We start from the raw sequence: 56914 nt of genomic DNA, 5'->3' as shown, positions 1-56914 counted from the left end.
TCACCTTCCGGCTGATCTCCTCAGCCATATTGCACTGGTCAAATTCTGAACTGAAGAGGTTGAGGGAAATAGCAACTTCCAGGTAGCCTTTTCCCTGCATCTTTTTCAGATCAGCAATCACCTTGTCAGCCATGTACAAGTCCAGCTGATACAATACCCCTGCTTTATCCAGAATCGGAATAAACTGCTCATTCAGCAGCAGCCCGCCATTCGGTTTGCGCCAGCGGGCCAGGGCCTCCCAGTTTCCGCTCTGCCCGTTTAAAATACGGACGATTGGCTGGTAGAAAGGTTCAATCCAGCCTTCCTTCAAGGCTTGGTCAAAGTTGGAAAGGATGTAGTTCTCCAGTTCCAGTTTTTTTCGGTTCTGGCTGGTGAAATAAGCAACATGGGCATTAACGTCCTTACGGTTGTTGTTGCAGGCCACCGCGGCGTATTCACAGACCTTTTTAATATCTTCATAAACCAGGCTGCCAGCGTCATATACCCCGATGCGGACTGACAGGCTGCGGCCGCCATTGATTTGCCGGCTTTCTTTAAGGAAGGCAGCCAGCCGGTCTTCAAGATTCTCATGCTCCGTAAAAGCATAGAAATTGTCTTCAGTAAAATGACCACAACATTCTTCTCCAAAATTTCGCCTAAGCAAATCAGCAAAGGCCGCCAGAAGGCGGTTGCCTTCAACATAGGAATAGCGGTGGTTGAAATGGCTGAAGCCAATCAGGTTGAAGGCCAGCATGACCGGCTGCTTGCCCTTTTTAAAAAGTTCCCGGCAACCCAGTTCCGCCAGCTCGTAAAAGTAAGCTGCTTGTGGCAAGCCGGTCAAGTCATCACGCAGGGGCTTAGCCTGATTTCTCCCTGCTTTCGGCATTGCCCGGTCGCTAGCCAGCAGCTGCTGAAAGCGGGCTGGTGACATTTCCGTATACCAGACCATGAAGGCAGACTCTTGATCAAGCTCGACCACCTTTCCTTGGGCTTGCAGGAGAGAATATTCCTTCTGCCCTGGCAGCTTGATCCGGTAAAAATTTTCATAGCTGCCGGTCTCCTGCTTGACAAAGGAAGAAAAATCCGCCTGCACCAAGGCTAGGTCATCGGGATGAAGACCCGTAAACAGGTCCTGGCCCAGCATTTTTTGGAGGTAAGCTGCAGGCAGGCCATAGAGCTCGCCCAGGCCCTTGGACACGGCCACGACTTTAATATGGTTATCCTTTAATTGATAAAGTGCTATTGGAGCTTCGCTTTCAGCGATTCTAGCCAGCTCAGCCTGCTCATCATTTTTTCTCATAAACACGCTCCTAAAAACCGATGCTTCCGCCAAAATCAGCCTTTAATTTTTAAACATAAATTAAGCTATAATTAAAGCAACATCGATTATCCAGTATTAACCTATTCTTTATATTATATAAAAGTTGTTATACCAGAGCAAGTAGAGTCACCCTTTCAAAGTAAAACATCATTTTTCCTGCAAAAACAAAAAGCCAAGACTGTCCGTCTTGGCTTAAAAAACTATTTTAATCATTTTTGGCTTCTTGATCAGCACTTGGCTCTTTTTTTGCCCGGTAGCGGCAAATGTCCGCGTAAAGCAGATAGCCAGCCAGGACCAGGGCCAAAAGAAAGCCAACCCAGCTGCCCCAGGAGTAGGTAAAGTACATCTTGGAATAGACTTCCTGCTGGACCATTTCCGTCAGGGTATGCGTGATAAAGACCTGGAAGCCAAAGGCACTGACTGACCCCAGTAAAAATGGCAGCCAGGATAGATAGCGGTTAAAAAACAGCAGGGCCACGCCCAGCAAATACAGGACGCAGATGATCCATAAGGAAAGCTGGTAGATCTGGGTAATCTGCTGCAGCTCTCCTTCATGCACCTTGAGTTCGCTGTTGACCAGGTAAAGGATCAAATCATCCATAAAAAGCTGAACCTTGTTTTTAGCTGGCAGATTCAAGTCGCTGGACTTCAGCTGCTTGTTTTCCCGGTAGCGGGAAACCAGCCGGTAAAGGCTGAGATAGGACTCACTGATCTCTACCTTGTCTGGCAATTGGGCGACCAAATCTTCCTTCAAGCCCGATTCAACCGCTGCTTTAGCCGCGATCGACATGGCACTGCCATCGCTTTGATTGGCAAAAGTGTCAATCAAGCTGGAAGCATAGTCCTTGGTCTCATCCATTTTAAAAGTAACGGGGCTGCTCAACAGAGCCACCAGGGAGACTATGGCAGCCAGGGTGCACAGGCTTTTGCGCAGTATTAGTTGACTTTTTTTCATAGCAGGCTTCCAAGATAATATCCGCAAGTCAAAAGGACAGCCCCGCCCAGGTAACTAGCCAACAGGTAGCGCTTAAGGACGCGCTTTTGCCCATTTTCAGCCAAAGAGACCATTTCCGTGTTCAAGGTAGAAAAAGTCGTAAAGCCGCCCAAAACGCCGGTGCCCAGAAAAGCATAGACAACCACTGGCAGCTGCAGGGCAAAGGCCAGGCCCAGCAAAAAGGCACCCGTCAAGTTGATCACAAGCGTCGGCCAAGGGAAGGTCGTTCCTTTCATCCAGTGCTTCTTGCCGTAACAGGTCAAGCCGTAGCGGGCTACCGCCCCCAGGCTGGCCCCAAATCCAACCGCGAAAATCATCTTGTTACCTCCTTTCCAAAAGTTTGTCTGCGGCAAAGTTGGCCGCCTCTTTGCCTAACCAAGCAAAAAGGAAACCGACCGCGATCGTGCCGATGAAGTAGACCAAAGCCCCAAAATTCTGTCCGCCGATCAAGAGCTTAAAGGCATCCAGGTTAAAGCTGGAAAAAGTTGTAAAGGCTCCGACAAAGCCCGTTCCCAGGCCCGTTGTCAGCCAAGCCCGCGCGCTTGATTTTTTCAAGAAAAAGTAGGTCAGAAAGGCCAGCAGAAAGCAGCCTGAAAGGTTGGCAATCACCGTCCCGTAAAAAGAAAATGCTGCTGTTAAGCCATAGCGGGCCAGGCCACCGAAAAAGGCAAAAAAAGCCACGCTAAGATAATTTTTTACTGCATCCATTGTCCACCTCATCTTGCACGTAATAACGCACTAATTACTAGATTACATCAGAAAGCGCTTCAAAGGCAAACAAAAAAATGGAAGCGCCTGGCTGGCGTTTCCACTTTTAAGGCTATAAAAGCTTTTTGCTATTTTGCAGATTATCTATTGCCATTCCCGGCAATCTTGCTCCAGTTCAGCATAAGAGATGAAAGCAGGACTGATACTGAACTGAAGGCCATGGCCAAAGCAGCCATTTCCGGACTGAGACTGACCCCAATAAAGGAGAAGAGGCCGGCAGCAACTGGAATCCCAATCAAATTGTAGATCAAGGCCCAGAAGAGGTTTAGCTTGATCCGGGTAAAGGTCTTTTTAGACAAGTCAAGTGCCCGCAAGACCCCAGTCAAGCTGCTGGTCATTAGGACGATTCCGCCGGCTTCTTTAGCCACGTCAGTCCCGCTGCCCATGGCAATGCCGACATCAGCTAGTGACAGAGCCGGAGCGTCGTTAATCCCGTCGCCGACAAAGGCTACTGGCCCTTCTTCTTTCAATTTGGCCAAGCGGTCGGCCTTTTCTCCTGGCAAAAGACCGGCTTCGACCTGGCCGACTCCCAGCTGCCGGCCGATTTTTTCCGCCAGCTGCTGGTTGTCACCTGTCAGCATCACCGTCTTAATGCCGCGGTCTTTAAGCTCACCCAAGACAGCTTTGGCTTCTGGGCGGGGAGCATCTTGCAAGGCCAAGAGGCCAATGACGTCAGCATCTTTTTGGACAAAAACCACCGTCTTGCCAGCTTCAGCCAAGCCGTCTGCCTGCTTCACCCAAGCTTCTGAGGCGCTGACATAGTCAGCCCGGCCGACCTTAACTAAGTGTCCAGCGACTTTGCCTTCCACGCCCCTGCCTTCTTCAGCTGAAAAATCACTGACCGGCAAGAGGGACTGGCCGGCTTCTTTTGCGCTATTTACGATAGCCTGGGCCAAGGGGTGTTCAGAATTTGCTTCCAGACTGGCCGCCAGGCTGAGGCTTTCCTTATCCCCCACCTGGTCAACCACCTTTGGTTGGCCAACCGTCAAAGTCCCGGTTTTGTCAAAAACAATGGTCTTGATTTTAGCCGCTGCTTCCAAAATTTCCCCGTCTTTAATCAAGACGCCCATCCGGGCGCTGCGGCCGCTGGCCACCATCAAGGCCGTCGGCGTGGCCAGGCCCAAAGCACAGGGACAGGCAATCACGATGACGGAAACAGCGTAGAGCATGGCCTGGACTGGCCCTACCGGACTGAAGACTTGCCAAATGGCAAAAGCCAGGATGCTGGTGATCAAAACCGCCGGCACAAAGTAGTTGGCTACCTTGTCAGTCAGTTTCTGAATCGGTGCCCGGGAATTTTGGGCCTGCTTGACCACCTGGACGATCTGGGCCAGCATGGTCTCTTCCCCGACCTGCTCAGCTTCCATCAAGAAGCTGCCGCTGCCGTTGATAGTTGCCCCAATCACCTTGTCGCCCGGCTTTTTCTCAACCGGCATGCTTTCCCCGGTCACCATGGCTTCGTTGACGCTGCTTTGCCCGGAAAGCAGGCGGCCGTCAACCGGCACCTTGCCGCCCGGCCGCACCTTGATTATGTCGCCGGCCTTGACCTGGTCCAGAGGAAGCTTGACAAAGTCTTCTCCCCGCTTGACCTCGGCTTCGCTGGCCTGCAGTTCCAGCAGCTTATTGAGTGAAGCTGCTGCCCGGTCATGCATTTTTTCTTCCAGGGCATCCCCCAGCAAAACGAAAATCAAGATAAAGGCCGCGCTTTCAAAGTAGACCGGCCGGCCAGTGAAGTAGGCAAAAAGGCTGTAGACATAAGTCACGCTGGTGCCAATGGCGATCAAGCTGTTCATGTTGGCCTGGTGGCGCTTAAAAGCTGCCCAGGCGCTTTGGATGTAGGGCCCAGCCGCGACCAGCATGATCAAGCTGGTCGCGATCAGCGAATAAGTCTTGACCCCTGGCAGCATGATCCCCCAGACCATCAAAATCATCTGAGCCAGCATCGGGAGCGACAATATCAGAGACAGCCAGAAGCGCCGCCAATTAGTCAATTCCATTATTTAACCACGATCTTTCCATGAAACATGTCCATGCCGCAGGCATAGCCAATTTCCCCGGCCTTGTCAGTCGGGATCTGGACCTTGGTCAGCTTTTCCTTGCTCAAGTCCTTGTCCACGCCTAAAGAAGAAAAGACCACGTGACTGAGGCAGGCTGTCTTGTCTTCCATCTTAAAAGTTACTTCAGCCGGCACGCCCTTTTTTAAATAGAGAACTTCCGGCTCATAGCCGCCCTTGACGACTACCTGGCCTTCTTGGCGGCCATTTGCAAGATCTGCCTGCTGGCTGCTCTGTTGGAAATTGCCGAAAAACCACCAGGCAATCAAGCCGATCAAAGCTGCCGCACCCAAGACTACTAACACATTAACTAACATTCCTGTCCACCTTCCATATGCTCACAAGTACTTAAACAATTGCATTCAACTTTTTCCGGAGCTGTCTTCGCCTTTTCGGCCGCCTTTTTGGCAATTGCCTCAAGGTCGCTTTTGCTTAAAGGCAGGTCGTCCAGCAAGCGCAGAAGCATTTCTCCCTTATGCATGTCGCACATAGCGGCAAATTCCGCCGTCAAGCTCTCATGCATGGCTTCGCCTTCTGCTTTAGCCGCCCGGTATACGAAGCGGCGTTCCTGCCGGTCAACCTGCAAAAAGCCCTTCTTTTCCAAGCGCCGCAGCAAAGTTTTGACCGTTGACGGGCTCCAGGCACATTTTGCCTCCAGCTGATCGATAATCTGGCTGCTATTGGCCTGGCCCAGGGTCCAGACCACCCGCATGACTTGCCATTCAGCAGCTGAAATCCGGCATTCCTCTTCCATCTTCTTCCTCCTTGTTTACATCTGTAACCTTTACAAAAACTATTCTACACTAATGTTTACATTTGTCAACGATTTACTCTTAATTTCCTTCCCGGTAGCCGCAGGCGAAAAAAGTCTTGGCGGCCTGCCGGCGGGCCAGCAGCCAGGCCTCATTGCCCCGCTTAGGGTAAACGGAGCTGGCCAAAATAACCAGAGCCCGCCCATTTTCAAAATCAAAGCCTAATCCAGGTCCAGTAAAGCCGGTATGCCAGAGGAAGCGGCGGCCTTTTTGCCAGCGGATCCAGGCCAGAGTCCGCTCAAAGCAATCATAGTCAAACAAACTGGCAACAAGCGGACTATCCGTCGTCAAATATGCCTGGCTGAAGCAGGCCAAGTCATCCAGCGTTGAAAACAGGCCCGCATGGCCTGCTACCCCGCCCAGCTGCCAGGCGGTTTCGTCATGGACGGTCCCCCAGACCTGTCCTCTTTCTTTAGTTATCTCAGTTTTGGCAAAGCGGTCTCTTTTTCCTTTGAGCAAAAAGCCGGTCTCCCGCATGCCCAAAGGGGCAAAAATTTCCTCCCGCAAAAAGCTGCTCAAGTTTTGCCCACTGACCTGCTCCAGGATTTTGCCCAAGATAATGAAGTTGAGGTCGGAATAAACTGACTCCCGGCCGGGCAAATAAAGGGGCTTAGTGGCTAATACCGCCTGCCAGACCTCCTCCGGGCTTTGGTACTGCCAGACATTGTCCAAGTCTGCCGGCAAGCCGCTGGTGTGCAAAAGCAGGTCTGTTACTGTAACAAACGGAAAAGCCGCTGGAAAAAAGTCTCCTACCCGGTCCTTCAAGCTGATTTTCCCCTCATCTATCTCTTTAAAGATCCCGCTGGCCGTCCCCACTACCTTGGTCAAAGAAGCCAGGTCGTAAAGCTGGCCTGGCTCAGCCTGGCCCAGGTAGTGCCGGCTGATCCTTTCCAGGTCAATTATGGCATAGGAGACCCCATTTACGATTTTTTGCTCAACCGCCTCTTTAAAAATGCCGGTGATTTTCTCTTCAATTTCTGCCGTAGTCATTTTTCCTCCTGAAAAAGAAAAAAGGCAGATCCGCAGATCTGCCCTTTTCTCTTATAGAACTAATTTCCGCAGGGCCTTGGCGATCCCGTCGCGTTCGTTGGTGTCGGTAACGTAGTCAGCCAGGTCCTTGATCTCGTCGATGGCATTGCCCATGGCCACCCGCTTGAAGTCTGGAATTTCAAACATGGACCGGTCGTTGCCCTGGTCACCGAAAATCATGACTTCACTGCCCGAAAGGCCCAGTCTTGAGGCCAGTTCGCTGACGGCGTAGCCTTTTGAAGCGGCCAGTGACCCGACTTCAACGACTTCCGGCCAGCTGCGGACAACCGCGTAAGTCTGGAAGAACCAGTCTGGCAGCCGGTTCCACAGGCGATCAACTTGGTCTGGGTCATCGCACTGATAGACCGCCTTGGCAAAGGTAAAGTCCTTCTTGAAGTCGCTTCTGTCTTGAATCCAAAGCTGGTTCTTGGTTTCCGCCCCGTCGACCTGCATGCGGATGGAAATCTTCTTGTCCAAGGTATAAAAACGCTCTGGAGTTTCAAAATCCAGGTTGACGTCGCTGAGCCGCTGCATATGAAGCAGGGTATTGAAGTCGCCAAAGTCCAGCTCGTGGCTGATCAAGACCCGGCCGTCCAGGTTTTGCACCACGGCCCCGTTGAAGAGGATCGCGTACTCTTCACTGCCACTTAAACCCAATTCTTCCGCGTAGCCCTTAATGCCTGACAGGGGCCGGCCGGAAGTCAGCACAATCTTGATCCCGGCTGCTTTTGCTTCCTGCAGAGCCTTGTAAGTCCCTGGCAAAATCGTCTTGCTGTCTGTCAGCAGGGTGCCATCCAAGTCGATGGCCAGCATTTTAATCGCCATATTTTCCTCCTATGTAGTCCAAAGCCTATTCTTACTTAATTATTGCAGAATTTTTCCCGTAAAAAAAGAAAAAATCCATCCAAAAGAAAAGGAAAGCTCGATTTGAACTTTCCTTGCTCTCAGCTTTACAGCTTCTTAACTTGCTTCTTTTTATTCGCCCATTTCAGCCGTAACTACCTTGACGATCCGGTCAACGTATTCCTGGGTGATTTCCTGGGTTGGGCCTTCAGCCATGACCCGGAGCAGTTCCTGGGTACCTGAAGGGCGAACCAGAACCCGGCCGTCGCCAGCCATGTCCTTTTCGACTGATTCAATAGCATCGACAACTGCCTGGTGGTCCTTCCAGCTGTTCTTGTCCTTAACTGGAACATTGACCAAAACTTGCGGGTATTCCTTGAAGTCGGCCAAAAGTTCAGTCAGGGACTTGCCAGTCTTCTTCATCACCAGCATCAAGTGGATCCCAGTCAGCATCCCGTCACCAGTGTTGTGGTAGTCGCTGATGATCACGTGGCCGGATTGTTCCCCGCCCAGGCTGTAGCCGTTGGCCCGCATTTCTTCAGAAACGTAGCGGTCGCCGACTTGGGTGCGGACATTCTTGATCCCCCGGCGCTCTAAGGCCTTGGTGAAGCCCAGGTTGCTCATGACGGTCGTGACGATCGTATCCTTCTTCAAGCGGCCGTGGTCAGCCAAGTAGGAGCCAATCACGTACATGATGTGGTCGCCGTCGACTTCGTTGCCGTTTTCGTCAACCGCGATGCAGCGGTCAGCATCCCCGTCAAAGGCCAGGCCCAGTTGAGCACCCTGCTTGACTACTTCTTCTTGCAGGCGGTCAGTGTGTGTTGCCCCGCAGTGGTCGTTGATGTTCAACCCGTTCGGGTGGGTTGAAATAGTGGTAAAGTCAACATCCAGGTCAGCAAACAAACGGGAGATGAAGGCACTGGCTGCCCCGTTGGCCCCGTCGATCACGACCTTGATCCCGCTCAAGTCTTCAGGAATGGTGTTTTCCAAGAACTGGATGTACTTATTGCTGCCATCGCGGAAGTCGGTTACCGTGCCCAGGCCTTCTGCTGATGGCCGCGGGAGCATGTCCTGCTTGGCATCGATCAGTTCTTCGATTTCTTCTTCCTTGGCATCAGACAATTTCAAACCATCGCTGCCAAAGAACTTGATCCCGTTGTCTTCAACTGGGTTGTGAGAAGCGGAAATCTGCACGCCGGCATCAGCCCCTTGAGCCCGGACCAGATAGGACAGGCCTGGAGTGGTCATGACTCCGCATTCCAGAACTTCGATGCCGACTGACAGAAGACCGGAAATCAAAGCGTATTCCAGCATTTCACCGGAAATCCGGGTATCTCTTGAAACCAGAACCCGGGCCTGACCGCCGTCTTCCTTTTCCTTGGTCAGCACGTAGCCACCCATCCGGCCCAATTTAAAGGCCATTTCCGGGGTCAAAACCTTGTTGGCTTCACCGCGAACACCGTCAGTACCAAAATATTTAAGCATGTTGCAAAGAACCTTTCTTTAATTTCTAGTTGTTCGAATCGCTGACTTCGATCTGGACGTCCACGCTGCCTGGCGAAACCCAGGCAACCCCGCTTGGAACTGGCAGGCGGAAGGACTTGGTGACCGAAGACTTGATATTAGTCAGATCAACGTCCAAAGTCAGGGAACTGATCTTCTTTAGGGCTTCCTTTTGCCCATAGAGGGTAACTTTTTCCTCTTTGGCAGTCAAGGAGTAAACTTTCTTGCTTGAGCCATGACTGGCATTCAGCTTCAGCTTAACCGTCTTCTTAGAAACCGACAAAGGCAGGGTTACCCGGGCCGTTGCCGGACTGATCACCACGTTGAGCTGGTGGCCCTTGGCGTCATATGCCGCCAAGAGAACATTCCGCCGGACCGTTTCGGTGCTGCCGTTCGGCACGACCAGCTGGGCCTGCACGTGGTCGATCGCTTTCACTTCGCTCTGGGCCCCGGTGACTTCAACCGTCTCCGGGCTGACTGTCGGCGTACCGATGTCATAGCCTTGAGCAACAGCATTCTTATTATAACCTATTTGGACCGGCAAAGTGCGGGACTTTCTCTTTTGAATGTTGACCTTCACGCTTTTCTGCGACAATTTGTAGGAAACCTGGCTGGGCAGGCCGCTAACCTTGACCGGGACCTGGTGGCTGCCGACGCCCAGCTTGCTTAGGTCAATGTAGACCCGGAAATTCTGGGTGTTGACAGCAGAAGTAACCAGGGCATTGGGCCCTTCCAAGGTCACCTTGATCTTAGAAGGATAACCGGTGACATAGTATTTGTCAGCGTCCACTGACACCTGCAGGGCCATCTTCAGACTCTGCTCAGTGCTGGCCGTTTCCTGGACCTTGGTCTGGTTGCTGGTGTTGACCTGGGTATTGTCAACGAAGGCAACCAAGACGATGGCCAAAAGCAGGGAAAAAAGCTTGTAAAACCATTTTTGCTCAATCAGTTTGTGCATTATTTATCCCCCCAGTTCCAGATGCCCCGGGCCAGGCGGATTGGCCATGGCTGCTTCTTCTTTTCTTCAGTGACCAGTTCGGCCCGCAGGTACTTGAGGTATTCCTGCTGGCTGAGGTCGACCATGAACTGGCCGTTTCTGGTGATGGTCACCCCACCCGTTTCTTCAGAAACGACCACAGTGATGGCATCGGTTACTTCAGAAATCCCGACAGCTGCCCGGTGTCTGGTCCCCAGACTCTTGGGAATCATGGCATTGTCAGACAGGGGCAGGTAGGCTGAAGCTACTTGAACCCGGTTATTTTTGATGATGACCGCCCCGTCGTGCAAAGGCGTGTTGGGGATGAAGATGTTGATCAGCAATTCCCCGGTAACCAGGGCATCAAGCTTGATCCCTGTTTCCACATATTCTTCCAGGCCGGTCTTTTGCTCCAGGGTAATCAAAGCCCCGATCCGGCGCTTGGACATGTACTGGATCGCCTTGTCCAGCTCCTTGACCAGCTTCTCCTGCTGCTCGCGCTCGCTGTTTTCCGAATCAGAGAACAGGGAGACCCGGCCCAGGCGCTCCAGACCCCGGCGGATTTCCGGCTGGAAGATGACGATGATCCCGATGACTGACCAGGAAACGATCTGGTCCAAAATAAAAGTAACGGTCGTCAGCTGGGCCCAACCGGCCAAGACCCTGGCTACCATGATCAAAATGATCCCGTTGGCCAGCTGGACTGCCTTGGTCCCCTTGATCAAAAGGGTCAAGTGGTAAATAAAATACCAGGTGATCAAGACGTCCAGAACCACCGACAAGGTATGCCAGGTCCACAGACTTGCAAAATCAAACTGCATAAAATTCTCCCTTTCTACATTCTTCTGTCAACTAATTGCGGGCATACATCTTGAACTCCAGGAAGAGGTCATTGTATTCCTGCACCTTGCTGCTTGGCAGATCCCGATAAACTTCCAAATTCTTGATTGTCGACATTGGCGGGTAGAACTGTGCATCTTCCCGGACGGATTTTGGCAATAGCTTCTGAGCCGCGGTATTCGGGGTCGAGTAGCCGATGTATTCAGCATTTTGCGCCGCGTTTTTCGGATCCAGCATGAAGTTGATGAACTTGTAAGCTGCTTCCTTATTCTTGCAAGTCTTAGGGATGACGATGTTGTCAAACCACAAGTTGGAGCCCTGGGCCGGCACAACATAGTGAATATGTGAATCTTGGTCCATCATCGTGGCGGCTTCCCCGGAGTAAGTGACCCCGATCCAGGCTTCATTTTGCACCATGTACATCTTCAGTTCATCAGCCACGATTGCCTTGACGTTCTTGCCAATTTTGTCCAGCTTGGCCTTAGCTGCCTTAAGGTGGGCAGAATTAGTGTCGTTCATGGAATAACCCATGGAAACCAGGGCCATGCCCATGATATCGCGGGCTGAGTCAACCAGCAGGATCTGATCCCGGTACTTTTTCTTCCAGAGGTCATTCCAAGTCTTGATCTCGCCTTCTTTGACATAGCGGTCATTATAGACGATGCCCAAGGTGCCCCAGAAGTAAGGGACTGAGTACTCATTCTTTTCGTCAAAGGACTTGTGCAAAAATTCCTTGCCGATGTACTTAAAATTACTCAAGCGGCTGGTATCAATCTTGTCTAAAAGATTGTCCCGGCGCAACTTGGTGATCATGTAGTCAGACGGCACGGCCAAATCATAAGCCGTCCCGCCTTGCTTGATCTTGGTGTACATGGCTTCATTGGAATCGAAGGTCTCATAGATGACATGGTAGCCGGTCTGCTTTTCAAACTTGGTGATTAGGTCCGGGTCAATATAGTCACCCCAGTTGTAAATGATCAAGTCTTTCTTGCTTGACGCGGAGCCGCCGCTGGAACTGTCCAATTTCTGCGCCCCCAGGAAAAGGCCGAAGCTGACCAAGAGGATGGCCAGGGCCGCGGAAAGTATTTTTTTCATCGCAGCAGCCCTCCCAGCTTATTAGCCTTCTTGCCTTGCCGCTTGGCCAGGAAATAGTAGACCCCGACTAAAAGCAGGACAAACAAGAAAATGATCGTGCTCAAGGCATTTACTTCCAGGTCAATCCCCTGCCGGGCCCGGGAATATATTTCAACAGACAAAGTGGTAAAGCCGTTCCCGGTCACGAAGAAAGTAACCGCAAAGTCATCCAAGGAGTAGGTCAAGGCCATGAAGAAGCCCGACAAAATCCCCGGCGTAAGGGCTGGCAGGAGGACCTGGCTGAAGACTTGATAGTTGTTTGCCCCCAGGTCCCGGGCCGCGTCAACCAGGGAATTGTCCATTTCCTTTAACTTGGGCAGAACCATCAAAACCACGATCGGTACGGAAAAAGCGATGTGGCTGAGCAAGACGGAGGCAAAGCCCAAGCTGAAGCCCAAGGCGGTAAAGAGGATCAAGAAGCTGGCCCCGATAATAACGTCGGGTGAGACGATCAAGATATTGTTCAAAGACAGGAGGACCTTGCGGGAAGCCTCCTTGCTGCGCTGGATAGCAATGGCCCCAAAAGTCCCCAAAATAGTTGCCGCCAGGCTGGACAAAAGAGCCAGCATGATCGTCTCCAGCAAGATGGCCAAAAGCCGTTTGTCAGCAAACAAGGTCTGGTAGTGCTCCCAGGTAAAATGGCGGAAATGGTCCATGCTGGAACCGCTGGAGAAAGAAAAGTAGATCAGGTAGAAAATCGGCAGGTAGAGGATCAGCAGCACCAGGCCAAAGTACACCCTGCCCCAAATGGTCTTTTTCATAATTCAATTTCCTTCTTGTGCTGCTTGCGCGAAGTCAGCAGCATCACAATTGACATCAAGGCAATCAAGATTACCCCGATAGTCGCCCCCATATTCCAGTTCATCGTCGTCAGGAAATACTCCTCAACTGCCGTACCCAGGGTGATCACCCGGTTGCCCCCGATCAAGCGAGTCAGCATGAAGAGGGACAGAGACGGGATGAAGATGGCCTGGATGCCAGATTCAACGCCCGGCCAGGATAAGGGCCAGATCACATAGCGGAAGGTCTGCCAGAAATTGGCCCCCAGGTCTGAGCTAGCGCTTAAAAGAGCCGGGTCAATTTCCTTCAGCGAGTTGTAGATAGGCATGACCATGAAGGGAATTTCGATATAGGTCGCCACGAAAATAAAGGCGAAGTCGGTAAACATGATTCCTACCGGGCCAATGCCAAAGAGTCCGAGAAACTGGTTGACCATCCCGCTTCGGGAAAAAATCCCGATAAAGGCATAAGCCTTGAGCAAAAGGTTGATCCAGGTCGGCAAAATGATCAGCATCAGCCAGAACTGCTGGTTTTTCAGCCTGGTCAAAACCAGGGCTGTCGGATAAGAGACCAGCAGACAGATAAAGGTGATCAAGAGGGCATACCAAAAGGAATTAGCCATCATCCGCAAAAAAGTGCCATTAGAGAAAAAGGCACTGAAATTCTGCAGGGTCAAATGGCTATGAGCATCAGTCAGTGAATAGCCCAAGATGAGGACCAGCGGGGCAATCACAAAGAGGCCGATCCAAAGCAGGTAAGGCAAAAGAAACAAAAGCCGGTTCTTTTTCATCGCTAGTCCTCACCTTCATAAGTTTCCAGGCGGGCATCGAATTCTTCTTCGGTTTCGCCCAGCCGCATGACGTGGATGTCTTCCGGATCAAAGAAGATGCCGACTTCCTGGCCGATCTGGACACCGTTGGTGGAATGGATCAGCCATTCAAAGCCGTCCTGGCCAATAGCCTTGATTTCAAAGTGGTCGCCCAAGAAAAGCTGGCTCTGCACTGTCACCAGCAGTTTGCCAGCGGCTGGCTCCGTAATGTCCAGATCTTCTGGCCGCAGGACGACTTCAACTTTTTCCCCAGGGGTGATCCCGGCGTCGGCACATTCAAAATTCTTGCCGGCAAATTCCACGGCAAAGTCCCGGATCATCCGGCCAGACAAAATGTTGGAGTCCCCGATGAAGCGGGCAACGAAGTCATTGACTGGTTCGTCGTAAATGTCCACCGGCGTCCCGCTCTGCTGGATCTCCCCGTCGTTTAAGACGAAAATTTCATCACTCATAGCCAGTGCTTCTTCCTGGTCGTGAGTGACAAAAATAAAGGTGATCCCCAGTTTCTTCTGGATAGCCCGGAGTTCAAACTGCATTTCTTTTCTAAGACGCTTGTCCAAGGCTGACAGGCATTCGTCCAAAAGCAGCACCTTAGGTTCATTGATGATCGCCCGGGCGATCGCCACCCGCTGCTGCTGGCCACCGGAAAGTTCGGAAATTTCCCGGTTGGCATAACCATCCAGGCGGACAGTATGCAAGGCATCTTTGACCTTTTCCCGGATTTCGCTTTCCGGCCGCCGGCGCAGTTTCAAGGCAAAAGCAACGTTTTCATAGACATTCAAATGCGGAAAAAGAGCATAATTCTGAAAAACCGTATTGATATGCCGCTTTGAAGCGTCAAGATTGGTAATATCCTGGCCGTCAAAATAGACCTTGCCGGCTGATGCTTCCGTAAAGCCGGCAATAATCCGCAAAATCGTCGTTTTGCCTGAACCTGATGGCCCCAGCAAAGAGTAGAACTTGCCGGACTCAAGCTCAAGGTTGATGTCCTTCAAGGCTACAAAGCCATCATCATACTGCTTGGTGATGTGATCTAACTTAATAATTTCCATTTGCTGTTCCTGTTTTTCTTTTTCTTTTATCTTCTATTCTAATCCATTATTCCTCGCCAATGATGCGGACTTCGGTTTGCAAAGCAATTCCGTCTTTTTCCTTAATCGTCTTTTGAATATAGTGAATCAAATTGAGATAGTCGGTGGCCGTGGCTCCGCCCTTGTTGACGATAAAGCCGGCATGCTTGGTTGACACCTGGGCCCCGCCGATCTGCTTGCCCTGCAGGCCAGCCTTGATGATCATCGGCCCAACAAAGTGACCAGTTGGCCGCTTGAAGACTGAACCGCAGGACGGGTATTCCAGAGGCTGCTTGTAGCTTCTGAGAGCGTTCAAGTAGTTCATCTGGTCCAAGATTGCAAGCTTGTCACCTGCCTTTAAGGCAAAAGTTGCCTCAATGACGATTTCATCATTTTCCTGCAAAAGGGAGTGCCGGTAAGAAAAATGCAACTCGGAGTTCGTGTAGGTCTTGACCTCACCGTCTCTGGTCACAACCGTGGCGCTTTCCAGGCAGTCCTTGGTTTCACCGCCATAAGCCCCAGCGTTCATGAAGACGGCTCCGCCGACTGAACCGGGAATCCCCGCGGCAAATTCCAGGCCAGACAGGCCGGCTTCCCCAGCCGCGAAAGAGGTATCGATGATTCTGGCCCCGGCTTGGGCGTGGACCTTATTAGCTTCGACCTTGATCTCTTTCATTTCCGTCAAGATCAAAACCAGGCCCCTGATCCCCTTGTCGCGGATGATCAAGTTAGACGCGTTGCCAATTACCGTAACCGGCAACTGGTCTTCCTTGGCCGCGGCCAGGGCCCCTTGCAGCTCTGCCAAATTCTTTGGGAAAGCCAGGTATTCAGCCGGTCCCCCAGTTTGGGTAAAAGTATAGCGGCTCAAAGGAATGTTTTCTTGCAAATCAAGTCCTTGCGCTTTTAAGTCATACAGCTTCAATTAAAATTGCCTCCTCTAAATCTTCCTTTTGATATTTTACCGCATTCACGCTGTGTTATACTAGCTTGGACCAAGTTTGCTTGGCTTAATTTGACTTATGTTCAAACGGAGGCTTTTACAAATGATGAATTTTGTCGCCATGGACTTTGAAACTGCCAACCAACACCCGGCCAGCGCCTGCTCTTTAGCCCTGGTTCTAGTGCGGGGCAGCAAGATTATCGACCGCTTCTACACGGTCATCAATCCCCAGATGGCCTTTGACGCCCAGCAGGTCAAGGTGCACGATATTACCGCGGAAGACGTGGCGGGGGCGCCGACCATGGCCGAGGTCTGGCCCAAGATCCAGCCTCTTTTCCAGCCGGGGATGCTGGTGGCGGCCCACAATGCCCGCTTTGACTGCAATGTGATGAAGCAGTCCCTGGCCCGCTACGGGATTGCCGAGCCCCACTACCTGGTGTTAGACAGCCTCAAGGTCAGCCGGGAGCTGGAGCCAGGCCTGGAAAACTACCAGCTCAACACTGTCTCTGACCTTTTAGGCGTTGAGCTTTGGCACCACCATAATGCCTTAAGCGACAGCGAAGCCTGCGCCGGCATCCTCTTAAAAGAAGAGGAAAAGCGGGGCAGCGAGCTTTTGAAGAAATTTGTCTACCAAGTCTAGGCAAAAAAATGGATCAGCAGCAAGCTGGTCCATTTTTGCTTTTGTATTTACTTTTTGTTTTTTCTTTACTGCTTTTCCTGGTAAAGACGGCAGGCGTTTTCTGCCCAGGCAGCCGCTCTTTGCCCGTGCGGGACGAGCTCAACCAAGCGCTTGGTTGAATCCCAGGAGTCGTCAACCCGGGTCAAAACCAGCTCCAAAAAGTCGCTGGGCAGGTCAGCCTGGATCACCTGGGGCCATTCGATGATGACCACGCCTTCTTCAGCCAGGTAGTCATTTAAGTCGATTGAAGCCAGGTCATCGCCTTCCAGCCGGTAAAAGTCCATGTGAAAAAGGGGCAGCTTCCCTTCCCGGTATTCCCGAACCAGGGTAAAGGTCGGACTTTTGACTGGCCGCTTAATCCCCAGAGCCCGGCCAAAGCCTTGGGTCATCGTGGTCTTGCCGGCCCCCAGGTCCCCTTTTAAGAGCAAAAGGTCGTGGGGCTGGGCACTTTGGGCCAGGGCAGCGCCAAAAGCCTGCATGTCAGCAGCGGAATTGATTGCTAATTCTGTCATCTGCTTTTTAACCTTCCATTACGGCTTGAGCCGCCGTCAAAATCCCGATCTTGTAAACATCATCGGCGCTGCAGCCCCGAGAGAGGTCGTTGACCGGCTTGGCAATCCCCTGCAAAACCGGGCCGATTGCCGTAAAGTTGCCAAGGCGCTGGGTAATCTTGTAGGCGATGTTGCCTGACTGCAGTTCCGGGAAAATGAAGACATTGGCCTGACCGCCTACGGCTGAGCCAGGTGCCTTAAGTTCGGCAACTGCCGGCACGAAGGCCGCGTCAAACTGCAAGTCGCCGTCAGCCGGGATGTCCGGGTACTTTTCCTTGAACATTTTGGCAGCTTCCGCCACCTTGTCCACCTGCGGGCCCTTGGCTGAACCGTGGGTTGAAAAGCTGAGGAAGGCCACCTTCGGGTCGATCCCGATCATCTTGGCCGTAGCAGCTGACTGAGCCGCGAATTCAACCAGCTGGTCGCTGGTCGGGTCGATGGAAATCGCGCAGTCAGCAAAGACATACTTTTCTTCTCCTCTTTCCATGATGAAGGAGCCGGAAATCCGGTGCATCCCCGGCTTGGTCTTCAAAATGAAGAGGGCTGGCCGGACCGTATCCGCCGTTGAGTGGGCCGCCCCGGACACCATCCCGTCGGCCTGGCCGGTGTAAACCAGCATGGTCCCGTAGAAGTTGGCGTCACGCAAGGCAGCTTCAGCTTCTTCCATAGTCTGGAAGTGCTTGCCCCCGGCCATCCGGTCGTGGAACTTTTCCACCATCTGGTCAAAGTCCGGGCTGTTTTGGTAGTCCACGATTTCGATCCCGGTCATGTCCAGGCCTTCTTTTTCCGCCAGGGCCAGGACCTGGTCCTTTTGCCCCAAGACGATCGGTTCAACCAAGTCATCTTGCTTCAAGCGGCTGACCGCCGTCAGGATCCGCGGGTCCTCCCCTTCCGGGAAAACGATCCGCTGCTTGTCTTTTTGCTTAATCAATTGCTTTAATTGTTCAAAAACTTCCATCAATAATCTCCTCAAAAAATCATGCTTCCGGGTTTGGCGGCAATTGCCAGTCAACCGGAGCCAGGCCGAACTCCTCTAAGGCCGCGTTGCATCTTGAAAAGGGCCGGGAGCCGAAGAAGCCGCGGTTAGCCGAAAAAGGACTCGGGTGGGCTGACTTGATAATGACGTTCTTTTCCTGGTCGATCAAGGGAATCTTGTTTTGGGCAAAACGGCCCCACAGGATAAAGACGACCTGCCCCCGCTCACTCAAGGCCTTAATAGCAGCATCTGTCACCGCCTCCCAGCCCTTGCCCTGGTGGCCGTTAGCCTGGCCATATGGCACGGTCAAAACGGCATTGAGCAAGAGGACGCCCTGGTCAGCCCAGCGCTTGAGATAGCCGTGGTTCACCGGCTGAGCCCCAACGTCGTCATAGAGTTCTTTATAAATGTTGCGCAAGGACGGCGGCAGGGGCGTGCCCGGCATGACGGAAAAGCTCATGCCATTGGCCTGGCCGGGATTGTGGTAGGGGTCCTGGCCTAAAATGACAACCTTGGTATCTTTAAAAGGGGTCAGTTTGAAGGCCGTAAAGATATGGTACATGTCCGGATAGATCTGCTTGGTCTGGTATTCTTCTTTCAAAAAATCATGCAGCGTGTGATATTCATCACTTTCAAAAACCGGGGCAAGGACCTGGTCCCAATCATTTCCAATAAAATGTTTCATCTGTAATTCACCTTAGTCAATCTTACCATGATTGCCCCTTGATTTAAAGGAACTAGTGAAATTATTCACGACAACTTTTTTCAAATAAAGAAATGTATTCCTATAATCAAACTTCCTCCTTTATGTTATTATGAAATCGATAACAACAAGGAGGTAATAACATGATTAAACTGATCGCCTGTGACTTGGACGGGACCCTGCTGAACTCTTCAATGGAAATTTCTGACGCCAATGTGCAAGCCATCAAACGGGCTCAAGAAAACGGAATTGAATTCATGGTCGCCAGCGGCCGGGCACCCCATGAATCCCAGCCCATGCTTAAAGAATACGGAATTAACTGCGGCTTTATCAACTTAAACGGGGGCTTGGTCTTCGACACGGCTGGCAACCTGATCGTCAAGAATCCCCTGAAGCTGGAAACCGCCAAGAAGATCTGCCGCCTGCTTAAAAAAGAAGGCTTCTACTTCGAACTGGTCACCAGCAACCACGTCTACTCAGAAGACTTGAGCCAGCGGATCACCAACGTGGCCCACTTGATGGTGGAACTGAACCCTATGCTGACCTTCAAGCAGGCCGTTTTGGTTTCAGCCAGCAAGCCAGCCATCGTCAGCATCCAGCAGGTGCCAAGCTATGAAGACTTGATGGATGAACCAGGCACTGAAGTCATGAAGATCCTGGTCTTCGATTCCCGGGGCCAGTACGCTTTCACTGACGTCATCAAGGAAATTGAACAAATCGACAAGCTCTCAATTACTTCCAGCGCGGCCGACAACATCGAAATCAACGCTGCTAATGCACAAAAGGGCCAGTCCCTGCTGGACTACGCGGCGGCCAAGGGCATCCAGCGCGAGGAAATCGCGGCCATCGGCGACAACATGAACGATGAAAGCATGATCCAGGCTGCCGGTACCGGGGTGGCCATGGGCAATGCCGTTCCGCAGATCAAGACGATTGCCAGCTTCGTCACCAAGAGCAACAATGAAGACGGGGTAGCTTGGGCTATCGACAAGATCATTGCTGACAACCAAAAAGAGCAGGACCAATGATTTACACTCTCTACCTGACCCAAGAAGGCCGCACGGGCCAGATTCCAATCACTGACGAGGAAGGCAAGCCTTTTGGATCAATCCGCGGCCGCCTGGACAATCCAAACCACACCCTTTACCTGCTGGACACCAGCGGTGAAGAAATCGGCCGCCTTTTTAGCGATGGCACAGGCCTAATTGCCTCTTACACCCTGGACGTGATTCATCACTCCCTGGTCCACGTCAAGAAGGTCAACAGCCGCCAGACCAACCTGTTCTACATTACCCGGCTCAACTACTGGGTCAATGGCAGCGTCAAGCAAGGCAGCTACTCCTTCCGCGGCGGCTTCAAGAAGGTTGCTTCCGTTGACACGGTCGTTGCCGACAAGGGGATTACCTTGACTTGCCAGATCAGCCGGGAGGAAGATACTCCCTTCATCCTTTTGATTGCAGTTCTCTTTACCCAGTGGCACGTTACCCCGCTCGATTTGCCGGACTTGTTCCCGAATATCAACCGGCGGGCGACCAGCACGGCCAGCTTCTTCAGACTGTTTTTACCATGTGGTCGTAAACGCGGTCGCCAATAGTCATTGAATTAGTCGTTGCGAAACCCTTGCGCAAGTATAACTGCTGTGCGCGAGGGTTTTCTAGATCCACATTCAAGCTGATCTTCTTGTAGCCATGCTTCTTGGCCAGTTTCGGAGCCAGTTCCAGCAAGCGGCTGGCAATCCCCTTCCCCCAGTCCTTAGGCGAAACCGCCAAGGCATCGATGTACCATTCGCCCTTTTGGGCTTCCTTGTCGGTGAAGATATCAGTGGTCATCGGCAGGCCGACCTTGGCCATTTCTTTTCTAAGAACCACATCGATAATGCCCTGGGCCTTGTCCGGGTACATGCAGATCATCCCTCTGACCCGGTCATTTTCGTCAGTCTCGACCCAGATCCGGTTGTAGGAATAGCGGTAGTTTTCTGAGATAAAGCCCAGCCGCATCAAGTCGTAGAACTGGCTCTCCGGCAGGCGGTTGATGGTGTCCATGTCCATCTCGTCAAAGATCTGGTTCAAAATCGGGTAAATTGCTTCAAAGTCGCTTTTCCTTGCCTTGCGGATCATATTTTTCTCCTTTTCTTCTGAATTCTTGTTTTCTTTGTATTTTCTATATAACTTTTGATCTTACAATTCATGTTACTATAGTCAGAAGAAAAATGATAATCTACCGCTTTTTTGGGCAAACAAAAAGTTCCTAACAGTTAATCTACTCACGTACTTAACCGTTAGGAACTTCTTCTATCTTCAATTGTCGACTGCATTTTATGGTGGTCTCAGTCCTTTCCCGAGCCTAATTTAGTTATGCTCTGCGAATTTAAGCTAAACTTTCTGGTGGAGTATCCTCCTTGAATATTAACTCTTTCCTTTTGTTTACACTTATATAATACCACCTTTGTAAGCGGTGTCAACAAATAGGCTGAGATTTTTTAGAAAAAAACTTTAAAAAGCAAAAGGAACAAAAGAGAAAGAAGATAGAGAAGTAAAAAAGGCAAAAAGAAAAACGCTCCCGAGGGAGCGTTTTTGATATGACAGTCAAAAATTAGTCTTGGTAGTTTACCAAAGCCAGGTATGAGTCTGGCTTAAGTGAAGCACCACCAACCAAGCCACCGTCGATGTCTGGCTTAGCCATCAATTCCTTAACGTTGGCTGGCTTTACTGAACCGCCGTATTGGATGCGGACGTTTTCAGCAGTTTCTTCATTGTACAAGTCCTTAACAGTTTCACGGATAGTCTTGCACATTTCTTCTGCTTGGTCGCTTGAAGCAGTCTTGCCAGTGCCGATCGCCCAGATTGGTTCGTAAGCGATCACCAGCTTGGAAACTTGTTCACTAGTCAAGCCTTCCAAGCCAGCCTTGATTTGGCTGACAACCCATTCGTTTTCCTTGCCGGCTTCACGGGTTTCCAGTGATTCACCGCAGCAAAGAATTGGAGTCATGCCGTTGGCAAAGATAGCCTTAGCCTTCTTGTTGATGTCTTCGTCAGTTTCGTGGAAGTAGCCACGGCGTTCTGAGTGGCCGATGATGACGTATTGCACGCCCATTTCCTTCAAAACTGCTGGAGAGTTTTCACCAGTGAAGGCACCGGAGTTTTCCCAGTAGCAGTTTTCTGCACCGACGTGCAGGTTTGAGCCTTCGGCAGCCTTCAGCAAAGCGTCAAGGTCAACAGCTGGTGCACAGATCAATGATTCAACCTTTGATGGGTCTGGCAATTGGTCCTTAACAGCGTTTACGAACTCAACAGTTTCCTTTGGGTTCATGTTCAGCTTCCAGTTACCAGCAATAATTGGGGTACGTGACATTTGAAAAATCCTCCTAAACTACTTGTCTGAAACGCAAGCGATACCTGGCAATTCCTTACCTTCAAGGTATTCAAGAGATGCGCCACCACCAGTTGAGATGTGAGTCAACTTAGGAGCGATCCCCAATTGCTTGGCAGCAGCAGTTGAGTCACCACCGCCGACAATAGTAGTAGCGTCTGGCAAGTCAGCCAAAGCACGGCCAACTTCCAAAGTACCCTTGGCGAAGTTTGGCATTTCGAAGACGCCCATTGGCCCGTTCCAAACAACAGTCTTGGCACCTTCAAGAGTCTTCTTGAAGAGTTCAACAGTCTTAGGACCGATGTCCAAGCCCATTTCGTTGTCTGGGATGTCTTGGCCAACAACTTCTGAAGCTGCATCGTTGTTGAATTCAGTTGCAGCTACGTTGTCGATTGGCAGAACCAGCTTGTCGCCAGCCTTTTCCAACAATTCCTTGGCAAATTCAACCTTGTCGTCTTCAACCAGGGACTTGCCGATCTTGTGGCCTTGAGCCTTCAAGAAGGTGTAAGCCATACCACCACCGATGATGATGTGGTCAGCCTTTGGAATCAAGTTGGTGATAACGCCGATCTTGTCAGAAACCTTAGCACCACCAAGGATAGTTACGAATGGGTGAACTGGGTTAGCAACAGCGTTGCCCAGGAACTTGATTTCCTTTTCAAGCAGGAAACCAGCAGCTGCAGGCTTGCCGGCAGCCTTCATGGCAGTAGCGATACCAACGTTTGAAGCGTGGCTTCTGTGAGCAGTACCGAAGGCGTCGTTTACAAATACGTCACCCAATGATGCCCAGTATTCGCCCAGCTTAGGGTCGTTCTTTGATTCGCGCTTGCCGAAGTCGTTGTCGATGTCTTGGAAACGAGTGTTTTCCAAAACAACTACGTCGCCGTCCTTCATGTTGTTGATAGCGTCTTCAACTTCCTTGCCTTCGTTTGAAGGTACGAAAGTTACAGGCTTTTCAAGCAATTCGCTCAAACGCTTGGCAACTGGAGCCAGGCTCAAGCTCTTCTTGTCTTCATCGCTCTTGATCCGGCCAAGGTGGGAAAGCAAGATAGCCTTGCCGCCGTTTTCGATGATGTACTTGATGGTTGGCAAAGCAGCTACGATACGGTTGTCGTCGCCAATAACGCCGTCCTTGATCGGCACGTTGAAGTCAACGCGAACCAAAACCTTCTTGTCCTTAACGTCTACGTCAGAAACAATCAATTTAGCCATTGAAAAAAATCTCCTATATTCATCGAAAAAAGACGGAAGGAAGATATTTCCCTCCGCCTTCTTTCACACTACTAATTCAATTTAGAGAACTTTAAATTAAAGAGTAGCAAAGTGCAACAAAGTACGAACCATTTGGCAAGTGAATGAGTATTCGTTGTCGTACCAAGCAACAGTCTTAACAAGTTGCTTGTCGCCTGCAGTGATAACTTGGGTTTGAGTTGGGTCGAAGATTGAACCAGCAGTCATGCCCAATACGTCAGTAGAAACGATTTGGTCTGCGTTGTAAGCAAATGATGGGCTTTCGTACTTCTTCATAGCTGCGTTAACTTCTTCAGCAGTTACCTTCTTGTCCAAGATAGTAACAAGTTCAGTTTCTGAACCGTCCTTAACTGGAACACGTTGTGCGTGGCCGTCAAGCTTGCCGTTCAATTCTGGCAATACCAGACCGATGGCCTTAGCTGCACCAGTTGAGTGAGGAATGATGTTTTCAGCAGCGGCACGAGCGTTGCGGAAGTTGTTGCCTCTGTCAGGACCATCCAAAACCTTTTGAGTTGCAGTGTAAGCGTGGATAGTAGTCATAGTACCAACTTCGATACCGAATTCCTTGTTCAAAGCGTTAGCCATTGGAGCAAGTGAGTTGGTAGTGCATGAACCAGCTGAAACGATAGTGTCGTCAGCAGTCAAAGTGTCTTGGTTTACTGAGTAAACGATAGTCTTCAAGTCGTTGCCGGCTGGAGCTGAGATCAAGACACGCTTTGCACCAGCGTCAAGGTGGGCTTGTGACTTAGCCTTGCTAGTGTAGAAACCAGTACATTCAAGAACGAAGTCAACGCCGTCGTTCTTAACCCAAGGAATGTTTTGAGCTTGTGGTTCAGCGTATACGCGGTACTTCTTGCCGTCTACAACCAGTGAGTCTTCAGTAGCTGAAACTTCGTGGTCGAAAGTGCCGTGAGTTGAGTCGTACTTCAACAGGTGAGCCAACATAGCTGGAGTAGTCAAGTCGTTGATAGCAACAACTTCGATGTCCTTGGTTTCTTCACCCAAGTCCATGATACGACGGAATGCCAAACGACCAATACGGCCAAAACCGTTAATACCAATCTTAACTGTCATATTCGAAAAGTCCTCCTTAAGAACTATAAACAACATTTTATTTTAAGCGGGAAGACCCGTTTAAAATCTGATTTGCGGCTGCCTCATCAGTGATAAGCCAGGTTTGATGAGGAGCGTTGCGCATATAGGCCTTGATAGCCTTGGCCTTTCTCGTGCCAAGGGCAATTGCCAGAATATGCGGGACGTTCGTTAGGTTCTCGAACTGCAATCCAACCTGTCTGATGCGTTCGACAACGTGGCCTTCTTCATCGAAGAAACATCCAAAACATTCGGTGACGGCCTTGTTCTCCCGCAGACGGGCCAGGGCAACAGAATCGTAGCCCCGCCTCCTGGCCATTTCACTGGCCAGGCCAATGCCATGAATCACGACATCGCTTTGGGAGATATCCTGCAGCACCCCGCTGATTTCCGGATCCCGGACCAAAGAACGGTAAGCGTCCTTGGAAACATGTTCCGGTAAAAAGAGGGATTCGTAGCTGCCGCCAGTCGCCCGGGCCATTTCCTGAACAACCGCGTTGCTTTCCGTGTTGACCCGGCCGCCCAGCGCCCCTCTGCCAGGGACGAAGATCAAGCTCCGGTTCTCACTCAAGCTGCGGTTCAGCTTCTTAGCCACTTTGGCGATTGTCTTGCCGCCCATGACGGTGACAATGCAGTCTGCCAGAGGCAAGAGCAAATTCAAGGCTGAATTAAGCTCTTCGCCCGCCAGGTCATAAACCCGGCTTTGCAGGTCCGCGTCGCCAGCCACGATAATTGTCCGATCAATTCCTAAAGCCTGAGCCAACCATACTTCTGCTTGGCTGGCATTAAAAAGTCGATCAACAATCGGTGCTGCATCTTTTACAACACTCTCTCCTTTTTCAGTCAAGAACATCCCGAAATTCTTGATTTCGATCAGACCCTGGTCACGCAGGTAATCAGTTTCAGTCCGGATGTTCCGTTCGCTCAGCCCCAGCTGCTTGGCCACCGTCCGGCGGCCGATCGGAGCATGCAGGCTGACCTGTTCAAGGATGAGATATCTTTGTCGAAAGATCTTTAAAGCATCGGGAACAAGCAGTTCGAGCAGGGATAAATCCGTGTTCAAAGTAACCATCCTTCTAGTGGGACGTTTTCCGACCATGTTGTTGTCGTTTCCTGTCCCACATTGCTTAAAAATATAAGAGAAACAAGACTTCGCTTCAATCTCCATTTCTCTCTCGACACTCTTAGTATAACAGAATTCGCTCCGTATGCAAGTTTTTTTCTGACCCTGCCCGGGCAAAAAGCCTGTTTTATAACTTTCTTGACCTTTTTCGCAGATACTTTACAAGTTTTTACAATTTTTTTGCTTTTCCCCCTTCCCATTCTCTGAATCTCTGCTATAATTAATAACTGTGATTGGGACCCTTAGTGTAATGGATCGCACGCAAGATTCCGGTTCTTGAAATCTGGGTTCGACTCCCAGGGGGTCCATCATATTAAAACCGCTGCTTTTCAGCAGCGGTTTTCTTTTTGTCTTTTTTATCTTTTTCTGTCTGTTTTGCTTTCTCTTTATCAATCAAAAAGAGCGGCTAGATCCTGCAAAGTCAGGTCCTGCTTGGCCTGGCCCTGGTAGTCATGGGTAATCTGGCCATGATCTAAAACCAAGAGGCGGTTGCCATACTTCAAGGCATCTTCCATATGGTGGGTAATCATCACCGCGGTGATCTTTTGAGCCCGGATCTGCTCATCGGTTGCCTCCATCAGCTTGCGGCTGGATCTGGGGTCTAGTGCCGCGGTGTGCTCGTCTAACAGCAAGAGCTCTGGCTTGTTGTAAGTCGCCATAACGAAGCTCAAGGCCTGCCGCTGGCCGCCTGAGAGCTGGTCAACCGGCAGGTTCAGCTTGCCGGCCAGGTCAGGGTTGACCTTCTCCAGGGCCTTTTTGAAGGCCGGAATGTTTTCTTTCAGCCGGCGCAATTTCAGTCCCCGCTTCTGCCCTCTTTTTGACGCTAAAAGCAAATTCTCGGCTACAGTCATCCGAGGCGCCGTCCCCATCTTGGGATCCTGGAAGACCCGGGCGATATAGCTGCTGCGCTTGACCTCGCTTTCCTTGCTGATGTCTTTGCCGGCGTGCAGGATCTGCCCGCTTGTCGGCTGGATGGCCCCGGCCAAAACGTTGAGCAGGGTGCTCTTGCCGGCCCCGTTGCCGCCGAGAAGGCAGATAAAGTCGCCTGGCTTGATCTTGAGGCTGAGCTTGCCCAGGATCTTGTTTTCCTCACTCGTGCCGCGGCCGACGACCACTTCCAAATCGGTCAGTTCTAGTAAATTTTGACTAGTCATGCTTAAGTCCTTTCATAAAAGTCTGCTTGAGGCGGAGTTTTTCTTCAACTTGCGGCAGCATCATGCAGGCGGCCAAAACCAGTGAAGAAATCAAGTTCAAGTTGTTTGAAGACAGACCTACCTGCAGGACCGCCAATAAAAGCAGGCGGTAGATAATGCTGCCCAGGGTCACCGCGAAAAGGCGGCTGGCCAGGCCCAGGTTTCTGAAAACAACCTCACTGATAATAATAGAGGCCAGGGCGATAACGATCGTCCCCATCCCCATGTTCACGTCAGCATAGCCATTGCTTTGGGCGACAACTGCCCCGCACAGGCCAACCAGGCCATTGGAGATCATGAGGCCTGCCACCGTCATCTGCTGGGGGCTGATCCCCTGGGACTTGGCCATCTGCGGGTTGTCACCCGTAGCGATGAAGGCCTGGCCAAAGTCAGTTGACAAGAACCAGATCAAAGCGCAAGTTACCAGAACCATCAAGATGGTGCCGGCAGCAACACTGTCAAAGTACTGGGGCAGTTTTTGTAAAAACGGCAGGGAGTAGATGGTCTTTTTGCCCAAAAGGGAAACATTGGACTTGCCCATGACCATCAAGTCAATGGAGTAAATCCCGGTCATGGTCAAAATTCCGGCTAAAAGGCTGGGAATCTTGCCCTTGGTGATCAAGAGGGCAGTGACCAGGCCAGCTAAAGCCCCGGCCCCAAAAGCGGCCAGAGTGGCCAAAAAGGGGTTGGTCCCCTGCACGATCAAGCTGACTGAAACGGCAGCGCCTAAAGGGAAAGTCCCTTCCACGGTCATATCCGTGGTGTTCATGATTCTGAAACTGAGAAAGAGGCCCAGGCCCAGAAGCCCCCATAAGAAGCCCTGGCCGATTGCCGATACGATCAAATTCATAAAAATCCTCCTTGTAAACTACTTGTAGATGGTCCCCTTGGACTTGGCTTCTTTTAAGAAGCTGGCCGGAACCTTGATGCCCAGCTTCTTGGCTTCCTTAAGGTTAAGGTATGGGGTGCCGTGTTCAACATAGCGGATGGCCATGTCGCCGGGCTTTTTGCCCTTTAAGATCTGGACAGTCATCTTGGCCCCGATCAGGCCCAGCTGGTACTGGTCCACGCTGTAGGTGGCCAGGCCCCCGTCTTTAACCATGGTGCCAGCAGCCGGGAAGACCGGCTTTTTAGCCGCGTTGGCGTTTTTAACCAGGGTCTGCATGGCCCCGGCAATCGTGTTGTCAGTTGGCACGATCACCGCGTCAACCTGGGTCAGCATCTGCTGGGAGACCTGGTTTAAGTCATTGCTGTTGGAAATGGAGTAAGCCTTGTAGCTGATCCCCATCTGCTTGCAGTAGCTGACGATCTGCTTGTAGCCAGACACGGCTGAACTGTCGCTTGAGGTGTAGATGATCCCCAGGGTCTGCAGCTTGGGCAAAAAGCGCTGGATCAGCTTGAGCTGCTGCTTGATCGGCGCCCGGTCGCTGACCCCGGTGATGTTGCCGCCGGGACGCTTGTTGTTTTTCACCAGGCCCGCCCCCTTAGGGTCAGTCACTGCCCCCAGGACGATTGGCTTCTTTTTGGTCGCGTTGGCCAGGGCTTGAGATGACGGGGTCGTAATCCCGAAGAGGACCTGGTCCTGGCTGTTGACTAATTTTTCCGCCATGGTCTTCAGATTGCTCTGGTCATTGTTGGCGTTTTGGTAGTCGATCTTGACCTTGTAGCCCGACTTGGCCAGGCCCGCCTTGTAGCCCCGGTAAATTTCGTCCAGGGCCGGGTGGCGCATCAGGGTCAAGACCCCTACTCTGACTTCCTTGCTCTTCTGCGCTGCCGGCTTGATGTTGATAAAAAGGGCAGCTGCCAAAAAGAGATAGATTGCGGCAAAGGCCGCGAGCACCTTTTTCATTCCATTACCTCGCAAATTAAATCAAAAACTAAAGTACTGTAAATCCAGAAAAAATAAAAGAACAAATGATACCGAAAACAAAAGAAAAAGGAGGATCCGCCTGGATCCTCCTTTTCTGCCTGTAAAAGAAAAATCCGGATAGATTATTTACTATCCGGACCCTGATCAACTTTCAGCAATTCAGACAGCAATTCAAGCCAAAACAGATTGAATCGCCCCGCGAAACAATCTCTACTTGAATTGCCAGCTTTCTTTTACCATTGCTTGAAAGTTCATCTTTTTTACCTCTCGGTTAACATTTAATTTATTTTTAACTAATCTTACTGGAAAGCCTTTCCCCTGTCAAGGGGATTTTTTATTTCTTTTTACCAGTGGCCGGAAAGAATTTCCCCTCTTTGGGCCAGTTGGACATAAAGCTGGCCGCCATCGCTGGCCAGGCCCTCGATTTCCCGGTTGGAGACATGCTTCCAGGTCTTCTGGTAAGTCCCGTCAGTCTTCAGCTTGAAGATCAAGTTGTTGAAGGCCAGGTACATGTTGCCGCCGCCCACGCTGAAGCCTTGGACTGGAGAATTGCCAGCCTGCTGCTTGACAAAGTGGCTCTGGCTGGCCGTTACCTGGCTGACCTGCCAGCGGTCGTTGACCAGGTTCAAGCGCCAGAATTCATAGCGGCCGTAAGCTGCATTGTGGAAGACCCCGTACATGGTATTGTCGCCCACAAAAGCCGCGTTGTGGAAGTAGCGGCCGGAAGTGCCGACGTCAACCCGGATGGTCCAGACCTTATTGAGAGTCAAGTCGCTCTTCTTCAGCTGCAGGATTTCTTCAGAGTAAAAGCCATTGCTTGCCCCGCCCGGCAGCTTGTTTTCGTTGGCCAGAACATAGATGTACTTTGCGCTTGCCCCCAGGGACTGGCCGTGGCCCAGGCGCAGGTACGGACTCACCTTGACATTTTGGGAGTAAGTCTTGAACTTGCTAAAACTCAGCTTCTTGTAAAGGTAGCTGCGCGGTGACAGGTACTGGGCCTGGTACTTGTTCAGCTTCTTCATGTTAAAGGCTACGATGTTGCCTTTAAGCTGGTCACTGGCCACGGCAGACCGGTACCAGCTGCTGTAAGCCCAGCCGCCGTTTACGGCCAACCCTTCCATAACGGGGCCGACCTGCTGCCAGTCATTGGTCTCCAGGCTCAAGTTGCGCGGCTCCCAAAGCTGGGTAGCCAAAGTCAAGCCGCCGCTACTCCAGCGGTTGCTGCTGGTCTCTACGCCGTAGCGGTGAGCGGCATTCCAGTTCTTGGAGCTGCCGGAGTGGCTTCTCGTGCTGGCTACTTCCTTAGGCCCCTTCTTGGCAGTGACGGCCAGCTTAAGCTCCCGGTTCGGGTTGGCCGTCTTCACTACTTGAACAACCGTCTTGGCCTTGCCATAGGTAAAAGTCAGCTTGTCTCCGGACAGACTGGCCTTAACCGCGCCATTTGCCGGGTCCACCATGGTCCCGTGAGCGTCAGTGACATAGCTGATGGCATCCTTGTAGTTGAAGCGGTTGTCGTCTTTAACTAGACAGACCTGCTTGGCCGCCGAAATCTTGTTTCTGACGAACCATTTTTCACTAACCCAGCCTAATGGACGGCCGTTGGCATAGATGTAGGCATAAGTCCCCTTCTTGGTCTTCTTGCTGGCCGTTGACTGGATCTTGCTGTATTTGAAGTACTTGGTGGTCGTCAGCTTCTTGCTGGCCCCCTTGCTTGTCACTTTGGCATAGATCCCCATGTTTTTCGTCCCCGGCATCTTGCTGACCGTAGCCGCCTGGGCCGTTTTGGCCTGGCCGGCAAAGGCTGCCGCCAGCAACAGAGAGCAAAGCAGTTTCTTATTCATTTCTTTTTCCACTTTCTACATAAATCAGATTTTTCCCGGCTAAAAAAGCCTTTCCACACAAGGACATTATAGCACCGGTTTATTTTTCGAAAAAGAGTGCTCCAAGTTTGACAGACCGGGCCAGGAGTGTTTTAATTAGCACTGTATCCAAATGAGTGCTAATCAAATTCACTAGGAGGAAAATTATGTTAGTACCTACAGTTATTGAACAAACGGCCCGCGGCGAACGCGCTTATGACATTTACTCCCGCTTGCTGAAGGACCGGATCATCATGTTGAGCGGTGAAGTCAACGACCAAATGGCCAACTCCATCATCGCCCAGCTGCTTTTCCTTGACGCGCAAGACAACACTAAAGACATTTACATGTACATCAACTCACCAGGCGGCGTAATCACTTCCGGCATGGCCATCGTGGACACCATGAACTTCATCAAGTCCCCAGTTTCCACCATTGCCACCGGTATGGCAGCTTCCATGGCCTCAATCATTTTGGCCGAAGGCGAAAAGGGCAAGCGTTTTGCCCTGCCGCACGCTACTGTCCTCATCCACCAGCCTTTGGGCGGGGCGCAAGGGCAAGCCACGGAAATCCAGATTGCCGCTGAAGAAATCCTGAAGACCAGAAAGATGATCAACGAACTTCTGGCTAAGGACTCCGGCCAGGACATCGAAACCATCAAGCGCGATACTGAACGCGACCACTACATGACCGCCCAGGAAGCCAAGGACTACGGCTTGATCGACGACATCATGGTCAACCAAAACAAGTAATCCGCTTTTTAGCGGAAAGAAAATCCAGACGACTGCTATAGCCGTCTGGATTTTTCTTTTGTCTTCTATTAGCGGAGGTTTTCCGCGATCTCATGCAGTTTCTTCAAGCGGTGGTTGACCCCGGACTTGGAAATCGGGCCATCGGGAACCTGCTCAGCCAATTCCTTAAGGGAGAGTTCCGGGTGCTGCAGGCGGAAGCGGGCCAGGCTGGCCAGCTTTTCCGGCAAAGACTCCAGGCCCTGCTTTTCTTCGATCAGTTCAATGTCTTCCACCTGCTTGGCCGCCGCGCTGGCCGTCTTGCGGAGGTTGGCCGTGTCACAGTTGACCAGGCGGTTGACGGAATTGCGCATGTCCCGCATGATCCGCAAATCCTCAAAGGCCAGCATGGCATTGACCGCTCCGACCACGTGAAGGAAGTCGCCGATTTTTTCCGCTTCTTTCAAGTAGACGATGCTGCCGCTTCTGCGGGCCGTCACCTTGGCGTTGAGGTCGAAGTACTTGTTCATGATCTCCTGCAAGTCCTGGCAGTGGTTGGCATAGGTGCAGTAGATTTCCAAGTGGTAGCGGCTGGTTTCCGGATTGTTGACGCTGCCGCTGGCCAAAAAGGCCCCCCGCAAGTAGGACATCGATCGCTGCTCTGAATGCTTGATCTTGTCCGGCACCCCAGTGATAAAGCCTTTTTCCGGGGAATAGATCTCCAGATCCGCCATGATCTCGCTGACCATCTGGGCCACTCTGACCAGGTACTGGTGGTTCTTCTTCAGCTTCATCTTCCTGGTCACGATCAGCTGCGGCTCAAAACCGTAGGCCGTCTTGATCAGGGAAAAAATCCGCCGGGCAATGGCCGGGTTTTCCGTCACGATGTCCAGGCTCATCTGCCCGTCATGCCGGCTCAAAACCGCGTTCATCCGCAGAAAGGCCGCCAGCTCTGCCTTGGCGTGCTCGGGATGGACCTCGATTGAAGTCAGCTCTTTTTTTACCTCACTGGCATAACTCGCCATTAACTTCCTACTTTCTCTTAAACATTTCCTGCAGGGCCAGGTCGATGATTTCCCTGGCCACTTTGTCGCCGTCATGGAAGACCAGGCCACTTCTTTGGTCGATAAAGTCATCCGTGATCACCCGGCAGTTCTGCGCCTTCAAGCCGGCAAAATCGTTGGCGACCGGCTTTAAGTATTCATCATAGTCTTCCGGGTGGAACTTGCTCATGTCAATCTGGGCCCCGTTGACCAGGGCCGTGTCGATATAGTTGCCGCCCAGGTGCTGGTTGATGACCCGGACATGGTCAGCATCGCTTAAGCCGACAGTTTCCCCGGCCTGGGTCATGATGTTGCAGACGTAAACTACTTCTGCCTTGGTCTCCCGGACTGCTTGCCCGACATTAGGGATCATCAGGTTGGGCAGAATTGAGGTAAACAGTGACCCCGGCCCCAAAACGATGGCGTCAGCCTGCATGATGGCCTCAATCACCGGACTGGGAGCCGCCGGTTCACCGTCATCGGCCGTTACCCAGACCCGCTTGATCTGCTTGTGCTGGCTGGTAATTTCCACTTCCCCGCTGCTTTGGCTGCCATCCATGAATTCCGCGTTCAAGGTCAAAGGCTCGTTAGCAGAAGGATAAATGTGGCCGTCGACTTCCATCATGGCCGATAAGGTCTGGACAGCGTCAAAAATATTCCCTTGCATCTCACTTAAGGCCGCGATAATTAAGTTGCCAATCGCATGGCCGGAGAAAAAGGAGTCCTTTGAGTCAAAGCGGTATTGGAAGATCTGCTTTTTTTCTTCCGACAGGTCGCTCAAAGAAACCAAAACATTGCGGATATCGCCCGGGGGCACGACGTTGATATAGTTGCGGATGATCCCGGATGAGCCGCCGTCGTCAGAGACGGTCACGATTGCCGTGATCTCCGCGTCCTGCTTTTTCAAAGCCTGCAAAATAACCGGCAGGCCGGTCCCCCCGCCAATAACGACCACCCGGGGCCGGCGGCGCTTGATGATGCGGATGATCTTGTTTTCGCCTAAAGACATGCTGAATTCCTACTTTCTGAGATAACGGCTGATTTCCCGGTGGGTAATGTCAACCGGATATTTTTCAGACAAGTCGCGCGCCAGCTGCTGGGCAATCGAGACGCTGCGGTGCTGACCGCCCGTGCAGCCGATGGCAATCGTCAGTTTTTCCTTGCCTTCGTTGATGTAGCCTGGAATTGCCGTCAACAAGAGGTCCAGCAGCTTGCCATAGAAGACCTTGGTTTCGTCCTTGTCCATGACATAGTTGAAGACCCGCTTGTCCAGCCCCGTGAAGGGACGCAGTTCCGGAATGTAGAAGGGGTTGGGCAAAAAGCGAACATCCATGACGATGTCGGCGTCGATCGGCATCCCGTACTTGAAGCCGAAGGACATGACCTCAATCCCGAATTTTGGCTTGTGGAGGGCCCCAAACTTGCTCTGCAGCTTCTGCTTCAGCTCCTTTGGCGTCATCTTGGAAGTGTCCAAAATGTAGTTGGACCGGTTTCTCACCGGGGTCAAAAGGCGGCGCTCATCCCGGATCCCGTCCAAAAGGCGGCCGTTTTCCGCCAATGGCGGCAGGCGGCGAGTTTCCTTGTAGCGGGCCACCAGGGTGTCATCAGAAGCTTCCAAAAAGACGATCGTGGCCTGGGTCTGGCCGCTGTCTTCCAGGGAGTTGATTTCGTCGATCAGGTCCTTGTAGAAGGACTTGACTCTGAGGTCGATCACCACGGCAACTTTTTCAAAATCTTCCGAGGTGTTCATCAGGTCCCAGAAATTGCCCAGCAATTCCGGGGGCAGGTTGTCGACCACGAAGTAGCCGACGTCCTCCAGTGAGTGGGCGGCGACAGTCTTGCCGGCCCCGCTCATCCCCGTCAAAATCAACAGCTGTTTCTTGTATTTTTCATGCATGATTCCGTATTGCTCCCTTAAAACGTTAAATTCTATCATACCGGGCGTGCCGCGTCTTGGCAATCAATTAGCCCTGCCTGCATTCCTATTCTTCACTCTTATTATAAAAAATCCCGCAGACCATAGACCGTTCTCCCCTTAAATCCAGTCAAGGTCTCCGCGTGCACCAGAGCACTTAAAACCGCTTCTTCGATCGTCTCCGCCCCGGCTTCAAAGACCGGGTCCAGCTGACTGTCTGGCAAAAAGCTGAAGCTTTCTGCTTCTTTGGCGAAATGGCTGACTCTTTGCGCCGTGGAAAAAGCCAAGGCGATATCGCCGGACCCGTCCCCAATATACGACCCGGTCCTGGCTAAGCCAACCGCGCTGCGGCGGGCTAGGCGGCCAAGTTGCCGGCTGGAGAGGGGCAGGTCGGTGGCGATCACCATCACGATTGACCCCTGGTCTTTTTGATAGCGGTCATAAAGCTGGTTATTTTCTGCTTTTGCCCGGGCCAAAACGGCGGCTTTTAGTTCCTGGCCCAACAGCCGGCTTCCGGCCCGTAATTTGCCAAAAGCCCCGAAATTAGCGCAAACCAGGCTGGCCAAGTGATATTTTTTGCCCCCCAGTTCCAAAAGCCTGGAGGCAGACCCAATGCCGCCCTTAAAGCCTAAACAGCGCATCCCGGTGCCAGCACCAACGTCGCCCTCTTGCAAGGGCGGATTCTCTTCAGCCAAAGCCAGGGCCGCCAGAGCATCACTTTCTTTAACCGGCAGGGATCTGATATCGTTCAAGTCCCCGTCGTTGCACTCCATCACGACCGGATTGACCGTCCCGGTTGTGAGACCGATCTCCGGATTGCGGTCCAGCATGTAGCGGGTCAAGGCCGTCCAGCAGGTCCCAACGGCCAGGGTGTTGGTCATCAGGATCGGGGTCTCCAGACTGCCCAGCTCGCCGATCTGAACTAAACCAGTCGTTTTGCCAAAACCATTGATCACCTGGCCGCTGGCCAGCATTTTTTGCTTGAAAATATCACTTCCGGGAAAAATTGCCGTGACGCCGGTATTGACCCCGCCCTTTCGCAGGGTTACCTGGCCCACCTTAATCCCCGGAACATCGGTTATGTCGTTTTTTTCTCCGGTTCGATAGGCCCGGGGCAAAAACAGTTCTCCTTTTAAGCCCATCTTCCACCTCAGATTTCTGTCATGAACATTTTCGCCGTCAAAAGCTCCATAATGCTCTTGGCCCGGTAGGACACGACCCGCTCGCCTGCTCTTTCAGCTCCTGGATAAAAAGAAGCGGCTCTGGCCCGGCCAGCTGAAGAAAAACAGAATTCCAGCAGGTATTCGTCAGCTAAAAGCGGCAGACCGCCCGCACCCGCCAAGGCTTCCTTGATCCCGGTCATGATGGCCGCTTCTATTTCCTCCGGGCTCTTGTTGACAGTGGCGCTGCCCACCCCTTTTTTGGTAGCACAGGTCACGATGCCTGGGCAAAATTCTTCCGCCCGCCGGCAGATGCCGGCATCCCCAGCCAGGAAAAATGAAGGCACCCCGTACTGGGCCGCGCAAAGGCTGTTGAAGGTAAATTCCGAAGCCAATTTCCCGTTCAGCTTGACCCAGGAATACCAGCCATGTTCCACCGTGTGATCCAGGGGCGTTTCACTGGAGCCAGCCGGGGAATGGCTGCCAATATGGATTGCCCCGGCATAGTCAGCGGAAATGCCAGCCATCATTTCTTCTGGTGAAGAGTCCCAGCCCTGGATCAGTTCTGTTCCTGCCGGCAAAAGGGCCGGGTCCAGGTTGATCCCGTCTTCATGCCCGTCTTTGACCGTCACCTTATAGCCGGCCTGCTGGCAAGCTTTGACCGCGGCCACGGTTTCCCTGGTCATTTCTTTTAGAGCCAGGTCGTAGCCTTTATGCCCATAATGGGTCTGCTCCCAGCTGGTGACGCCGGCGCAGCCCTCCATGTCGCAGGAAATATAAATCTTTTTCTCCATTTTGCCTAACCTCCCCTGCTTTTGCTTTTTCCTTACACTTTTTTACTGCTTGCTTACATTTTACCATCAAAAAAACTGCCAACACTTAAACAATCTGTTAAGTATCGGCAGTTTGACATGCTTAACGGTGCATGAAGGCCAAAGCAATCTCATTGATCCCGAAGATCATCAGGTAGATCGCGATCAAGTAGACCGTGCTCATCCCCGCGATAACCGGTCTAAACAAAAGCATAATCCCGACAACCAGGCCCAGGATGTTCAAGAGCAGGTTGAAGAAGAAATACCAGCCGGTCTCAAAGAAACGCAGGTGCCAGGCAAAGACAATCCCGATCACCGAGTCAACGATGAACCAGATGGAGACCACGATAGCAATCGTGTATGCCCCCACCTTGTTGTTCCACAGGAAGAAGATCCCGATCAAAATGTCAAAGATCCCCGATAAAAGAGTGGTCCAAGACGGGCCAAAAATCCCGTGAAAGCCGGCATACATGGAAATCCAAGCGATCCCCTGCATGATCGACAAGACGGCCAAAATGATGACCAGGCCCCGCAAGCCCTTGCCAGGGTTGGCAAAGAGAAAAATGCTCAAAACGACGGAGACAACCCCCGCGATAAAAACGCCCCAGTCAAAACCGCGTTTTTCGTTAAAGCCGGAATCAAACATAAGAATCATCCTTTCACACAAATGCAAAAATTCTGACAATTATTTTGGCTTCCGCTTTCATTTTACAATATTTTGCTAAAAAGGTTTAGGGGCGAATTAAGATTCTTTTTCTTTATTTGCAAGGCTCTTTTCAGTCAAAGCCTTGTCCCGGTCCAAAACCGGCTTGAGGTATTTGCCAGTCCAGGACTCTGGGCAAGCCGCAACTTCTTCCGGCGTCCCCGTGCAAACCACCTGGCCGCCCCGCTCACCGCCGTCCGGCCCCAGGTCGATCAGCCAGTCAGCCGTCTTAATTACGTCCAGGTTGTGCTCAATTACCAAAACAGTGTTGCCCTGGTCAACCAGGCGCTGGAGGACTTCCAAAAGACGCTTGATGTCATCGGTATGCAGACCGGTAGTTGGTTCATCCAGAATATAGAAATTCTTCCCAGTTGACAATTTTTGCAGTTCGCTGGCCAGTTTCATCCGCTGGGCTTCCCCGCCGGATAAAGTGGTCGCCGGCTGCCCCAGCTTGACATAACCCAGGCCCACATCAACGATGGTCTGCAGCTTGCGGTGGATCTTTGGAATATTGACGAAGAAGTCGCAGGCTTCACTGATGGTCATGTCCAGAACTTGGGCAATGTTCTTTTCCCGGTAGGTCACTTCCAGGGTTTCGGAATTATAGCGCTGGCCGTGGCAGACCTCACAAGGAACGTAGACGTCTGGCAGGAAGTTCATTTCAATCTTGAGGATCCCGTCCCCGTGGCAGGTCTCGCAGCGCCCGCCCTTGACGTTGAAGGAGAAGCGGGCCTTGGTGTAGCCCCGCATTTTGGCTTCATTGGTCTGGGCAAAAAGGGTCCGGATATCGTCAAAGACGCTGGTATAGGTCGCCGGGTTGCTCCGCGGCGTCCGGCCGATCGGGCTCTGGTCAATGTCGATCACCTTTTCGATATTCTTCCAGCCAGTCAATTTCTCATACTTGCCCGGCTTGGCAGAATTGTGGTTGAGCTTCTGGGCCAGGACTCTCTTTAAAATTTGGTTGACCAGGGTAGACTTGCCGGACCCGGAAACCCCGGTCACGACCACGAATTCGCTCAATGGAAATTCAACGGTAATATTCTTCAAGTTGTTTTCCGCTGCCCCGGTCAGCTTCAGCTTCTTGCCGCTGCCCTTGCGCCGCTTCAATGGAACTGGAATGAACTTTTCTCCCCGTAGGTACTGGCCGGTCAAAGACTTTGGATTGGCCATGACTTCTTCCGGCGTGCCGGCCGCCATGACTTCCCCGCCAAAACTGCCGGCGCCTGGTCCCATGTCGATCAAATAGTCAGCTGCCCGCATGGTTTCATCATCGTGTTCAACGACAATCAAGGAGTTGCCCAAATCCCGCATCCGCTTCAAAGATGCAATCAAGCGGTCATTATCCCGCTGGTGCAGGCCAATAGAAGGTTCGTCCAAAACGTACATGACCCCTGACAGGTTGGAGCCAATCTGGGTGGCCAGGCGGATCCGCTGGGCTTCCCCACCGGACAAAGTCCCGGCTGATCTGGACAGGGTCAGATAATCCAGGCCGACGCTGACCAGGAAGTTCAAACGGTCGCAGACTTCCTTCAAAATCGGCTTGGCAATGGCTGCTTCCTGCTCGCTTAAGTCAACTTCCTTGAAAAAGGCCAGGGCATCCTTGATCGACAAATCGCTGGCCTCAGCCAAATTCTTGCCATTTACCTTGACTGCCAAAGCCTTCTCATTGAGCCGCTTGCCGCCACAGACCTCACAGGGCAATTCCGTCATGTACTTGCCCATGACTTCCTGCATGAACTTGGACATTGGCTTGGCATAGCGGCGGTCGACATTGTTGATCACCCCTTCAAAAGGCTGCTTGGTGTCGTTGACCCCAAAGTCGCCTTCCAAGTGGAAGTGAATTTCCTTGTCTGACCCGTTCAAAATGATGTCTCTTTGCCGCTTGGTCAGCTTTTTAAAAGGCTTGTCCATCGGGATCTTCAAGGCCTGGCAGGCCTGCTCCAGCATCCCCATGTAGTACTTTGACCCTGCCCAAGGAGCCAGGGCACCATCAGCTAAGCTCTTATCCTTATCCGGAACCACCAGGTCCGGGTCAACCGCCAATTTCATCCCCAGGCCATCGCAGGCCGGGCAGGCCCCAAATGGCGCGTTGAAGGAGAAGAGGCGGGGCTCCATTTCCCCAACCGTGAAGCCGCAAAGAGGACAAGCGTAGTATTCAGAGAAGCTGAGCTTTTCGCCCCCAATTACGTCAACATCCATATAGCCTTCAGACAGGCGCAGGGCCGCTTCAGCCGAGTCAAAGAGGCGGGACCGGATCCCGTCTTTGATAACTAAACGGTCAACCACGATTTCAATGTCGTGGCGCTTGTTTTTCTCCAAGGCAAACTCTTCGCTGGCATCGTGCATCTCACCGTCAACGATCACCCGGACATAGCCGGCCCGGCGGATTCTGGCAAAAACTTCCTTGTGCTCGCCCCGCTTGCCCCGGATAACCGGGGACAAAAGCTGGATCTTGCTTCTTTCCGGCAGATCCAGAATCCGGCTCACCATCTGGTCCACCGACTGCCGCTGGATCAAGGTGCCGTCATTTGGACAATAAGGGTGGCCGACTCTGGCCCAAAGCAGGCGGAGGTAGTCGTTGATTTCGGTAACCGTGCCGACTGTTGAGCGGGGGTTGTGGGAGGTCGTCTTCTGGTCGATGGAAATAGCCGGGTTGAGGCCGTCGATTGAATCAACGTCCGCCTTGTCCATCTGGCCCAGGAACTGGCGGGCATAGCTGGACAGGGATTCGACATAGCGGCGCCGGCCTTCAGCGTACAGGGTGTCAAAAGCCAGTGAGCTCTTGCCAGAGCCGGACAGGCCGGTAATAACGACCAGCTGGTCTTTAGGAATGGTTACGTCGATGTCTTTTAAATTGTGCTCGCGGGCACCGCGGATGACGATTTTTCTATCTGCCATTGAAGTCCTTGCCTTTCTTCTTAATCGGTTTTCTCACCGAGCCTTCCAGCTCGATAATTGCGTCGCGGAGGTTAGCCGCGCTTTCAAAGTCCAAGCGCTTGGCCGCGTCTTGCATCTGCTCTTGCAAGTTGCTAATCATCTGCTTCTTCTGCTTGGCCGTCAGTTCATCGAAGTTGAGGTCGGCGAAGGAGTCTGACTTTTCTGCTTCCTTGTCGGCCTTGACCACGGAGATCATGTCCCGAACCGGCTTGATGATAGTCTTTGGCACGATCCCGTGCTCTTCGTTGAATTTCATCTGAATGGCCCGGCGGCGGTTCGTTTCATCAATCGCCAGCTTCATGGAATCGGTGATCCGGTCAGCGTACATGATGACCTCACCATTGGCGTTCCGGGCAGCCCGGCCCATGGTCTGGATCAGCGGCCGGTAAGCCCGCAGGAAGCCTTCCTTGTCCGCGTCCAAAATGGCAACCAGGGAAACTTCCGGCACGTCGATCCCTTCTCTGAGCAGGTTGATCCCGATCAAAACGTCAAACTTGCCCAAGCGGAGGTCCCGGATGATCTGCATTCTTTCCAAAGTCTTGATGTCCGAGTGCAGGTAGCGGACCTTGATGCCCAGGTCTTTCAAGTAGTCGGTCAGGTCTTCAGCCATCTTCTTGGTCAAAGTGGTGACAAAAACCCGCTCGTTTCTTTCAATCCTCAGGTTGATTTCAGCAACCAGGTCGTCGATCTGCCCTTCAATTGGCCGGACTTCGATTTTCGGGTCCAAAAGCCCGGTTGGCCGGATGACTTGTTCCACGATCCGGCTGGTGCGGTTTAATTCGTAGTCACCCGGGGTGGCTGACACGTACATGATCTGGTTGACGTGCTGCTCAAATTCCTCCAGCTTCAAGGGCCGGTTGTCCAAAGCTGACGGCAGGCGGAAGCCGTAGTCGATCAAGGTCTGCTTTCTGTTCCTGTCCCCATTGTACATGGCCCGGATTTCCGGCATGGTAGCGTGGGATTCATCGATTAAAATCAAGGAATCCTTGGGGAAGAAGTCCAAAAGGGTGTAAGGCGGCTCACCGGCCTTGCGGTTTTCCATCTGCCGGGAGTAGTTTTCAATCCCGTTGGTGTAGCCGACTTCTCTCAGCATTTCCAAATCATAGGTGGTCCGCTGCTTGATTCTTTCTGCTTCCAGCAGCTTGCCCTCTTTTTCAAACTTCTTGACCTGCTCATCCATTTCGGCCTTGATCCGGTCGATAGCGCCGGCCAATTGCTCATCATTGGTCATGAAGTGGGTAGCCGGGAAAAGGGAGATGCTGTCTCTGACCCCGTGCACTTCCCCGGTCAAGGGGTCGACTTCGACAATCCGGTCGATTTCGTCGCCAAAAAATTCAATCCGGTAGGCCCGGTCAGAATAGCCGGCCGGGAAAACTTCCACGACGTCACCCCGGACCCGGAAGCGGCCCCGCTGGAAGTCGATGTCGTTTCTGTCGTACTGGATGTTGACCAGGTCCCTAAGCAGGGTGTTTCTTTCGTATTCCTGGCCGGTGTAGACGTTTAAGACGCTGGCCGCGTATTCTCTTGGGTCACCCAAGCCGTAGATGCAGGAAACAGAAGCCACCACGATGACATCGTTTCTGGACATCAAGGCGCTGGTAGCCGCGTGCCGCAACTGGTCGATTTCATCGTTGATCGAGGCGTCTTTTTCAATATAAGTGTCTGACTGGGGCACGTAGGCTTCCGGCTGGTAGTAGTCATAGTAGGAAACGAAGTATTCCACGGCATTGTTTGGGAAAAATTCCTTAAATTCATTGTAGAGCTGGCCAACCAGGGTCTTGTTGTGGGTAATGACCAGGGTCGGCTTGTTCATTTTGGCAATTACATTGGCCATGGTATAGGTCTTCCCCGTCCCCGTTGCCCCCTTGAGGATCTGCTCTTTATCGCCGGCCTTAAAGCCGGCCACGAGCTGGTCGATGGCCTGCTGCTGGTCACCAGCGGGCTTATATGGTGAGACGAGTTCAAATTTGTTGTTGTCTTGCCGCTTGATCACGGTTCTTCCCCCTTAAACTTGCAATAATCAGTCGTACTCTATTTTACTACCCGAACATAGATTCTAACAATATTTTGCTCAAAGAAAAAAGCAGCAGACTTTTTGTCCGCTGCTTTGAATATCTATTTCAAAAATCCCTTGGCTTGCAGGTAGTTGTAAGCTTCCTGCCCGGCCACGCTGCCTTCGCCAACGGCGGTCGTGACCTGGCGCAGGTCCTTTGGCCGCACGTCGCCGGCCGCGAAAATCCCTTCCTGCCGGGTCCGCATCAATTCATCAGTTGGAATCCAGCCGTTTTCGTCCAAGATGTCCAGGTCTTCCAGGGCCTTGGTCACTGGCAAAACGCCCACGTAAATGAAGACGCCCTTGGTGGCAAATTCCTTCTCTTCCCCGCTGACCTTGTCCTTGTAGCGGATCCCGCTGACCTTGCCGTCTTCACCGACGATTTCTTCGGTCAAGGCGTTCCAGACGAACTTGATCTTCGGGTGCTTGAAGGCCTTCTCCTGCAGTTCAGGCTTGGCCCGCAGCTGGTCTCTTCTGTGAACGACCGTGACTGACTTGGCAGACTGGGCCAGGTAGAGCCCTTCCTGGATGGCTGAGTCGCCCCCGCCGATCACAGTCACGTCTTCATCTCTGAAGAAGGCTGCATCGCAGACGGCGCAGTAAGAAACACCATGGCCGGAATAAGTTTCCTCCCCCGGCACGTTCAAGTGCTTGTGCTCTGAGCCAGTCGCGATGATCACGGCTGGAGCCAAGTATTCCTCGCTGTCAGTAATCACCCGCTTGTAGTCGCCTTCCAGCTTGACGGCCTGGACGTCGCCATATTCATAGCTGGCCCCGGCGTTTTGCACGGTCTGGTACATCTTTTCGCCCAATTCCGGCCCCTGGACTTCCACAAAGCCCGGGTAATTGTCGATGTCGGCAGTATTGTTCATCTGCCCCCCGTAAATCCCCCGGTCTAAGAGCACCGTCTTCAGGTTGGCCCGGGCCGCGTAAACCGCCGCCGTCATGCCGGCTGGACCGGCACCAATGATTACTACGTCAACTTCTTTGGTCATAAACAGCCTCCTTGTTACTTACTTTTTACAAGTAATATAATACAGGATTTTCAAAAGATTGCAAGCCCCCCTGCTTAGATTCTGATTTCCGGTCCCATCTGCCGGCTCATCATCAGCTTGATCTCATCGTCGATCTGGGCTCCCTCATAGAGGACCTTGTAGATGGAAGCTGAAATCGGCATGTCCAAAGAATACTTGTCACAAATTTCGTGGACGGCCTTGACGGTCGTGGCCCCTTCAACCACCTGGCCCATGTTGGCCAAAACTTCATCCAATGGCTTGCCCTGGCCCAGCTGGTAGCCGCAGCGCCAGTTCCGGGAGTTAACTGATGTACAAGTGACGATCAAGTCGCCGATCCCGGACAGGCCGCTGAAGGTCCAAGGCTGGCCGCCAAAGGCCACGCCCAGGCGGGTGATTTCCGCCAGCCCCCGGGTCATCAAGGCCGCCTTGGCATTGTCCCCGTAGCCCAGGCCCGCCAGGATCCCGGCGGCGATGGCGATGACATTCTTCACGGCTCCGCCGACCTGGACCCCGATTGGGTCGTTGCTGGTGTAGAAGCGGACGTAGTCATTTGAAAAAATCTTCTGCATCTTGGCCGCGTTGTCCAGACTGGTTGAAGCTAAGGTGATGGCCGTCAGGTCCTTTTGGGCGGTATTTTCCGCGTGGCTGGGACCGGACAGGACGATCATCTTGTCAAAGCCGTCCGGGTAGATTTCGTCTTTAAAAATCTGCAAAACCAGCTTTTTAGTCCCCGGCTCAATCCCCTTGGTGGCCGAAACCAGGTAAGGCTGGCGGCCACTTTCGTCCAAAAACTGCCGGACTGCTTTAGCCACTGACCGGATGGCGCTGGTCGGCACGGCAAAGAGGATAATGTCACAGTCTTTCAGAACCTGCCCCATGTCGATGCTGGCCCAGACGCTCGGGTTCAAGGTCCAGTCCTTCATGTAGTGCAAGTTGGTGTGGTCTTGGTTGATCTCATCAGCAATAACTTGCCGGTGGGCGTAAAGGGCCACCTCGTGGCCGTTGTCAGCCAGCATGGAAGCCAGGACTGACCCCCAGGAACCGGCGCCTAAAACGGAAATTTTTGTCATTTTTTCTACCTCTCGTATGGATATTTTAGACCGCTACCATCAAGATACCACTTTGGCTTGACTTTGACACGCCGGTAGACAAATAAAATAACCACAGCTATTAAAAGCAGGAGGCTGAGGGCCTGGGAAACCCGGATGACACCGAAAATATAAAGGCTGTCCGTCCGCATCCCTTCCACGAAAAAGCGGACCACGGAATACCAGGCCAGGTAGAACATGAAGACTTCCCCTTGCTTAAAAAGATGCTTCTTGTGCCGGAGGGAGAGGATAATGATCAAGCCGATCAGGTTGAAGAAAGATTCATACAAGAAGGTCGGCTTGTAGTAGCTGCCATTAATATACATCTGGTCGATGATGAACTGGGGCAAGTGAAGGTTTTGCAGATACTGCAGGCTGCACTTGGCCCCGTGGGCCTCCTGGTTCATGAAGTTGCCCCACCGGCCCAGGACCTGGGCCGCCATCACGCCAGGCGCCACGATGTCCAGGACCAGAAATGGCGGCAAGAAGCGCCGGTAGCAGAAGACCAAAAGGACGATTGCCCCGGCGATCAAGCCCCCGTAAATGGCGATTCCCCCGTTCCAGATGGCGATAATCTCATCCGGGTGCTGGGAAAAGTAGCCCCATTCAAAAATGACATAGTAGATCCGGGCCCCGATAAAGCCGATCGGCACGCCCCACAAGAGCAGGTCGATGAAGTCGTCGCTCATAATCTGCCGTCTTTGCCCTTCTCTGATGGACATGAAGGTGGCCAGCAGGATTCCGCAGGCGATGATGATTCCGTACCAGCGGACATGAATGTTGCCGATACTGAAGGCAATTGGATTCAGTGCTAAAGTCACTAGTCGTCTTCACCCCGCTGTTCTTCTTCGGTATTTTCCGCGATCAGGCTGGTCAAGTTTTCGTCAAAAGTCTTGGCCGCGTCAAAGCCCATGGCCTTGGCTCTAAAGTTCATGACGGCTACTTCCACGATGTTTTCCATGTTCCGGCCGACCTTAACCGGGATGGTGACCTGCGGCACGGCGATGCCGCAGATGATCCGGGTGTTTTCCTGGAAGCCCAGGCGGTCGTAATTGGCCTTGGAGTCCCAGTTGGTCAGGTTGATGACCAGGGAAATCTCTGTTTCGTCCTTGATGGCCCCAATCCCAAAGAGCTTAAGGACGTCAATAATCCCGATCCCCCGGATTTCCATCAAGTGCTTCAAAATGCGCGGGGCTTCCCCGACCACGGTCTCGTGGTCTCTCTGGTAGACGTCCACCCGGTCGTCAGCGATCAAACGGTGACCGTGCTGAACCAGGGCCAGGGCAGTTTCGGACTTGCCGACCCCGGATTCCCCGGTTAAGAGAACCCCCATCCCAAAGACTTCGACCAAGACCCCGTGGACGCTGCTTCTTTCGGCCAGCTTCACGGCCAGGTACTGGGTGATCATGCTCATCAAGTAGGTCGTGGTGTCGTTGGAAATCAAAATCGGAGTCCCGGCTGCTTCCGCCGCCTCCTTCAGTTCAGCTGGCACCGGCAGATTGCGGGAAACCAGCAGGCAAGGAGTTTCTTTCTGGCAGATTTTTTCAAAAACCCGCCGGCGCAAATCGTGATCCAGGCGGGCAGCGTATGAGATTTCTGTTCTGCCCAAAAGCTGGACCCGGTCAGCCGGGTAAAAATCAAAGTAGCCGCTTAATTCCAGTCCCGGCCGGTAAACGTCGGAAACCGTAATCTTCTTGCCGGCCACATATTCTTGTCCCTGCAGAACCCGCAGGTTGGAATTGTCATTAATGAGTTCAGTTAGTTTTACCTTGTTCGTCATCATGTGCCTCACTCTCATCAACATTTCGCACTGTCACATCTTGCGCCTGTTTCCGCGGCCGCTCCGGATCTGCCTGGCCGGGCTTGAACCAGTCTGGATCCGGCCGGCTAGGCAGCTGGTATTTTTTACGCCAGTAAAAGCGGTAGTAGAGCCATAACAGCAAAATTACGACCAGGCCCACCGGCAGCAAGGCGATCAAGGCCTTGAAGAAAACCGAGAGCAGGGCCAGGGCAACTACAGCCGCCAAAACCAGCAGTACAATCGTGATAAATGACATGTTTTTCCTCTTATTCTGGGTTCTCCTGGCTCAAACGCCACTGAAGGTATGCATAGATGAAGGGATCCAGCTTCCCGTCCATGACTCCGCTCACATCAGCAGTTTCATAGCCGGTCCGGTGGTCTTTAACCATGCTGTAAGGGTGGAAGACGTAAGACCGGATCTGGGAACCCCAGGCAATATCCAGCTGCTCGCCCTTCAAGGCCGCCTTTTCCTTGCGCTTCTTTTCTTCTTCCAGGTGGAAAAGCTTGGCCCGCATTTCATTCATGGCCGTATCCCGGTTCTGGAACTGGGAGCGCTGGGCCTGGGAAGTCGTCACGATCCCGGTTGGAATGTGGGTGATCCGGACGGCACTGGAAGTCTTGTTAATGTGCTGGCCGCCCGCCCCGGATGACCGGTAGACGTCGATTCTGAGGTCCTTCGGGTCAATGTCGATTTCAATGGAGTCATCGACTTCAGGGATAACTTCAACCGAGGCAAAAGAAGTGTGCCGTCTTTTGGCTGAATCAAAAGGCGAAATCCGGACCAGGCGGTGAACTCCGTGTTCAGACTTGAGCAGCCCATAGGCATTCTTGCCGGAAATCCGGACGCTGACGCTCTTTAAGCCGGCTTCATCGCCTGGCTCAAAGTTGTTGACTTCAAATTTCAGACCTCGGGAGTCACAATAGCGCTGGTACATCCGGAGCAGCATGTTGCCCCAGTCCATGGCTTCAGTACCGCCGGCGCCTGGGTGGATTTCCATCAAGGCATTGTGGTCATCATACTCGCCCGACAAGAGCAGGTTCAGTTCATACTGGTGGAACTCTTCCTGCAGCTTGGCCAGCTGGTCTTCGGTGTCCTTTTGCAAGTCTTCATCTGCTTCCAGGCGCAGCAATTCCAGGGCGGTTTCTTCGTCGGTCAGGTCTTTTTCCAAGGCCAGGAAGGAGTCCCGCTTTTCCTTAAGCAGGTTGGTCTCACTGATCAATTTCTGGGCCTTTTCCTGATTGTCCCAAAAGCCCGGTTCCGCCATTTTAGCTTCGTTGATTTCAATGCTTTCGCTGATATTATCGAAGTCAAAGAGACCCCCTGAAGTGGTTAAGCCGGGTCCGCAACTCGTCTAAAGCATTTTGAATTTCACTGATTTCCATTGTCTTTTTCCTTTGCTAAAAATTCTTGTTTTGACTTACTTAGATTATAACCAAAAAGAGGAGGCTCCCGCCCCCTCTTTTATAATTTGTTAACGACTCAAGTTGTTTCTGATCTGAGCCTTCATGAAGAGGCGAGTCACGTCAAACTCGATGTCGCTGATCATTTCTTCAAACATGTTGTAGCCGGAGTCCTGGTATTCAACCAGTGGGTTAAGCTGGCCATAGCCCCGCAGGCCGATTGACTGCCGCAATTGGTCCATGGCGTCGATATGGTTGGTCCAGTGTTCGTCAACCACGCGCAGGATAACCACCTTTTCAAATTCCAGCATTTGTTCCGGATCTGCCAGGGCAGATTCTTTTTCCTGGTAGTTGTCTTCAACCAGTTGGTAAAGCTGCTTCTTAAGGGCATCTGGCGTGAAGGTCTTAAAGTCGATTTCTGAATCAACGTATTCTTCACTGGCCAGGCTGGACACGATGAAGTCACGCAAAGAGTCCAGGCGCCAAGTTGACCGGTCGCCTTGGGTGAACATGTCCACTTGGTGGTCGATGGTCCGGTGGATCATTGGCAGCAAGACGCTCTTCAAAGACTTCTGCTCATCGATGACCTGCATCCGTTCCTTGTAGATAATTTCACGCTGGATCCGCATAACGTCGTCGTATTGCAGGGTCTGCTTACGGGTGTCGTAGTTGTTCCCTTCAACCCGCTTCTGGGCAGATTCAACCTGGCGGGTGATCAAACGGCTTTCGATAACCTTGTCGTCGTCATTGTCAGACAGGCGGTCAAGGAAGTCCTTGACCCGGTCGCCCCCAAAGCGCTTCATCAAGTCGTCTTCCAGGGACAGGTAGAAGCGGGTGTAGCCCGGGTCACCCTGCCGGCCGGACCGGCCCCGCAGCTGGTTGTCGATACGGCGGGATTCGTGTCTTTCAGTCCCGATTACGGCTAAACCGCCCAGTTCCTTGACGCCAGGCCCCAGCTTGATGTCAGTCCCACGCCCGGCCATGTTGGTGGCAATCGTGACCGCCCCTCTTTGGCCGGCATTCATGATGATGGCTGCTTCTTTGGCGTGGTTCTTGGCGTTCAAGACAGCGTGCGGGATGTGTTCCTTGTCCAGCATGTGGCTCAAGCGTTCAGAAGATTCAATGGCCACCGTGCCGACCAGGATTGGCTGGCCCTTGGCGTGCCGCTGCTTGATTTCGTCAACCACGGCCTTGAACTTGGAGTCCAGGGTCGGGTAGAGCAGGTCTGGCATGTCCTGTCTGATGACTGGCCGGTTGGTCGGGATAGTGATGACTTCCATGTTGTAGATTTCACGGAATTCTTCTTCTTCAGTCTTGGCCGTACCGGTCATCCCGGCCAGCTTCTTGTACATTCTGAAGTAGTTCTGGTAAGTAATCGTGGCCTGGGTCTGAGATTCTTCCTGGATCTTGACCCCTTCCTTGGCTTCGATAGCCTGGTGCAGGCCATCTGAGTAGCGCCGGCCTTCCATAACACGGCCGGTAAAGGAGTCGACGATCAAGACTTCACCGTCTTGAACCACGTAGTCGATGTCCTTGAGCATGATGTAGTTGGCCCGCAGGGCTTGGTCGATGTGGTGGACCAGCTTCTGGTTTTCAACGTCGTAAAGGTTCTTGAGGCCAAAGTGGTCACAGGCCTTCTGGATCCCGGTTCTGGTCAGGGAAATGGTCTTGGTTGGCCAGTCGATCTTGTAGTCGCCGTGATCTTCATCGTCATCAGCGTCATTGTCGCTCTTGTCTTCAACCAGTTTCTTGACAAAGCGGTCAGCCCGGACATAGTCGGCGTTGGCTTGTTCAGCTTCACCGGAAATGATCAAAGGCGTCCGTGCTTCGTCGATCAAGATGGAGTCAACTTCGTCGATGATGGCGTAGTTAAGCGGCCGCTGAACCATTTGTTCCTTGTAGACAACCATATTGTCCCGGAGGTAGTCAAAGCCCAGTTCGGAGTTGGTTGAGTAGGTTACGTCGCAGGCGTAAGCTTCCCGCTTTTCTTCCGGAGACATGGTGCTGACGTTCAAGCCAACTGTCAGACCCAGCCAGCGGTAGAGCTGGCCCATTTCAGTTTCGTCACGGCTGGACAGGTATTCGTTGACAGTAACAACGTGCACGCCCTTGCCGGACAAAGCGTTGAGGTAAACCGGCATGGTGGCCGTCAAGGTCTTACCTTCACCGGTCATCATTTCGGCAATGTTGCCCCGGTGCAGGGCAATCCCACCCAGGATCTGCACGCGGAATGGGTACAGGCCCAAAACCCGCTTGGAAGCTTCCCGGGATACGGCGAAGGCTTCCGGCAGCAGGTCGTCTAAGCTTTCGCCCTTTTCGATGCGGCTGCGGAATTCCGGCGTCTTGGCCTGTAATTCTTCGTCAGAAAGAGCGGCCATTTGGTCAGCGTATGACTCTACTTGGTCAGCAATTTTTTCAAAACGCTTAAGTTCTCTTTTGTCAGCGTTGTATAACTTCTTTAAAATGTTTGCCATCTAATCGTCCTTAATTCTGATATTTAGTCTAAAATCACAGAATAATTTTAACATGTAACTGCCAAAAATTAAAATAATCTACAAAAATAAGCAGGGCACAATAATTATCGTGCCCTGCCTGGCTTGCTGCCTTAGTATTCAGTTAGATATCCGGCAAAACTATTCGTTAGTTTCAATCAAGCCGTAGCTGCCGTCGTTGCGGCGGTAAACCACGCTGGTGCCGTTGGTTTCAGCGTCTTGGAAGACGAAGAAGTCGTGTTCCAGCATGTCCATTTGCAAGATGGCTTCTTCTGGGTCCATTGGCTTCAAGTTAACCCGCTTGTTGCGGACGATCTTGAACATTGGAGCCTTTTCTTCCTTCTCTTCTTCAACCGGAGCTTCTTCAGGAACAAAGAATTCTTCTACGCCCTTTTCCCGGCTCTTGCGGTTGACGCGGGTCTTGTACTTTCTGATTTGGCGTTCAAGCTTTTCGGAAACAAAGTCAATGCTGCGGTACATGTCATCCGTAGTTTCTTCAGCTCTCAAAACCAGGTATGGAAGCGGGATAGTTACTTCAACCTTAGCTGAGTGGTCACGGTATACCTTCAGATTTACATGAGCGATTACGTCCTGGCTCAGATCAAAGTACTTTTCCAACTTGGTCAAGCGCTTTTCAACATAGTCTCTCAAAGCTTCAGTGACTTCAATATTTTCGCCACGAACATTGTACTTTAACATAATAATTATCTCCTTTCCCGCTTGCGCGGTTTCTTTACACCCATATTATACCAAACTTGAAAGCGCTTTGTGAAAATATTTAGCGACTAATTGAAAAACTTTCGACCTGGCATTCAGGAAAAGCCGTTTCAATCGCGTCGCGCGCGTGATAAAGCGTTCGGCCTGTGGTGTAAATGTCATCCAAAAGGATGATCTTGCCTGTTATTTTACCCCTAAATTCCGGATTTAGAAAGAAATTTTGCTTGGCCTGCATCCGGGCTTTTTTGTCCTTTTCTCCCTGGGCCCCAGCCCCTGCCTTCTTGGCTAAAAGCGGAGTTAGAGGCAAAAGAGGATTAAAAATTTCCCAGACTGTATCATAGCCCCGCTTCTTCCGGTGCTCGGGTGAAGTTGGGACAGGCACGTAGTAGTCAGCTGCTAATTTCTGGACAGCCGGGGCGGCTAATTCCTGCAAGACTTGGCAGAGCAGGTAGTCCCCGTAGCGCTTGTAGCGGACCATCAAGTCGTGAAAGGCCTGGTTGTAGCAGTAGATGGCCTGGTTTTGCAAAAAATCTCCCTGGTAGATCCGCCGCCACTTCTGGCAGTCCTGACAGATTTCCCCATTAGCCTGCCGGCGGCCGCACTGGGGGCAAAAGACGGGGCCGATTTGGTCAAACTGCTTGCGGCAGGCTGGACACAGGCAGGAAGTCTTAATTTTGCCCGGCAAAAGCAGGCGACTGATATCCAGGTCTTCGGTAAAAGCCTGGTCGCAAAAAAGGCAAAGGCTCATCCCCGGTTCATCTCCTTGATCTGCTTGACCGCGCTTCTGATCTGCCGGCTGTAGCGCCGGTAGCAAAACAAGACCAGGCCGTCCGGGTCCTGCTTGTCTCTGCCCACCCGGCCGGCGATCTGGACCAGGCTAGCGGCGGAATAAATCTCATCGTCAGCCGCCACGATGATCACCCAGACATGCTTAAAAGTAACCCCCCGCTCCAAGATTGTGGTCGTCAAGAGCAGGTCGAGCTCTCCTTTTCTGAATTTCTCCACCTTCTCCAGCCGGTCCGGGTCCTGGGCGTAGACTGTTGCCAGGCGTTTATTTGGCAGGAGCTTTTTGACGGCGGAAAAATACTGGCGCATCTGGGAAATTCTAGGCAAAAAGACTAAAAGGGGGTGGCCGCTTTCCGCGGCCATTTTGATCCGCCGGGCCAGCTTGGGATGCAGGCGGCCTTTGGCCAAAAAGGGCTTAATGTAGAAGTCAAGCCGGGGCACGGGCAAGGGGTAGCCGTGAAAGCGGCGGTTGAGCCTAACGACGGCCAGTTTCCCCTGCTTGACTTTTTTCAGCAGGTCCTCTGGCGGCGTCGCCGTCAAAAAGACCCGGCTGCCCGTTTTCTTAACGGCATTTCCCGCAGCAAAATGCAGCTGAGGATTGCCGGCATAAGGGAAGGAGTCGATCTCGTCGATGATCAAAAGATCAAAGGCCTGGTAGTACTTAAGCAATTGGTGGGTCGTGCAGATGACCAGCTGCTCATTGGCAGGCTGCTTTTCCTCCCGGCCATGATACTTGCCGATCTCCACTTCCCCAAAGGCGGCCACCAGGCGGGGATAAAGCTCATTGACCACGTCGATTCTGGGCGTGGCGATAGCCACCCGGCAGCCGCGGCTGAAAGCCTCAGCCAATAAGGGAAAAATCATCTCCGTTTTCCCCGCCCCAGTCACGGCCTCGACCAGGCAGTCCGCTTTAGCCGCGAATTTTTCCAGCAAAAAGCAGCTCACGCCCTCCTGGCGCTCTTTCAGCTGCCCAGTCCAGGTCATCCCCGCTTTAGCCGGATAAGAGCCGCTAGCGGCTTGCCGGACCAAAATCTTGCCCTCATCCAGCCGGCCTAGGCCCACGCAAGCGCGGCAATACAAAAATCCCGACGGCAGACGCGCCCAGCAGGAGCTGCCGCAACGCTGGCAGATGCCATTTTCTATGGCAGGAATTGCCGTCTGCCCCTCTTTTATGCTATTATCCACTTTGTCAACCAGCCATTGGCGGCCGGCCAGAGATTCTTTTTCTTCTGTCACTTTTTTCGCCTCCACTAACTAATACACCAAAAAGGGATGATTTTTTGTCAAAAGAAGCAGATTTTTTAACGATCAAAGAAAACGGCCAGCATGAGCTGGTCATCAAGAAGAGCCGCTTTATCGCGACTTTTGCCCGGGTCCAGGATGAAGAAGAAGCCCGGGACTTCATCGCCGCTACCAGCAAAAAGTACCACGACGCCACCCACAACACCTATGCTTACACCCTGGGCATCAATGATGACCGGGTCAAAAGCAGCGACAACGGCGAACCAAGCGGGACAGCCGGGGTGCCGGAATTAAAGACTCTCCAATTGATGGGCCTAAAAAATGTCGCCGTCGTCGTGACCAGGTATTTCGGCGGAATCAAATTAGGGGCCGGCGGCCTCATCCGGGCATATTCTTCCAGCGTCAGCGAGGCTGCTGAAGCAATCGGCATCGTCAAGCGGGTCAAGCAGCAGGAATTGATTTTTACCATCCCCTACAACCGCTATGACAAGGTCGACCACTTCCTCAAGGAGAAAGAGGTCTATGTTGCCGGCACTGAATACGGCGTAAACATCACCATTTCCGTCTACCTCGACCTGGACCAGATTGCCCCCTTCATCAGCGATTTGACCGAGCTCTTAAACGGGGAACCAGACCTGATCAAGGGTGACCAGCGCTATAACGAAATTCCCGTCAAAAGCGGAGAAAAAAGATTCTGACCAAAAATGACCAAGCATTTCTGCTTGGTCATTTTTTTATCTGTTCAGTTTTATTGTTTTTTATCTTTATCGCTATTTTTACCACTATCCTTTTTGTCAGCCGGCCGGTGGCCGCCCTTAGACCGTTCCTGCCACTTCTGGGGCTTGGCCTCACCCTGGTGCCAGACTTCAACGTCTGGCTCCTTGGTATGGGTGCTATGCAGGACCAAGCGGTTAATCAAGTGGCTGAGGGGCTTGTATTTTTCCCCTAAAAGGCCAATCGATTCCACAAAGAGCTCAACAGCGATCAAGAGACCGACCAGCAAGAGGGCCATGGCCCAGAGCGGCGACAAGAGGAAGAGCATGGACACAAAAGAGAAAATCAAAGACAGGGCGTAAATCACCAGCACCGTCTGTCTTTGGGTCAAGCCCAGGTTCATCAGCTGGTGGTGAAGGTGGTGCTTGTCCGCCTGGGAAATCGGCTTCTTGTTCAGCTTGCGGCGGATCATAGCATAGACCGTGTCAGAGATCGGCACGCCCAAGATGATCACTGGCACCAAAAGAGAAATGAAGGTCACGTTCTTCAAGCCTTTTAAGGCTAATACCGAGATCATGAAACCCAAGTAGAGGGCCCCAGTGTCCCCCAAAAAGATCTTGGCCGGGTTGAAGTTGTAAGGCAGAAAGCCCATGAGGCAGGCCGCCAGCATGAAGCAGGCAATCGGTACGTACAGACCCTGGTTGCGCAAGAAGAAGTAGCCGACAATCCCCATGGTCAAAAGGGAGATGCAGGAGACCCCGGCGGCCAGGCCATCTAAGCCGTCAATCAAGTTGACCGCATTAGTCAAGGCCAGGATCCAGAAGATGGTAACCGGCAGGCTGAGATACCATGGCAGGTTGATAGTCTGGCCGGTAAAAGGAATGTTCAGCTCTGTCATCCTAACTTCGGCCAAGTAGTATGTGATCATGGCCGCGACAAAGATCCCGGCCATTTTTTGCCCGGGCTTGAGTTCTAAAATGTCATCAATCATCCCGGTCAAGACGATCACGCTGGAAGCCAGCAGGAGGGCAAAAAGCTCGTGGGTCGGGAACTGCTCTCTGAGCAAAATGAAGGTCCCGATGTTGTAGGTCACGAAAATTCCCAGCCCCCCGATAGTCGGCATAGGCTTCTTGTTGACCCGGCGGGCGTTAGGATTGTCCACTGCCCCCAGGACAAAGGCCAGGCGCCGGATGAAAGGCGTGATCGCCACTTGGATGATCACCAGTAAAAAAAGGTCAACGATAATCTTAAACATGAAATTCTGCTTTCTGAGTCTAGTTGAATTAATTATACCGGGCTTTAAGGCGATTTGCCAAATGGTAACAAAAAAGTCCAGAATTCAATCTGGACTTTCTTTATTATTTGGCAACTGCCACGGCACGTTTCTCCCGTATTACGGTGATCTTGATATTGCCTGGGTAATCGAGTTCTTTCTCGACCCTGTCTCGGATTTCATGGGCCAAAACCGTGGTCTCATCATCTGAGATCTTGGCCGGCTCAACCATTACGCGGACCTCCCGGCCGGCCTGGATGGCATATGCCTGCTTGACGCCGTCATAGCTGCCAGCAATGTCTTCCAGTTCGGTCAAGCGGCGGATGTAGTTCTCCAAGCTTTCGCTTCTGGCCCCAGGCCGGGCGGAGGAAATCGTGTCCGCCGCCACAACCAGGTCAGCAATAAAGGAGAGCTTCGGCACGTCGCCGTGGTGGGCAGCAATCGCATTGACCACCAAGTCCGGTTCATGGTATTTCCGAGTCAATTCAACACCGATTTCTACGTGGGAGCCTTCGATATCGTGGTCAATTGCCTTGCCAATATCGTGTAATAATCCCGCGCGAACCGCTAATTTTTCATCCAAACCAAGTTCAGCTGCCATGGTCCCGGCCAGCTTCCCGACTTCAATCGAGTGCGCCAGCACGTTCTGGCCATAGGAAGTCCGGTACTTTAACCGGCCCAGGATCTTGACCAGTTCCGGGTTCATCCGGTGGATGCCCAGTTCCATCAAGGCACTTTCGCCGGCCTCGTAAATATCGTCGTTGACTTCCTTGCGCGCCTTGTCAACCATCTCTTCGATCCGGGCCGGATGAATCCGCCCGTCCTTGATCAGTTTCTGCAGGGCCCGCTTGGCAACTTCCCGTCTGATGGAGTCAAAACCGCTCAAGGTAACCGTCTTTGGCGTATCGTCAATGATCAGGTCAACCCCAGTCATGGCTTCAAAGGAGCGGATGTTCCGGCCTTCACGGCCAATGATCCGCCCCTTCATGTCATCATTTGGCAAATCCACGACTGACACGGTCGTTTCCGCGACCGTATCCGCCGCGCTGCTCTGGATGGCATCCACGATGATTTGGTGGGCAAAGCGGTCGGCTCTGGCACTGATTTCTTCCTCGTTAGCCCGAATCATCTCCGCCTTCTCCTTGGTCAGGTGATCGGAGACCTGGGCCAAGACGATCTTCTTGGCCTCTTCTTCGTCTAAGTGGGAGATTTCCAGCAGCTTGTCATTCTGCTTCTCTACCAGCCCGTGCGCTTCTTCCAGCAAACCAGCAGCTTTTTCTTCCTGCTGTTTGATTTGGTCTTTCCTTTGTGTGAGTTGTTTCTCCCGGTCATCGAGCAGGCTGCTGCGGTGATCCAGGGTATCTTCTTTCTGCTGAAGGCGGTTTTCCTTGCGGGCCGCTTCATCGCGGCGCGCGTTCAGCTCGTCTTCAACCTTCTGCCGGTAATCCCTGATTTCTTCCTGGGCCTCCAGGATCTTGGCCTTCTTCTCCGTTTCAGCATCCCGCTTAACGGCTTCGGCGGCCTGTTTCTGCGCCTGGACTTCGGCCTTGGCTACTTCGACTTCGGCTTTCGCCTTGGCCAAAATTGCCTCCCCGCTCTGCCGGGCGTTTTCTGCCTTGGTTTCCCAGGCATTCTTCCGGATGGCATAACCAATCAGGCATCCCACGACAAGTGAAATAAGAAAAATTACAGCGACTGTTGCGAGAAAAAATATAGTATTATTCATCATGAGTTACGTCGCCTTTTTATTTAGAATTATTCACACATTACTAATCATATGTTACATTTTTGGTCAAGTCAATTCCTTAGCTGCATTTGAAGAAACAAAAAAAGATTGCCGCGCTCTTGCTGGCAATCTTTCTTTTCGGCAAAAATGGCCTATTTATCAGTCTTTTCCGGGCTTGCAGCCGCTTCTTGCTTGTCTTCAGCAGGGGCAGCTGCCTTCTTAGCCCGCTGCTCCTTGATCTTCTCTGGATTTTCCTTTTCTTCCAGAGATTCAGCATCGATCCCGTAAGCCTTGCGGACCTGGGACTGGATGTCCTCGTAGATGTCCGGGTGCTCTTCCAGGTACTTCTTGGCGTTTTCCCGGCCCTGGCCGATCTTTTCGCCATGGTAGGAGTACCAGGCCCCGGCCTTGTCGACGATGTCCTGGTCAGCGGCCATGTCCAGCAGTTCGCCGGACTGGGAAATCCCCTGCCCGTACATGATGTCGACTTCAGCTACCTTGAATGGCGGGGCAACCTTGTTCTTGACCACCTTGATCTTGACCCGGTTCCCGATAACGTTGGTGGACTGCTTGATCTGCTCAGCCCGGCGGACTTCCAGCCGAATGGTTGAGTAGAACTTCAGAGCCCGGCCACCTGGGGTGGTTTCGGGATTGCCGAACATGACGCCGACCTTTTCCCGGATCTGGTTGATGAAGATGGCAATGGTCTTGGTCTTGGCAATCGTGCCGGAGAGCTTGCGCAAGGCCTGGCTCATCAAGCGGGCCTGCA

At 52.2% G+C, this 56914-nt stretch carries 55 protein-coding genes and 1 tRNA gene (2 of these 56 only partly in view); 6 read left to right on the top strand and 50 right to left on the bottom strand.

Annotation, left to right across the window (positions count from 1 at the left end):
* The 17 genes from ACYVUT_RS03335 to murB all read right to left on the bottom strand — a co-directional run.
* Window positions 1-1279: the start of an EAL domain-containing protein gene (locus ACYVUT_RS03335; protein ID WP_484499942.1), read on the bottom strand. It extends 2297 nt beyond the left edge of the window; the window shows 1279 of its 3576 coding nt (coding positions 1-1279); its start codon is at window positions 1277-1279; its stop codon lies beyond the left edge, outside the window.
* Between the two features lie 226 nt (window positions 1280-1505).
* Entirely contained in the window at window positions 1506-2255 is a 750-nt protein-coding gene (locus ACYVUT_RS03330) for a hypothetical protein (RefSeq protein ID WP_484501472.1), read from the bottom strand.
* Window positions 2252-2611, bottom strand: a complete 360-nt coding sequence (gene crcB, locus ACYVUT_RS03325) for a fluoride efflux transporter CrcB (protein WP_484499940.1) — start codon at window positions 2609-2611, stop codon at window positions 2252-2254. Before crcB ends, ACYVUT_RS03330 begins: the two co-directional genes overlap by 4 nt.
* Before the next feature lie 4 nt (window positions 2612-2615).
* On the bottom strand, window positions 2616-3002 hold the full coding sequence (locus tag ACYVUT_RS03320; RefSeq protein WP_484499939.1) for a fluoride efflux transporter FluC: 387 nt from the start codon (window positions 3000-3002) through the stop codon (window positions 2616-2618).
* 140 nt (window positions 3003-3142) lie between these two features.
* Window positions 3143-5059 carry a copper-translocating P-type ATPase gene (locus ACYVUT_RS03315; RefSeq protein ID WP_484501471.1) on the bottom strand — a complete coding sequence of 639 codons (1917 nt, stop codon included), beginning with the start codon at window positions 5057-5059 and terminating at the stop codon, window positions 3143-3145.
* Window positions 5059-5433: a cupredoxin domain-containing protein gene (locus ACYVUT_RS03310; protein ID WP_439775341.1), complete on the bottom strand. Its 375-nt coding sequence runs from the start codon at window positions 5431-5433 to the stop codon at window positions 5059-5061. The genes ACYVUT_RS03315 and ACYVUT_RS03310 overlap by 1 nt, the downstream gene beginning before the upstream one ends.
* Window positions 5427-5870 (bottom strand): CopY/TcrY family copper transport repressor, encoded by a 444-nt coding sequence (locus tag ACYVUT_RS03305; RefSeq protein ID WP_439775342.1) that lies wholly within the window; start codon window positions 5868-5870, stop codon window positions 5427-5429. The genes ACYVUT_RS03310 and ACYVUT_RS03305 overlap by 7 nt, the downstream gene beginning before the upstream one ends.
* 79 nt (window positions 5871-5949) lie before the next feature.
* On the bottom strand, window positions 5950-6918 hold the full coding sequence (locus tag ACYVUT_RS03300) for a serine hydrolase domain-containing protein (RefSeq protein WP_484499937.1): 969 nt from the start codon (window positions 6916-6918) through the stop codon (window positions 5950-5952).
* A 51-nt stretch (window positions 6919-6969) separates the two neighbouring features.
* Window positions 6970-7782 carry a Cof-type HAD-IIB family hydrolase gene (locus ACYVUT_RS03295; RefSeq protein ID WP_484499936.1) on the bottom strand — a complete coding sequence of 271 codons (813 nt, stop codon included), beginning with the start codon at window positions 7780-7782 and terminating at the stop codon, window positions 6970-6972.
* Window positions 7783-7932: 150 nt separating this feature from the next.
* Window positions 7933-9285: a phosphoglucosamine mutase gene (glmM, locus tag ACYVUT_RS03290; RefSeq protein ID WP_484499935.1), complete on the bottom strand. Its 1353-nt coding sequence runs from the start codon at window positions 9283-9285 to the stop codon at window positions 7933-7935.
* A 25-nt stretch (window positions 9286-9310) separates the two neighbouring features.
* Window positions 9311-10261: a CdaR family protein gene (locus ACYVUT_RS03285; protein WP_439775346.1), complete on the bottom strand. Its 951-nt coding sequence runs from the start codon at window positions 10259-10261 to the stop codon at window positions 9311-9313.
* The gene (cdaA, locus tag ACYVUT_RS03280; protein ID WP_270447548.1) at window positions 10261-11100 is read right to left on the bottom strand and encodes a diadenylate cyclase CdaA; all 840 of its coding nucleotides are present in this window, start codon (window positions 11098-11100) and stop codon (window positions 10261-10263) included. The genes ACYVUT_RS03285 and cdaA overlap by 1 nt, the downstream gene beginning before the upstream one ends.
* A gap of 31 nt (window positions 11101-11131) precedes the next feature.
* Entirely contained in the window at window positions 11132-12214 is a 1083-nt protein-coding gene (locus ACYVUT_RS03275) for an ABC transporter substrate-binding protein (protein WP_484499934.1), read from the bottom strand.
* Window positions 12211-13014: an ABC transporter permease gene (locus tag ACYVUT_RS03270; protein WP_439775348.1), complete on the bottom strand. Its 804-nt coding sequence runs from the start codon at window positions 13012-13014 to the stop codon at window positions 12211-12213. The genes ACYVUT_RS03275 and ACYVUT_RS03270 overlap by 4 nt, the downstream gene beginning before the upstream one ends.
* Window positions 13011-13823: an ABC transporter permease gene (locus ACYVUT_RS03265; RefSeq protein WP_439775349.1), complete on the bottom strand. Its 813-nt coding sequence runs from the start codon at window positions 13821-13823 to the stop codon at window positions 13011-13013. Before ACYVUT_RS03265 ends, ACYVUT_RS03270 begins: the two co-directional genes overlap by 4 nt.
* A 2-nt stretch (window positions 13824-13825) precedes the next feature.
* Complete coding sequence (locus ACYVUT_RS03260) at window positions 13826-14914, bottom strand: ABC transporter ATP-binding protein (protein WP_484499933.1); 1089 nt, start codon at window positions 14912-14914, stop codon at window positions 13826-13828.
* Window positions 14915-14960: 46 nt separating this feature from the next.
* The gene (gene murB / locus ACYVUT_RS03255; protein WP_484501470.1) at window positions 14961-15854 is read right to left on the bottom strand and encodes a UDP-N-acetylmuramate dehydrogenase; all 894 of its coding nucleotides are present in this window, start codon (window positions 15852-15854) and stop codon (window positions 14961-14963) included.
* 124 nt (window positions 15855-15978) lie between these two features.
* Here murB and ACYVUT_RS03250 point away from each other — a divergent pair, with 124 nt between their 5' ends.
* Window positions 15979-16512 carry a 3'-5' exonuclease gene (locus ACYVUT_RS03250; RefSeq protein ID WP_439775360.1) on the top strand — a complete coding sequence of 178 codons (534 nt, stop codon included), beginning with the start codon at window positions 15979-15981 and terminating at the stop codon, window positions 16510-16512.
* Between the two features lie 65 nt (window positions 16513-16577).
* Here the strand turns inward: ACYVUT_RS03250 and tsaE are convergent, their stop codons facing one another.
* Genes tsaE through ACYVUT_RS03235 form a run of 3 tightly spaced genes read right to left on the bottom strand, consistent with a single transcriptional unit; the run spans window position 16578 to window position 18763 of the window.
* Complete coding sequence (gene tsaE, locus ACYVUT_RS03245; RefSeq protein ID WP_484499931.1) at window positions 16578-17063, bottom strand: tRNA (adenosine(37)-N6)-threonylcarbamoyltransferase complex ATPase subunit type 1 TsaE; 486 nt, start codon at window positions 17061-17063, stop codon at window positions 16578-16580.
* A gap of 7 nt (window positions 17064-17070) precedes the next feature.
* The gene (pta, locus tag ACYVUT_RS03240; RefSeq protein ID WP_439775353.1) at window positions 17071-18060 is read right to left on the bottom strand and encodes a phosphate acetyltransferase; all 990 of its coding nucleotides are present in this window, start codon (window positions 18058-18060) and stop codon (window positions 17071-17073) included.
* 19 nt (window positions 18061-18079) lie between these two features.
* Window positions 18080-18763 carry a uracil-DNA glycosylase gene (locus ACYVUT_RS03235; RefSeq protein ID WP_484501469.1) on the bottom strand — a complete coding sequence of 228 codons (684 nt, stop codon included), beginning with the start codon at window positions 18761-18763 and terminating at the stop codon, window positions 18080-18082.
* 161 nt (window positions 18764-18924) lie between these two features.
* On the opposite strand from ACYVUT_RS03235, the gene ACYVUT_RS03230 reads away from it, so the two are divergent.
* Both ACYVUT_RS03230 and ACYVUT_RS03225 read left to right on the top strand, forming a co-directional pair.
* Complete coding sequence (locus ACYVUT_RS03230) at window positions 18925-19809, top strand: Cof-type HAD-IIB family hydrolase (RefSeq protein ID WP_439775355.1); 885 nt, start codon at window positions 18925-18927, stop codon at window positions 19807-19809.
* Entirely contained in the window at window positions 19806-20375 is a 570-nt protein-coding gene (locus ACYVUT_RS03225) for an LURP-one-related family protein (RefSeq protein ID WP_484499930.1), read from the top strand. The genes ACYVUT_RS03230 and ACYVUT_RS03225 overlap by 4 nt, the downstream gene beginning before the upstream one ends.
* On the opposite strand, the gene ACYVUT_RS03220 is transcribed toward ACYVUT_RS03225, so the two are convergent.
* The 5 genes from ACYVUT_RS03220 to ACYVUT_RS03200 form a co-directional block, all read right to left on the bottom strand.
* Window positions 20332-20898 carry a GNAT family N-acetyltransferase gene (locus ACYVUT_RS03220; RefSeq protein WP_484499929.1) on the bottom strand — a complete coding sequence of 189 codons (567 nt, stop codon included), beginning with the start codon at window positions 20896-20898 and terminating at the stop codon, window positions 20332-20334. The genes ACYVUT_RS03225 and ACYVUT_RS03220 overlap by 44 nt on opposite strands.
* 475 nt (window positions 20899-21373) lie before the next feature.
* Entirely contained in the window at window positions 21374-22132 is a 759-nt protein-coding gene (gene tpiA / locus ACYVUT_RS03215) for a triose-phosphate isomerase (RefSeq protein WP_439775358.1), read from the bottom strand.
* Window positions 22133-22150: 18 nt separating this feature from the next.
* The gene (locus ACYVUT_RS03210) at window positions 22151-23362 is read right to left on the bottom strand and encodes a phosphoglycerate kinase (protein ID WP_439775359.1); all 1212 of its coding nucleotides are present in this window, start codon (window positions 23360-23362) and stop codon (window positions 22151-22153) included.
* A gap of 96 nt (window positions 23363-23458) precedes the next feature.
* Entirely contained in the window at window positions 23459-24475 is a 1017-nt protein-coding gene (gene gap / locus ACYVUT_RS03205) for a type I glyceraldehyde-3-phosphate dehydrogenase (protein WP_201330120.1), read from the bottom strand.
* A gap of 37 nt (window positions 24476-24512) precedes the next feature.
* Window positions 24513-25556 carry a sugar-binding domain-containing protein gene (locus tag ACYVUT_RS03200; protein WP_439775932.1) on the bottom strand — a complete coding sequence of 348 codons (1044 nt, stop codon included), beginning with the start codon at window positions 25554-25556 and terminating at the stop codon, window positions 24513-24515.
* A 296-nt stretch (window positions 25557-25852) separates the two neighbouring features.
* Between ACYVUT_RS03200 and ACYVUT_RS03195 the strand changes: the two genes are divergently transcribed.
* Window positions 25853-25924: transfer RNA gene (locus ACYVUT_RS03195), tRNA-Arg, on the top strand.
* An 81-nt stretch (window positions 25925-26005) separates the two neighbouring features.
* Here the strand turns inward: ACYVUT_RS03195 and ACYVUT_RS03190 are convergent.
* The 4 genes from ACYVUT_RS03190 to ACYVUT_RS03175 form a co-directional block, all read right to left on the bottom strand.
* Window positions 26006-26770, bottom strand: coding sequence for an ABC transporter ATP-binding protein (locus ACYVUT_RS03190; RefSeq protein ID WP_484499928.1), 765 nt, complete (start codon window positions 26768-26770; stop codon window positions 26006-26008).
* Window positions 26763-27659: an ABC transporter permease gene (locus ACYVUT_RS03185; RefSeq protein WP_439775930.1), complete on the bottom strand. Its 897-nt coding sequence runs from the start codon at window positions 27657-27659 to the stop codon at window positions 26763-26765. Before ACYVUT_RS03185 ends, ACYVUT_RS03190 begins: the two co-directional genes overlap by 8 nt.
* Window positions 27660-27677: 18 nt before the next feature.
* Window positions 27678-28658 carry a tryptophan ABC transporter substrate-binding protein gene (trpX, locus tag ACYVUT_RS03180; RefSeq protein ID WP_484501468.1) on the bottom strand — a complete coding sequence of 327 codons (981 nt, stop codon included), beginning with the start codon at window positions 28656-28658 and terminating at the stop codon, window positions 27678-27680.
* A gap of 365 nt (window positions 28659-29023) precedes the next feature.
* Window positions 29024-30520, bottom strand: coding sequence for an SH3-like domain-containing protein (locus ACYVUT_RS03175; RefSeq protein WP_484499926.1), 1497 nt, complete (start codon window positions 30518-30520; stop codon window positions 29024-29026).
* A 185-nt stretch (window positions 30521-30705) separates the two neighbouring features.
* Here ACYVUT_RS03175 and ACYVUT_RS03170 point away from each other — a divergent pair, with 185 nt between their 5' ends.
* Window positions 30706-31290 (top strand): ATP-dependent Clp protease proteolytic subunit, encoded by a 585-nt coding sequence (locus ACYVUT_RS03170; RefSeq protein WP_008461710.1) that lies wholly within the window; start codon window positions 30706-30708, stop codon window positions 31288-31290.
* Window positions 31291-31358: 68 nt separating this feature from the next.
* Here ACYVUT_RS03170 and whiA read toward each other — a convergent pair whose 3' ends face one another.
* The 18 genes from whiA to ACYVUT_RS03080 all read right to left on the bottom strand — a co-directional run bounded on the left by whiA (window position 31359) and on the right by ACYVUT_RS03080 (window position 52426).
* Window positions 31359-32291 (bottom strand): DNA-binding protein WhiA, encoded by a 933-nt coding sequence (gene whiA, locus ACYVUT_RS03165; RefSeq protein WP_439775318.1) that lies wholly within the window; start codon window positions 32289-32291, stop codon window positions 31359-31361.
* Between the two features lie 7 nt (window positions 32292-32298).
* Complete coding sequence (locus ACYVUT_RS03160) at window positions 32299-33318, bottom strand: gluconeogenesis factor YvcK family protein (RefSeq protein WP_439775317.1); 1020 nt, start codon at window positions 33316-33318, stop codon at window positions 32299-32301.
* 9 nt (window positions 33319-33327) lie between these two features.
* A complete protein-coding gene (gene rapZ, locus ACYVUT_RS03155; RefSeq protein WP_439775322.1) occupies window positions 33328-34206 on the bottom strand; it encodes an RNase adapter RapZ in 879 nt (292 codons plus the stop codon).
* Window positions 34207-34307: 101 nt separating this feature from the next.
* A complete protein-coding gene (locus ACYVUT_RS03150; RefSeq protein WP_484501467.1) occupies window positions 34308-35366 on the bottom strand; it encodes a DmpA family aminopeptidase in 1059 nt (352 codons plus the stop codon).
* 8 nt (window positions 35367-35374) lie between these two features.
* A complete protein-coding gene (locus ACYVUT_RS03145) occupies window positions 35375-36178 on the bottom strand; it encodes a M55 family metallopeptidase (RefSeq protein WP_484501466.1) in 804 nt (267 codons plus the stop codon).
* A gap of 121 nt (window positions 36179-36299) precedes the next feature.
* Window positions 36300-36842, bottom strand: coding sequence for an HdeD family acid-resistance protein (locus ACYVUT_RS03140; protein WP_484501465.1), 543 nt, complete (start codon window positions 36840-36842; stop codon window positions 36300-36302).
* A gap of 96 nt (window positions 36843-36938) precedes the next feature.
* Window positions 36939-39797 (bottom strand): excinuclease ABC subunit UvrA, encoded by a 2859-nt coding sequence (uvrA, locus tag ACYVUT_RS03135; RefSeq protein WP_439775313.1) that lies wholly within the window; start codon window positions 39795-39797, stop codon window positions 36939-36941.
* Window positions 39787-41829, bottom strand: a complete 2043-nt coding sequence (gene uvrB, locus ACYVUT_RS03130) for an excinuclease ABC subunit UvrB (protein WP_484499922.1) — start codon at window positions 41827-41829, stop codon at window positions 39787-39789. Before uvrB ends, uvrA begins: the two co-directional genes overlap by 11 nt.
* A gap of 122 nt (window positions 41830-41951) precedes the next feature.
* Window positions 41952-42884, bottom strand: a complete 933-nt coding sequence (gene trxB, locus ACYVUT_RS03125) for a thioredoxin-disulfide reductase (RefSeq protein ID WP_439775311.1) — start codon at window positions 42882-42884, stop codon at window positions 41952-41954.
* Window positions 42885-42958: 74 nt separating this feature from the next.
* On the bottom strand, window positions 42959-43975 hold the full coding sequence (locus ACYVUT_RS03120) for an NAD(P)H-dependent glycerol-3-phosphate dehydrogenase (RefSeq protein WP_484501464.1): 1017 nt from the start codon (window positions 43973-43975) through the stop codon (window positions 42959-42961).
* Window positions 43976-43980: 5 nt separating this feature from the next.
* The gene (gene lgt, locus ACYVUT_RS03115; RefSeq protein WP_439775309.1) at window positions 43981-44814 is read right to left on the bottom strand and encodes a prolipoprotein diacylglyceryl transferase; all 834 of its coding nucleotides are present in this window, start codon (window positions 44812-44814) and stop codon (window positions 43981-43983) included.
* A complete protein-coding gene (hprK, locus tag ACYVUT_RS03110; protein ID WP_439775321.1) occupies window positions 44814-45773 on the bottom strand; it encodes an HPr(Ser) kinase/phosphatase in 960 nt (319 codons plus the stop codon). Before hprK ends, lgt begins: the two co-directional genes overlap by 1 nt.
* Window positions 45748-46050, bottom strand: coding sequence for a hypothetical protein (locus ACYVUT_RS03105; RefSeq protein ID WP_484501463.1), 303 nt, complete (start codon window positions 46048-46050; stop codon window positions 45748-45750). Before ACYVUT_RS03105 ends, hprK begins: the two co-directional genes overlap by 26 nt.
* Window positions 46051-46060: 10 nt before the next feature.
* A protein-coding gene (gene prfB / locus ACYVUT_RS03100) for a peptide chain release factor 2 (RefSeq protein WP_484501462.1) occupies window positions 46061-47177 on the bottom strand; the annotation gives its coding sequence in 2 pieces (ribosomal slippage) (window positions 46061-47104 and window positions 47106-47177; 1116 coding nt in all).
* Between the two features lie 89 nt (window positions 47178-47266).
* A complete protein-coding gene (gene secA / locus ACYVUT_RS03095) occupies window positions 47267-49669 on the bottom strand; it encodes a preprotein translocase subunit SecA (RefSeq protein ID WP_484501461.1) in 2403 nt (800 codons plus the stop codon).
* A 159-nt stretch (window positions 49670-49828) separates the two neighbouring features.
* Complete coding sequence (hpf, locus tag ACYVUT_RS03090; protein ID WP_439775305.1) at window positions 49829-50386, bottom strand: ribosome hibernation-promoting factor, HPF/YfiA family; 558 nt, start codon at window positions 50384-50386, stop codon at window positions 49829-49831.
* A 79-nt stretch (window positions 50387-50465) separates the two neighbouring features.
* Window positions 50466-51152 (bottom strand): ComFC family protein, encoded by a 687-nt coding sequence (locus tag ACYVUT_RS03085; protein ID WP_484501460.1) that lies wholly within the window; start codon window positions 51150-51152, stop codon window positions 50466-50468.
* Complete coding sequence (locus tag ACYVUT_RS03080) at window positions 51149-52426, bottom strand: DEAD/DEAH box helicase (protein ID WP_484501459.1); 1278 nt, start codon at window positions 52424-52426, stop codon at window positions 51149-51151. Before ACYVUT_RS03080 ends, ACYVUT_RS03085 begins: the two co-directional genes overlap by 4 nt.
* 44 nt (window positions 52427-52470) lie before the next feature.
* On the opposite strand from ACYVUT_RS03080, the gene ACYVUT_RS03075 reads away from it, so the two are divergent.
* Window positions 52471-53130 (top strand): YigZ family protein, encoded by a 660-nt coding sequence (locus ACYVUT_RS03075; protein ID WP_484501458.1) that lies wholly within the window; start codon window positions 52471-52473, stop codon window positions 53128-53130.
* A gap of 50 nt (window positions 53131-53180) precedes the next feature.
* On the opposite strand, the gene ACYVUT_RS03070 is transcribed toward ACYVUT_RS03075, so the two are convergent.
* The 3 genes from ACYVUT_RS03070 to recA all read right to left on the bottom strand — a co-directional run.
* Window positions 53181-54401, bottom strand: a complete 1221-nt coding sequence (locus ACYVUT_RS03070; RefSeq protein ID WP_484501457.1) for a glycosyltransferase family 4 protein — start codon at window positions 54399-54401, stop codon at window positions 53181-53183.
* Window positions 54402-54504: 103 nt separating this feature from the next.
* A complete protein-coding gene (gene rny, locus ACYVUT_RS03065) occupies window positions 54505-56148 on the bottom strand; it encodes a ribonuclease Y (protein WP_484499913.1) in 1644 nt (547 codons plus the stop codon).
* A gap of 149 nt (window positions 56149-56297) precedes the next feature.
* Window positions 56298-56914: the 3' portion of a recombinase RecA gene (gene recA, locus ACYVUT_RS03060; protein ID WP_439775299.1), read on the bottom strand. 496 nt of this gene lie beyond the right edge of the window; only the last 617 of its 1113 coding nucleotides appear in the window; its start codon lies off the right edge, out of view — the gene reads right to left on this strand; its stop codon occupies window positions 56298-56300.

The organism is Lactobacillus sp. WILCCON 0059, assembly GCF_057197985.1.
This window is presented reverse-complemented; position numbering and strand designations above follow the sequence as displayed.

Coding starts and splice junctions, on each gene's coding strand:
- ACYVUT_RS03170 (WP_008461710.1), top strand. CDS start 30,706: ATGTTAGTACCTACAGTTATTGAACAAACGGCCCGCGGCGAACGCGCT.
- ACYVUT_RS03190 (WP_484499928.1), bottom strand. CDS start 26,770: ATGACTAGTCAAAATTTACTAGAACTGACCGATTTGGAAGTGGTCGTC.
- ACYVUT_RS03085 (WP_484501460.1), bottom strand. CDS start 51,152: ATGAGCCTTTGCCTTTTTTGCGACCAGGCTTTTACCGAAGACCTGGAT.
- ACYVUT_RS03275 (WP_484499934.1), bottom strand. CDS start 12,214: ATGAAAAAAATACTTTCCGCGGCCCTGGCCATCCTCTTGGTCAGCTTC.
- ACYVUT_RS03330 (WP_484501472.1), bottom strand. CDS start 2,255: ATGAAAAAAAGTCAACTAATACTGCGCAAAAGCCTGTGCACCCTGGCT.
- ACYVUT_RS03295 (WP_484499936.1), bottom strand. CDS start 7,782: ATGGCGATTAAAATGCTGGCCATCGACTTGGATGGCACCCTGCTGACA.
- rapZ (WP_439775322.1), bottom strand. CDS start 34,206: ATGCATGAAAAATACAAGAAACAGCTGTTGATTTTGACGGGGATGAGC.
- tsaE (WP_484499931.1), bottom strand. CDS start 17,063: ATGACAGAATTAGCAATCAATTCCGCTGCTGACATGCAGGCTTTTGGC.
- gap (WP_201330120.1), bottom strand. CDS start 24,475: ATGACAGTTAAGATTGGTATTAACGGTTTTGGCCGTATTGGTCGTTTG.
- ACYVUT_RS03310 (WP_439775341.1), bottom strand. CDS start 5,433: ATGTTAGTTAATGTGTTAGTAGTCTTGGGTGCGGCAGCTTTGATCGGC.
- ACYVUT_RS03175 (WP_484499926.1), bottom strand. CDS start 30,520: ATGAATAAGAAACTGCTTTGCTCTCTGTTGCTGGCGGCAGCCTTTGCC.
- ACYVUT_RS03285 (WP_439775346.1), bottom strand. CDS start 10,261: ATGCACAAACTGATTGAGCAAAAATGGTTTTACAAGCTTTTTTCCCTG.
- ACYVUT_RS03150 (WP_484501467.1), bottom strand. CDS start 35,366: ATGGGCTTAAAAGGAGAACTGTTTTTGCCCCGGGCCTATCGAACCGGA.
- ACYVUT_RS03320 (WP_484499939.1), bottom strand. CDS start 3,002: ATGGATGCAGTAAAAAATTATCTTAGCGTGGCTTTTTTTGCCTTTTTC.
- ACYVUT_RS03160 (WP_439775317.1), bottom strand. CDS start 33,318: ATGTCTTTAGGCGAAAACAAGATCATCCGCATCATCAAGCGCCGCCGG.
- glmM (WP_484499935.1), bottom strand. CDS start 9,285: ATGCTTAAATATTTTGGTACTGACGGTGTTCGCGGTGAAGCCAACAAG.
- ACYVUT_RS03250 (WP_439775360.1), top strand. CDS start 15,979: ATGAATTTTGTCGCCATGGACTTTGAAACTGCCAACCAACACCCGGCC.
- ACYVUT_RS03265 (WP_439775349.1), bottom strand. CDS start 13,823: ATGAAAAAGAACCGGCTTTTGTTTCTTTTGCCTTACCTGCTTTGGATC.
- pta (WP_439775353.1), bottom strand. CDS start 18,060: ATGGAAGTTTTTGAACAATTAAAGCAATTGATTAAGCAAAAAGACAAG.
- ACYVUT_RS03230 (WP_439775355.1), top strand. CDS start 18,925: ATGATTAAACTGATCGCCTGTGACTTGGACGGGACCCTGCTGAACTCT.
- uvrA (WP_439775313.1), bottom strand. CDS start 39,797: ATGGCAGATAGAAAAATCGTCATCCGCGGTGCCCGCGAGCACAATTTA.
- rny (WP_484499913.1), bottom strand. CDS start 56,148: ATGATGAATAATACTATATTTTTTCTCGCAACAGTCGCTGTAATTTTT.
- ACYVUT_RS03185 (WP_439775930.1), bottom strand. CDS start 27,659: ATGAATTTGATCGTATCGGCAATCGGCCAGGGCTTCTTATGGGGGCTT.
- ACYVUT_RS03315 (WP_484501471.1), bottom strand. CDS start 5,059: ATGGAATTGACTAATTGGCGGCGCTTCTGGCTGTCTCTGATATTGTCG.
- secA (WP_484501461.1), bottom strand. CDS start 49,669: ATGGCAAACATTTTAAAGAAGTTATACAACGCTGACAAAAGAGAACTT.
- hpf (WP_439775305.1), bottom strand. CDS start 50,386: ATGTTAAAGTACAATGTTCGTGGCGAAAATATTGAAGTCACTGAAGCT.
- ACYVUT_RS03305 (WP_439775342.1), bottom strand. CDS start 5,870: ATGGAAGAGGAATGCCGGATTTCAGCTGCTGAATGGCAAGTCATGCGG.
- ACYVUT_RS03300 (WP_484499937.1), bottom strand. CDS start 6,918: ATGACTACGGCAGAAATTGAAGAGAAAATCACCGGCATTTTTAAAGAG.
- hprK (WP_439775321.1), bottom strand. CDS start 45,773: ATGACGAACAAGGTAAAACTAACTGAACTCATTAATGACAATTCCAAC.
- ACYVUT_RS03270 (WP_439775348.1), bottom strand. CDS start 13,014: ATGAAAAAGACCATTTGGGGCAGGGTGTACTTTGGCCTGGTGCTGCTG.
- whiA (WP_439775318.1), bottom strand. CDS start 32,291: ATGGCGAGTTATGCCAGTGAGGTAAAAAAAGAGCTGACTTCAATCGAG.
- ACYVUT_RS03235 (WP_484501469.1), bottom strand. CDS start 18,763: ATGAAACATTTTATTGGAAATGATTGGGACCAGGTCCTTGCCCCGGTT.
- trxB (WP_439775311.1), bottom strand. CDS start 42,884: ATGACCAAAGAAGTTGACGTAGTAATCATTGGTGCCGGTCCAGCCGGC.
- ACYVUT_RS03220 (WP_484499929.1), bottom strand. CDS start 20,898: ATGATCCGCAAGGCAAGGAAAAGCGACTTTGAAGCAATTTACCCGATT.
- crcB (WP_484499940.1), bottom strand. CDS start 2,611: ATGATTTTCGCGGTTGGATTTGGGGCCAGCCTGGGGGCGGTAGCCCGC.
- ACYVUT_RS03225 (WP_484499930.1), top strand. CDS start 19,806: ATGATTTACACTCTCTACCTGACCCAAGAAGGCCGCACGGGCCAGATT.
- cdaA (WP_270447548.1), bottom strand. CDS start 11,100: ATGCAGTTTGATTTTGCAAGTCTGTGGACCTGGCATACCTTGTCGGTG.
- ACYVUT_RS03105 (WP_484501463.1), bottom strand. CDS start 46,050: ATGTCATTTATCACGATTGTACTGCTGGTTTTGGCGGCTGTAGTTGCC.
- ACYVUT_RS03120 (WP_484501464.1), bottom strand. CDS start 43,975: ATGACAAAAATTTCCGTTTTAGGCGCCGGTTCCTGGGGGTCAGTCCTG.
- ACYVUT_RS03140 (WP_484501465.1), bottom strand. CDS start 36,842: ATGTTTGATTCCGGCTTTAACGAAAAACGCGGTTTTGACTGGGGCGTT.
- ACYVUT_RS03210 (WP_439775359.1), bottom strand. CDS start 23,362: ATGGCTAAATTGATTGTTTCTGACGTAGACGTTAAGGACAAGAAGGTT.
- tpiA (WP_439775358.1), bottom strand. CDS start 22,132: ATGTCACGTACCCCAATTATTGCTGGTAACTGGAAGCTGAACATGAAC.
- ACYVUT_RS03070 (WP_484501457.1), bottom strand. CDS start 54,401: ATGTTTAAGATTATCGTTGACCTTTTTTTACTGGTGATCATCCAAGTG.
- ACYVUT_RS03260 (WP_484499933.1), bottom strand. CDS start 14,914: ATGGAAATTATTAAGTTAGATCACATCACCAAGCAGTATGATGATGGC.
- ACYVUT_RS03145 (WP_484501466.1), bottom strand. CDS start 36,178: ATGGAGAAAAAGATTTATATTTCCTGCGACATGGAGGGCTGCGCCGGC.
- trpX (WP_484501468.1), bottom strand. CDS start 28,658: ATGAAAAAGGTGCTCGCGGCCTTTGCCGCAATCTATCTCTTTTTGGCA.